Below are 56,198 nucleotides of genomic sequence, written 5' to 3'. Positions count from 1 at the left end.
TCGCGATCATCGCCCGGGCCCGGTCGACGACGGTGGCCTCGAGGTTGCCGCCCCCGATGCTGCCCCAGGCTCGCTCGGCGGCGACGACCATCTTCGCGCCGGCATCGCGCGGCGCGTGGCCCCGCACCGAGACGAGGGTGACGAGGACGCCGGGCAGTCGGTCGGTCCGCAGCTGCTCGACTGCTGCCAGCCAGTGCACGTCAGTCTCCCGCGCCGGTCTGCCGGGCGAGCTGCTCGGAACGTGGGTGCAACGGCCGGGCCGTGGCGTCGGGCTGCTCGGGCACGACACCCAGTCCTCCCTCGACCAGCGGCGCGGTCTGGGGCAGGCCCCCGTCGCCACGGGCCCGCCGCACCGCCCAGAAGACGGCCTCGGGCGTGGCCGGCGAGGCGAGCTCGACAGAGGTACCGGGCGGCCCGAAGGCGGCGGCGGCCTGCCGCAGTGCCTCACGCACCGAGATGGCGAGCATGAGCGGAGGCTCTCCGACGGCCTTCGACCCGTAGACGACCCCGTCCTCGTGCGCCCGTTCGAGCAGAGCGACGTTGAACACCTCCGGCATCTCCGAGAAGCTCGGCAGCTTGTAGGTGCTGGCCGACGCCGTGGCGAGCCTTCCCCGTGCGAGCGTGTGCGACTCGTCCCACCGCAGGTCCTCGAGCGTCAGCCACCCCGCCCCCTGCACGAACCCACCCTCGATCTGGCCGATGTCGACCAGCGGCGAGAGCGAGTCGCCCACGTCGTGCACGATGTCGACGCGGCGCAGCCGGTACGCACCGGTGAACCCGTCCACCTCGACCTCGGTGGCGGCCGCACCGTAGGAGAAGTACTTGAACGGCGACCCGTGCATCCGGGTGGAGTCCCAGTGCAGACCCTCGGTGCGGTAGAACCCGGCTGCCCAGAGCTGCACGCGCTGGTAGTAGGCCTGGCTCACCAGGTCGCGCCAGGCCACCACCTGCTCGCCGCCCGTCACCCCGACGGTTCCCCCGGCGAAGACGACCGCGTCGACCGGCACACCGAGTCGCTCGGAGGCGACGGGCCGCAGCCGGTCGAGGATCTGCTCACACGCGTCCTTGACCGCTGCGCCGTTGAGGTCGGCTCCCGAGCTCGCAGCAGTGGCAGACGTGTTCGGCACCTTGTCGGTGCGGGTCGGGGCAAGCCGCACCGACGACAGGGGCACCCCCAGCGTCGTCGCCGCGACCTGGAGCATCTTGGTGTGGAGGCCCTGGCCCATCTCGGTGCCGCCGTGGTTGACCAGCACCGAACCGTCCTTGTAGACGTGGACGAGGGCCCCGGCCTGGTTGAAGGCGGTGAAGTTGAACGAGATGCCGAACTTGACCGGGGTGAGGGCAAGGGCGCGCTTGGTGTGCTCGTGGGCCGCGTTGAACGACGCGATCTGCGCGGCGCGCGCTGCAACCCCGCCGTCCGTGAGCACCTGCTCCCAACAGGTGACCGCGCGCTCGGGGTGGCGCACCGTCTGGCCGTACGGGGTCTGCTGCCCGGCGCGGTAGAAGTTGACGCGGCGCAGCTCGGACGGGTCGATCCCGAGCCGGGGGGCGCACCGGCCGAGGACGTCCTCGACGACGAGCATGCCCTGCGGCCCGCCGAAGCCGCGGAACGCCGTCTGGGACGTCTTGTGCGTCTTGGCGATCCGACCGTTGACCCGGACGTCGGGGATCCAGTACGCGTTGTCGACGTGGCACAGGGCCCGGGCCAGCACCGGTTCGGAGAGGTCGAGGCTCCAGCCACCGTCGCACGTCAGCGTGGCGTCGAGCGCCAGCAGGTGCCCGGCCTCGTCGAAGCCTGCGCGCCACTGGGCGTGGAACCCGTGCCGCTTGCCGGTCATGGTGATGTCCTGGCTGCGCGTCAGCCGCAGGCGCACGGGTCGGCCGGTGAGCGTGGCTCCGAGGGCAGCCACGGCGGCATACCCGTGGGGCTGCATCTCCTTGCCGCCGAAGCCGCCCCCCATCCGCAGGCACTGCACCGTCACGGCGTGGCTCGCGACCCCCAGCACGTGCGCGACGATGTCCTGGGTCTCGGTCGGGTGCTGCGTGCTGCTCTGCACGAACACCTGCCCCGCCTCGTCGACGTGGGCGAGTGCGCACTGCGTCTCGAGGTAGAAGTGCTCCTGGCCGGCGAGGTCGAGCTCGCCGCTGAACACGTGCGCCGCCGCCGCCAGCCCGGCGTCGACGTCGCCACGCTCGAGCCTCGGCTGACCACCCTGGAAGCTCTCCGCCTCGATGGCCTCGCGCACCGTGACGATCGACGGCAGCGGCTCGTAGTCGACCTCGACAGCCAGTGCGCCGAGGCGCGCCGCCTCGAGGCTCTCGCCGAGCACCCAGCACACGGCGTGCCCGAAGAACATCACCTCCGAGGGGAACAGGGGCTCGTCGAGCTTCGCGCCGGCGTCGTTGACGCCCGGCACGTCGTCGGCGGTGAGCACGCGCACGACGCCCGGCACCTCGAGGGCCGGTGCCGTGTGCAGCCTGGTGACGAGGGCGTGGGCGTGCGGTGCCTGCACCGGGTGGGCGTGGAGGACGCCGTGGGTGCGCACCCAGAGATCGTCGGTGTACAGCGCCCTCCCGGTCACGTGCAGCGCTGCTGACTCGTGCGGGATCGACTGGCCCACAGGGCTGCTCGCCGGACGGCTGGACAGGGGGGTCATGCGCTCGCCTCCTGGCGTGGGGAGGTCTCGGCGTAGAGCCTGGGCAGCGAGGTGCCGAGGACCGCACGACGGTAGGCGGCGCTTGCCCGGTGGTCGTCCAGCGGCGTGCCCTCGCCCTGCAGCACGTCTGCTGCGGCGTGCACGGTCTCGACGGTCCACGGTCGCCCTTCGAGGGCCGCCTCGGTCTGCCGCGCCCGCACCGGGGTTGCCGCCACGCCCCCCAGCCCGATCCGTGCCCGGCGCACCACGTCGCCGTCGATGTCGAGGGCGAACGCCACTGCAACGCTGGAGATGTCGTCGTAGCGTCGCTTGGCGATCTTGTGGAAGGCGGTGACCGGTGTGAGTGGCACCGGGACGCGCACCGCGCGCACGAGCTCGTCCGGTCGCCTGACGCTCCGGCGGTAGCCGGCGAAGTAGTCGGCGACCGGGACCTCGCGGTCGCCGCGCGGTCCCGTGAGCACGACGTCGGCCTCGAGGGCGAGGAGGGCGGGCAGCAGGTCGCCGATGGGCGAGCCGGTGCCGAGGTTGCCTCCGATCGTCGCGCCGTTGCGGATCAGCCTCGAGGCGAACTGGGGAAAGAGCTTGTCGAGCAGGGGGATCCGTCCGGCCAGTCCGCGCTCGACCTCGGTCAGGCTCAGGGCCGCGCCGATCTCGATGACGTCGTTGCCGACCGACAGCGCGCGCAGCTCGGCCAGCCGGTCCAAGCCGATGACGAGGGCAGCCCGTGCCCCCCTGAGGTTCACCTCGACCCCCCAGTCGGTGGAGCCGGCCACGAGCACGGCCCCCGGGTGCTCGCCGAGCAGGGCAATCGCGTCGGCGAGGTCGACGGGGCGCACGTAGCGGCCGGAGTCGCCCTCGAGGAGCGTCGCGGCGGCCCGAGGAGGCGCTTCGGTGCGGCGCGCGGCGAGAGGGTCGTCGGCGGCCGGCTCAGCGAGCGCGAACGCGGCATCGCGGATCGGCCGGTAGCCCGTGCAGCGGCAGAGGTTGCCCGAGAGCGCCTCCAGCTCGAAGCCGTTGGCGCCGCAACCGTGCCCGGGCTCCCGGGCCTCGTCGGCCGCGTCGTCAACCGCGTCGTCGGCCACGTCGCGGGCCGACTCGTCCAAGGGCTGTCGACCGTCGCGGTAGTACTCCGCGGCCATGGAGCAGACGAAGCCGGGCGTGCAGAAGCCGCACTGCGAGCCGCCGCGCCGAGCGAGCTCGCGCTGAACCGGGTGCAGCCGCTCGGGGGTGCCCAACCCCTCCGCCGTGACGACCTCCTGCCCGTCGAGGGATGCGGCCGGCACGAGGCACGAGTTGAGGGCGGTCCACTCGGTGCCCGAGTCGGCGCCGGGGCGGGCCACCATGACGGCACAGGCGCCGCACTCCCCCTCGGCACAGCCCTCCTTGGCCCCGGTGAGGCCTCGGCTGCGCAACCAGTCGAGGGCGGTGGTGGCCGGGTCGGTGCCGTCGAGGCCGATGCCCACCCCGTTCACCGTCACCTCGGGTCGCAGCCCGGGCGTCATCCGTGCGTCCGTTGTTCCACCGGACCATGATGCACCGCGGCGTCGCAGACGTCGGCGACGCTCGTCCGTGCGGCACCGGCGGGAGCCCACCGGCGGCTTCGCGCCGGGCCGCGCGCTGCATGATGGAGACCATGGACCTCATCCCGGGCATCGACGTGCGCCGCGCCGGCGAGCGCTTCACGAGCCGGTTCGGCTGGCTCGACTCGAAGCACTCCTTCTCGTTCGGGCAGCACCACGACCCGGCCAACACCCACCACGGGGTGCTCCTTGTCAACAACGACGACATCGTCGACCCGGGCACCGGGTTCGACACGCATCCCCATCGCGACATGGAGATCGTCACGTGGGTGCTCGAGGGCTCGCTGGTGCACCAGGACAGCACCGGCCACAACGGGGTGATCTACCCCGGGCTGGCGCAGCGCATGAGCGCCGGCAGCGGCATCCTCCACTCGGAGAAGAACGACTCCTGGCGCCTGCGCGGCGACGTCCACGACGACCCGGTGCACTTCGTGCAGATGTGGGTGCTGCCCGACGAGGGCAACATCACGCCCGGCTACGAGCAGCTGGAGATCGAGCACGAGCTGCTCGCCGGCGGCCTCGTTCCCGTCGCCTCGGGAATGGCGAGGCACGACGGGGAGGCCGCCATCCGCATCCGCAACCGGTACGCCGCCCTGCACGCCGCGCGGCTCGCACCGGGGCAGGAGGTCTCGCTGCCCGACTCGCCGTTCCTGCACCTGTTCGTGGCCCGCGGTGCGGTGACGCTGGAGGGCGCGGGCCCCCTCGCGACCGGCGACGCCGTCCGGTTCACGGCGGTCGGCGGCAACCGGGTCACCGCCATCGAGCCCGCAGAGATCCTCGTCTGGGAGATGCACGCGACCATCGGCTCCTGACCGGCAGCGCCGTGGCGGCCTTGCCGAGCAGGAAGGCCGCCCCGTGTCGCGCCTTCGCTCACGCGGTGCCGTGACTCAGGTCGCCCCGAAGCCGCAGACCCCGGTCGAGCTCGCCGCCTGCGCCCATGGGTGCGTCGGCGACCTCGTCGCCCTGGAGGTCGAGGGTGTGGGCGCCGTACCTGACCTTCGTCGAGAGGTAGTGCGCGTTGGCGTCGGAGAGGTGCACACCGGTGCGCACCCGGCGCGCCACGGTGATCCCCAGCCCGCGCAGCTGGTCGGCCTTGTCGGGGTTGTTGCTCAGCAGGGCGACCCGGTTCACGCCGAGCGCACCGAGCATCTGGGCGGCCACCGTGTAGTCGCGCTCGTCGGCGCCGTAGCCGAGCGCGACGTTCGCCTCGTAGGTGTCGAGGCCGCTGTCCTGGAGGACGTACGCGTCGAGCTTGGCGTAGAGCCCGATCCCCCTGCCCTCCTGCCGCAGGTAGAGCAGGAAGCCACCAGTGGTGGCGAGCCGCTCGACCGACTCACGAAGCTGGGCGCCGCAGTCGCACCGACGGCTGCCGAAGACGTCGCCGGTGAGGCACTCGCTGTGCAGCCGGGTCAGGGTCGGGCCCGCGGAGGCCGAGCCGGGCTCGACGGGGGTGGCGCGGTCGCCGAGGCCCAGGGCCACGTGCTCGAGCCCGTCGACGAGTCCGTCGAAGGTGAAGACCCGAGCCGTCGTCGTGTAGCCGTCGCCGAACGTCATCGGCACGAGCACCTGGGTGCGGATCGAGGCGGCGGCAGGCTCACGCATCGCGTCCCCCGACCGCGGTGCCCTCGTCGTCGAACCGCGGCGACAACGCGTACCTGAGGAGCACGACGTCGCCGATCTGGCGCACCTCGGCCAGCGTCGCCCGTCGGTCGGCGTTCCACGGGAAGCGCCCGTCGCCGACGAAGCGGCAGGCCGACGAGTCGCCGACGAAGAACGGCGCCACGACGAGCTGCAGCTCGTCGGCCAGCCCGGCTGTGAGCAGCTGCGTGTGCAGGGTGCCGCCGCCCTCGACCATGAGCCGGCGCACGCCGCGCTCGCCGAGGTCGTCGCAGACGTGGCTCATCGTGACCGGGCGTCCGGCGTCGACGACGGCCGCGGCAGAGCCGAGGCGGTCACGGGCCTCACCGACGGTGTCGCTCGGGCAGTAGACGATCTTGTCCGCCCCGTCGGCTGCGAAGAAGCTCGCCGCCCGGTCGAGCTCGGCCCGCCGGGTCACCGTCACCTTGGTGGGCGACGGTGTCAGCCCCCGCGCGACCCGGGCGGCGCGCCGCTCGGCGGACCGCACGAGCAGCCGCGGGTTGTCCTTGCGGATCGTGCCCGCACCGATCAGGATCGCGTCGCTCGCCGCCCGCTCACCGTCGACCCGGTCGAAGTCGGCGTCGTTGGACAGCAGCAGTCGGGTCGTCGTCCCCGAGCCGAGGTAGCCGTCGAGCGACATGCCGCAGCTGAGGAGGGTGTAGGGCCGGTCAGCCACGGGCGGCTCCTTCGACGTCCACGTCCACGCCTGGTCCGGCGAGGACGACGGGTCCGATGCGGGCGGGGCGACGCCGATCGACCGTGCCGCTGCGGCGGGACACGACCAGCAGCACGGCGCCCGGCAGGCTCGCCACGAGCACCAGCACTCCGTACACCACTGCCGTACCCATTCCCGCAGCCGATCCGAGGCCTGCAGCACCGAAGAGCCCCGCGGCCGCACCTTCCCGCGGACCCCATCCGGCGACGCTGAGCGGCAGCCCCATCGCGACGAGCACGAGCAGGGCGAGCGGCAACAGGCTCGGGACGGCGGCGGTGACACCGGCGCTGCGGGCCGCCACGACGAAGGTCGCCACGTGACCGGTGACGACGAGCACCGAGGCCGCGACGACCCCGGGCCAGGTGCGGCGTCCGAGCACCCCGGCGCGCAGGTCAGTCGCGACGACCCGGACTCCTCTCCGGACGAGACGCCACGGCCCTCGGCCGCGGCCGATGCCCCAGAGCACGCCGCAGCCACCCAGCGCCAGGACCAGGACCAGGACCACGAGCACGAGCACGAGCGCGAGCCGACCGGCGCCCGTCCCGCTGCCTGCGGTGTCCCCGGTCTCCGGCTCGAACGGCCACGGCAGCAGCAGGAGCGCGCCGAGGGCGAGCACCGCCAGCACGAGCTGACCGGCTGCTCGCTCCCAGACGACCGCGCGAAGGCCCCGGCCGAGGTCGCCGCCGGCGCGGCCGTGCCGCACGGCCCGTCGCACGTCACCGACGACGCCACCGGGCAACGTCACGTTGAGGAACTGCGACCGGTAGGACTCCGCAACGGCCGAGCGCAGCGTCAGGTCCGCGCCGAGGCCCCGGGCCACGAGTGCCCACCGCCACGCACCGCACACCGTCGTGAGCGCCGCGAGGGCCGCGGCCCCCGCGAGAGCCGAGGCGTCGATGCCCCGGAGCGCGTCGACGACGCCGCCCGCGCCGAAGCGCCAGAAGGCGGCGCCGAGGACCACCGCACCCCCGGCCGGCTGCAGCCAGCGCCGGCTCGTCCGCATGGTCCACCGGCCTCTCCGTGACGCCCCCGGTCGGGGGTCTCCCTCCGGACGACGTCGGCGGGAGACGGCCGGTTCAGTCACGGCTCACCCGCTCCAGCACTCGCGCGACGTCGGCGACCGTCCTCGACCACGGGCTCAGCGTGGCACGCCGCGCGGCCGCGCGAGAGCGCAATCGCGATCGGAGGTCGGCGTCCGCCAGCCACTGGCGCAGTGCGGCGGCGAGCGGTTCGGGCCCGTCGGCCGCGACGAGCAGGCCCGGCACGTCGGCACCGTTGGCGACCAGGGCCTCCGGTATGCCGCCCACGCGGGTTGCGACGACGGGCAGCCCCCGCGCCAGCGCCTCCGTCACGACCATCCCGTAGGTCTCGGCACGGGAGGGGACCACGACGAGGTCGGCGGCGGCATACGCCCGCTGGAGAGCGTGCCTCCCGAGCGGTCCGACGAGGCTGACGCGCTGCGAGACGTCGGCAGAGGCGAGCCGCCCTCGCACGTCGGCGACGCAGTCTGGGTCGACGTCGAGGGCACCGGCCAGCACGCAGTGCCAGGGCAGGTCGGCGACGCGGCCGAGCGCGTCGGCGAGGTCGGTCTGTCCCTTGAGGGGCGACACGGCACCGACGCAGAGCAGCGAGCTGCCGTGCGGTGTGCCCGGCGCGAGCGGCGCGGCGTCGACGCCGGGGTGGGCCACGTGGACCCTGTCGTCCGCGAGCGCGTACGTGTCGGTGAGGCGGCGACGCGTCCAGTCGCTCGTCGCCAGCACCGCTGCCGCCGACCGGAGGACGCGCCCCTCCTCGGGCGCGGCTGCGGGGTCAGCGACCTCGAGCGGCAGGTGGACGAGGACGACGAGCCGCTGGCGCGGAGCCTCCTCGACGAAGACGTCGGCGGAGCACGACGCGACGAGACCGTCGACGAGCAGCACTGCGTCCGTGGGGATCTCGGACACCACAGCCGCAAGGCCCGCGAGCGCCGTCGAGTCCGGTCGGGGCCAGTCACCCGCGACGGGGTGCTCGTGCACCGTCCACCCCGCGACCCGTAGACCGTCGAGCACGCGTCGGTCGTACGTGTTGCCGCCGCTCGGTCGGGCGGGGTCGTCGATGCCGTCGGGGACGACGGCGTGGACGGTCGTCACACGTCGCGCTCGTAGGTGGCCCACGCGACGTGCGACTCGTGCAGGGTGACCGCGAGACCGGTCACCTGTTCGGACGCCGCGCCGAGGTGCCCCGAACGCACCCGCTCGCGGACGCGGTCGGCGACGGCTCGCGCGAGCACCTCGGTCGACGTGTTGACGCCCGTGAAGGCCGGGTCGTCGTCGAGGTTGCGGTAGGTGAGCTCACCGACGACCTCGTGGACGTGCTGTGTCGCCAGACCGATGTCGACGAGGATGTCGTCGTCGTCGAGCTGCGGGCCGCGGAAGGTCACGTCGACGACGAACGTCGCGCCGTGCAGCGCCTGCGCGGGCCCGAAGACCTCGCCCCGGAAGCTGTGCGCGACCATCATGTGGTCCCGGACGGTGACACTGAACAACGGGCTCCCCCGATCGGTGGTGGGTGGGTCGTGCTGGGTGGTCAGTGGGCGCTGGGATACGTGATCGTGTGGCAGATGGCGGGCAGGCTGCCGTCGACGAGGCGTGGCAGCACGTCGGGCAGCTCACCGAAGGACGACTCCCCCGTGAGCAGCACGTCGAAGGACGGGTCGCGCAGCAGGTCGAGCGCCAGCGCGAGCCGCTGCGCGTACGAGTAGCGCGAGCGCCTCGCTGCCGCAACGGAACCCACTTGGCTCGCGCGGACGCCGAGCCGCGACGAGTGGAACGCGCCGCCGAGCGCCAGCTCCACGGTGCGGTCGCCGTACCAGCTCAGCTCGAGCACGGTCGCCTCCGGCGCGAGCAGGTCGAGCGAGAGCTGCAGGCCCGCGCTCGTGGCGCTCGTGTGGACGACGAGGTCGTGACCGCGCTCGCTGCGGTCGAGGTCGTCGGGGCGCGCGAACCCCACTCCGAGCCCGGCGGCGACCCCGGACCGCGACGGGTCGACGTCGACGAGCGTGACCCGGGCCCCCGGGATGCGGGCCAGCAGCCGGGCGACGCAGCACCCGACCATCCCGGCGCCCACGACGGCGACGCGGTCACCGACGAGCGGTGCCGCGTCCCAGAGTGCGTTCACGGCCGTCTCGACGGTGCCCGCGAGCACGGCCCGCCGGGGCGGCACGTCGTCGGGCACGGCGACCACCGCCTCCGCGGGCACGACGTACGCCGTCTGGTGCGGGTGCAGGCAGAAGACGGTGCGCCCGCGCAGCGCCGGCGGTCCCTGCTCGACGACGCCGACGTTGAGGTAGCCGTACTTCACGGGTCCCGGGAAGTCGCCCTCCTGGTGCGGGGCGCGCATCACGTCGCGCTGGTCGGCCGGGACCGCACCGCGGAAGACGATCGTCTCGGTGCCGCGGCTCACCCCGGAGTGCAACGAGCGCACCAGCACGTCGCCGGAGCCCACTGCGGGCAGGGTGACGGGCCGGAGCTCGCCCCTGCCGGGCTCGGCGACCCAAAAGGCCTGCGCGACGCTGGACACGGCCCCAGACTAGAGCGGACTCTGAACTCCGGAGGCGGCCACGTCGTCCTTGGTTCAAACCCCGTTCGATGAGGTGGAGGCGCGTGCGTCAGCTGATCCCCCCCGGCCCGGTCATCGGGTTCGTCGGCGTGCTGGGCCTGCTCACCGGGCTGCACGACGTCGGCGGGCTGGGCCAGCGCGGGTGGATGGCGGGCCTCGCCAGCGGCGTGGCCCTCCTGGCGGCGCTCTCCTGCGGGCTCGTCCGCGTCGGGCGGCGCGCGCTGCTGCCCGCCGACCGTGTCACCCTCACCCGGGCCGTGCTCGTCTGCGGCGTCACCGCTCTCGTGGCCGCCTCGTCCGGCGGGGCCGGCACACCCGGCGGGCTCGGCGTCCTGGTCGCCGTCTCCTCGGTCGCCCTGGCGCTCGACGCCGTCGACGGCTGGGTGGCCCGGCGCACGGGCACGACGAACCCCATGGGCGCCCGCTTCGACATGGAGACCGACGCCTTCCTCATCCTCGTCCTCAGCGTGCAGGTCGCACGCGACCTCGGCTGGTGGGTGCTCGGCATCGGCGCCGCACGCTATGTGCTGCTCGCCGTCGGCGTGGCCGGCCGGTGGGCACCCTGGCTACGCGGGCAGGTGCCCGCCCGTCGCTGGCGCAAGGTCGTGGCGGCCTACCAGGGGATCGCGCTGACCGTGGCGTCGGCGCAGGTCCTCGACGAGCGGCTCGTGACCCTGAGCGTCGCGGCCGGGCTGGCGCTGCTGGTCGTCTCGTTCGGCACGGAGGTGGCGGCCCTGCGGCGCCTGCCCGCGCCCGACGCCGCGACGTCCCTCCCCCACCCGGTCCCGCTCGACGTCACCGTGGCCGAAGCGGTCCAGTGAGCGCCACCGTCCGGCCCACGTCCGTGCGCCGGGCCCTCGGGCACGTCGCGACGGTGATCGCCCTCGTGGTGCTGTGGGTAGCGCTCGTCGCACCCGTCCCCGCCATCGGCTGGGCGGCCACGCCCCTGGCGGCGCTCCGCGTCCCGATCGAGGGAGTCGTGCTGCTCGCGGCCCTGCTCGTGCTCCCCGGTCGCGTACGCCGGTGGCTGGCCGTCGTCGTCGGCGTCCTGCTCGGGGCGATGCTGGCCCTCCGCGTGCTCGACGGGGTCTTCGTCGCCACGCTCTACCGTCCGTTCAACGCGCTGACCGACTGGCGCTACGCCGGGTCGGCCCGCGACCTCGTCGGTGACTCCATGGGGCCGACGGTCGCCCTGCTCGTCGTCGCCGGGGCCGCCCTGGTGCTCCTCGGCCTGCTCGTGCTCGTGCCGTGGGCGGTGCTCCGCGTCGGCCGGCTCGTCCGGCGACACCGCCCCGTGGCGTGGCGGGTCGTCGCCGCAGGGGCGGTCGTGTGGGCGGTCTGCGCACCGCTCGGCGTGAGCGTCGGTCGCGACCTGCCCGTCGCGGCGGCGACCACCGCGACCCTGACCGCCCACGAGGTGACGACCGTGCGCGAGGCGGCCGCCGACCGAGCCGCCTTCGCGACGCAGATCCCGGTCGACGCCTTCGCCGGGACCCGTCCGGACCAGCTCCTCACCGCGTTGCGCGGCAAGGACGTCGTCGTCGTGTTCGTCGAGAGCTACGGGCGTGTGGCCGTCGAGCAGAGCCCCGACGTCGCCCGAGCCCTGTCCGCCGGGACGAGCAGCCTGCGCGCCGACGGCTGGAGCACTCGCAGCGCCTGGCTGACGTCGCCGACCTTCGGCGGCATCAGCTGGCTCGCCCACTCCACGCTCCAGTCCGGCCTCTGGGTGAGCAGCCAGCAGCGCTACGACCAGCTGCTCGACACGCGGCGCCTCACGCTCACCCGGGCCTTCTCGCAGGCCGGCTGGCGCACCGTCGACGTCGTCCCGGCCAACTTTCGCGACTGGCCGGAGGGTCCGGCGTTCTACGGCTACGACCGCGTCTACGACCGCCGCACGCTCGGCTACGCCGGTCCCGGCTACGGCTACGCGCCCATGCCCGACCAGTTCACCCTCGCGGCCTTCGACCGGCTCGAGCTGGCCAAGACCGACCGGGCCCGGGTCATGGCCGAGGTGGACCTCGTCACCAGCCACGTGCCGTGGGCTCCCCTGCCGCGCCTCGTCGACTGGTCGGAGGTCGGGGACGGCTCGGTCTTCCTCGCCGACGCCGGCAAGGCACCCACCCGCGACGTCGTGTGGCGCAGCACCGACCGCATCCGGACGGCATACGGCCAGACCGTCGCGTACTCCCTCGACAGCGTCGTGTCGTTCCTGCGGGGGACGCAGGACGAGAACCTCGTCGTGCTCGTCCTCGGCGACCACCAGCCCGTCAGCGTCGTGTCCGGCGAGAACGCCAGCCACGATGTGCCCGTCACCCTCGTCACCCGCGACCCGGCCGTGCTCCAGCGCATCCACGGCTGGGGCTGGCAGGAGGGCCTGCGGCCCGGCACGGACGCACCCGTGTGGCCGATGGACCGCTTCCGCGACCGGTTCCTCACGGCATACGGCCCCGGCGGCGACGGCTGAGCGCACCCCGCGTGAACCGGCGCACCCCGGGTGTCGTCTCCGGGTGGAGAGTCCGACACCACGGCGCCACCCCGACGCCGCGCGGCGAGCCGGACGGATGGAGTGACCTGATGAGACTCCGCATCCTGGGTGCCGTGGCGCTGCTCGTCTCCGCCGCGGTGCACGGCTACCTGTGGTTCGACGGCGTGCGCAACCAGTCCGTCGGGCCGATGTTCCTCGTCAACGTGGTCGCGGGCGTCGTCATCGCGATCATGCTGCTGCGCTGGGAGCACTGGGTCCCGGCCTTCCTCACGCTCGGCTTCGGCGCGGCGACGCTCGGTGCGTTCGTCATCTCCTCGACGGTGGGCCTGCTCGGCATCCACACCGAGTGGAAGGGCTTCGCCGTCTTCGCCGCGGCCGCCTCCGAGATCGTCTGCATCGTCGTCGGCGCCACGCTGCTGCTGCGGGCCCGGTCGTTCTCGACAGACCTGGCGCCGCGCACGCACGCGACGACGCACGGGCACCACGCGTCCTGAGGCGGGCGCCCCGGTCAGTGCACTCAGAGGGCGGGCAGGAGCAGCCGGACGCTCGTGCCTCGCCCGAGCTCGGAGTCGACGTGGATGCGGCCCCCGTGCCGCGACACCACGCGCTGGGCGATGCTGAGCCCCAGCCCGGTGCCCGGCACCCTGAGGCTGGCCGGGTTGGTGCCGCGGAAGAACTCGGTGAACAGACCCGCCTGGTCCTCCGGCGAGATGCCGAGACCGTCGTCGGCGCACTCCAGCACCACCCGGTCACGGCGGCTCGCGACCGACACCGCCACCGAGCCACCCGCCGGCGTGAACTTCACGGCGTTGCTGACGAGGTTCTGCACCACCCGTTCGAGGTCGCCGGCGCTGCCGCGCACGAGCGGCAGCGCGGGCTCCAGGTCGAACGTGAGGGTCACGTCCTGGTGGTCGGCGCGCGGCCGGAACATGTCGACGACGTCACGTGACACGACACCCAGGTCCACGTCGGCCTCGGGGAGGGCCCGGTCCGGGTCGCTCACCCGCGAGAGCGTCAGGAGGTCGTCGACGAGGTGCTGCAGGCGCTCGGTGTTGCGCTCGATGACGCCCAGCGACCAGTCCGGGTTGCCGTCCGGCTCCTGCCGCAGCAGCTCCACGTGCCCGACGATCGAGGCGAGCGGGTTCTTCAGCTCGTGCGACACGGTGGAGAAGAGCTGGGTCTTGCTGCGGTCGGACTCGCGCAGCTCGGCAGCGACCCGGCGCTCGGCGGCATACAGGCGGGCGTTGCGGATGGCGCGCCCGAGGTCACGGCCGATCTCGAGCGCGGCGGCCGCCTCGGCCTCGGTCCACTCCGGGTCGGCGGGTCCGCGCGTGCATGCGATGTAGCCGAAGCACGACGACCCCGAGCCGATGGGTGCGACGAGGATGGAGCGGGCCCCGGCGTCGCGCAGGAACTGCTGCACCTCGGCGAGCTCGCCGGCCCGCCACGCCAGGTCGGCGTCGCCGGCACCGTCCTGCTCGACGACGGCGACCCTGCCCGTACGCCAGCGGCGGGTCGCGATGTCACGAGCGATCGCGACGAGGGAGACGGGGGTGTGCACCGGGCCGCCACTGCGGGCCGCCACGCTCTCGCGCTCGTCGTCGTCCTCACCCGCGAAGGCGCGCATCCAGAGCCCCGACGTCGCCAGGCCGGCGGCGATCGGCTCGGCCGCGACGTCGAGCACCTTGGCCGGGTCGAGGTCCTCCTGGGCGATGCGGGCGACGGTCTGGACCGCCTCGACGAGCCTGACCCGCTCGGCGAGCGCGTTGCGCTGTCGAGCGGACGAGATCGCGATCCCCGTCTGGTGCGCGAAGAGCTCCAGGACGGCGCGCTGGGTGAGGTCGGGGCGGCGGCCACTCAGCGGAAGGTCGACCGACAGGATGCCGAGGAGGTTGCCGACGGCGTCGGAGAACGGCGCGATGAGGGTGTCCTCGGGGTTCCACGCGTCGGGGTCGTCGACCGGTGCGGTCCAGTCGGAGGCGACCCAGCCGTCCCCGGAGCCGGCGGGCAGCTGGCCGGCCGGCACGAAGCGCAGGCTGCCCCAGCGCTCGGCCGCCGCGAACTCGGCCTCGAGGTTGATGCGGGGGGTGCGGCGGCCCATCAGCTCGCTGCGGGCGTCGTCGTCACCGGCGACGGCGACGACCTCGACGTCTCCCGTCGGGATGACGAGGCTGATCGCGGCGACCTTGAAGCCGACGACGTCGGCCGCGCCGTCGACGACCATCTCGAAGAGGCTCGTCAGGTCGTCCTGTGCACTGGCCCGGTTCATCAGGTCGGTGAGCCGTCCGAGCGCCAGCACCTCCCACGTCACGCCGTCGCGCACCCCTGTCCCCTGGCCTTCCGTCCGTGTGTCGCTCGTCCGCGAGCGCGGGATCGCCCCCTACGCGTCGCCCTGGTGGTCACGATATGTCCGACCCGCCCGCAAAAGGGTGGGTCCGCCGGAATTCGCCTCTGGAACAGACCTGGGCAGCGACACCGTGAACGTGGAGCCCCGCTCCGGCTCGGACTCGACCGAGACGGTGCCGCCGTGACCCTCGGCGATGGCGCGCACGATCGACAGTCCGAGCCCCGAGCCCTGGATCGCCCTCTCGTTGGCGGCGCTCGACCGGAAGAACCTCGCGAAGACGCGCTCGTGGTCGGCGGCCGGGATGCCCATGCCGGTGTCGGTGACGACCAGACGCACCATGGTCGGCTCGTGCTCGTCGGGCCCGAGGTCGAGGCCCACCCGGCCGCCGTCGGGGGTGAACTTCACGGCGTTGGAGAGCAGGTTCGTCACCATCCGCTCGAGCGCCACCGGGTCTCCCTCGATCCACAGCGGGCTCTCGGCGACCTCGACACGGCGCTCGAGGTCGCGCTGGGCCGTCACGGTGTCCACCGACGTCCACGCGCTGCGGACGACGTCGGACAGGTCGCAGCGGCGCAGGTCGAGGTGCAGGCGTCCGGCCTCGATGCGGGAGTTGAGCAGCAGGTCCTCGATGAGCGAGAGCAGCCGGCGCCCGTTGCGGTCGACGCGCGAGACGAGCTCGAGCTGCCGGTCGGTCAGCGGTCCGGCGGCTCCGTCCTCGAGCATCTCGGCGTAGCCGAGCACGCTCGCCAGGGGCGTGCGCAGCTCGTGGCTGACGGTCGAGACGAAGTCCGACTTGGTGCGGTCGAGCGCGGTGAGCTCCTCGACGGCCTGGCGCTCGCGGTCGAGCGCGACCTGCAGCGCGATCTCGGCCTGACGGCGCCGCGTCACGTCCTCGGCCACGGCGAGGTAGCCGGTGAGGTGGCCGCCCTCATCGCGGATGCCGCTCATGGTGAGCGACACCGTGCGCCGCGTGCCGTCCTTGCGCACGCACGTCCAGTCGCGCGCCTCCGCAGGAGCGCCCTGCTTCACGAGGTGGACGAGCACGTCGAAGCCGGGCTCGACCCCCAGCTCGGCGGCGCGCCGGGCGATCTCGTCGGGGTCGTGCAGCAACGGCCAGTCCGGGCGGCCCACGACGTCGGACGCGCGCCACCCGAGGACGTTCTCGGCCCCGCGGTTGAAGAGCGTGACGATGCCCTCGAGGTCCATGCCGATGATCGCGGTCGCCGTCGCCGCCTCGAGCAACGCCTCGACGAAGGTGCGCGCGGCGCGCTCGTCGGTGACGTCGACGCCGGTCTTGACGAGGTGGGTGCGCCGGCCGGCGTCGTCGGTCAGGTACGCGTTCGTCCACACCAGACGGCGTACGCCCAGGCCCTCCACGTCCCAGTCGTGCTCCTCGGTGAGCGGGCAGTCTCCGCTCGCGATGCCCGCCATCGTGGCCGCCACGCGATCCCGGTCGTCGACGGGGAAGACGTCGGCAGCACGGCGTCCGACGATCGCCTCCTCCGAGTCGCCGATGAGCCGGGCCGCAGTGGCGTTGAGCCGCACGACCGTGCCGGTGGCGTCGACGACGATGATGGCGCTGGCGGCCGTGTCGAGCACGACACCGCTGAGCTCGACCTCGTCACGCAGCTCGGCGAGGGCGTTACGGCGCTGCGTTGTCGCGACGGCCAGCGACAGCGCCGTGACGGCGGCGGTGGCGAGGAAGGCCTGGGTGAGCGCCCCGACCGTCTCGGGACGGATGCCGTGGGTGAGGGCCGCCGAGGCGAAGGGCCCCCCGCCGAGGCTCGTCATGACGACGGCGGTCACGCCGACGACGAGCAGCTGCACCGCGACGGTGCGCTGGCCCAGGCGCAGCGCGCCCCACACGAGCACGGGGATCGGCAGGAAGGCGAGCGGCAGCAGCTGACCCGAGTGGAAGACCCATGCGGTCAGGCCCACCACCGCCGCCCACTGGACGGCGTCCTCCAGGCCGAGCGGCTGGGGGCGGCGGACCCTCGCGGCGAGGCCGATCGGGGCGAGCACCAGGACGGCTGCGGCGTGCGAGGCGGTCACGGCCGACATCGTCGCGAGGAACGGGCCGCCCAGACCGATGCGCACCGTCAGTCCGGCCAGCAGCCCGAAGACGAGCGCCCCCGCGAGGGTGGCCGCGAGCAGCCGCCAGAGGTCCTCCATCGACGCGAGGGTGGGACGGCGGGCGCCGCGGGTGAGCAGGCCGTGCACGACGGCCGCCTCGGCTGCGTTCGCGACCCCGAAGCAGAGGGCGACCACGGGAGGCCGGCCGCCGTAGTAGTTCGCGGCCCCGCTCGAGAGCAGCACCCCGACGAGGAAGACGTAGGCGCGTGGGTCGCGTCCGGTCGCGAGCAGGAACGACACCGCGAGCCCCGCCGCCGGCCACCAGACCGCGACGGTCGAGCCGGGTGGGGCGAAGCGCACCGCCGTGACGCCGAGCACGAAGACGCCGACGAGCGATAGCAGGGCCCAGACCCACCAGTTCCAGCGCGCGGCGAGGCCGCCCATCACCCGACGCCCCCTGTCGGCGCCGACCGCGACCTGCAGCCTGCCGCTGCCCTCTGCGCGGACGTCATTGACCCATGATGTCGCAGAGACCCGGCGAATCCGACAAAACGGACGTTCGACGCTCCGTGTCGCCGCGGTGCGGCCTTACCAGCCGGACTGCATCACCGGGCGTCGCGGGGCAGGGGTGCGGGTGAGCTGGAGGAAGCCGTGCGGCAGGTCCTGCCGCACGATCCCCCGCCGGAGCAGGCCGGTGGTGGCTGCGAGCGCGACGTCCTTGCCCACGAACGTCGGCTCGGTGCACACGAACTCCTGCCCCTTCCAGCGCACGGTGCACCCGCCGGCGTGCCGCACGTTGCGCGCCCAGTCCGTGCCGCGCCCCCAGGGCAGCGCGATGAGGAAGGTCGTGTCCGTGGGCACCACCGCGAGCGGGGTCTCGTAGGGGCGACCGCTCTTGCGGCCGGTGTGCCGGAGCACCGCCCACAACGGGAGGAACCGGTGCCCCGCGAGGTGCACGGCCACCTTGTTGAACTGCTTCGCGGCTGCAGGAGGTCCCGCCATCGCTCCAGCATGCGCTCGAGTGCGGGACCGGCGGAAGGGGAATCGGCCGGATGCCGTCAGGTCAGCCCAGGTGCCCACGCACCGAGGCGTGCCCCCTGAGCAGGTTGCGCGCGATGGTGCGCCGCTGGATCTCGTCGGTGCCCTCGTAGATGCGCAGCAGCCGCAGCTCGCGGTACCACCGCTCGACGGGCAGCTCGCGGGTGTAGCCCATGCCGCCGTGCATCTGGAGCACGCGGTCGACGATCTCGTTGGCCTTGACGCCGCCGAAGAGCTTGGCCATGGACTGCGACTGCCGCGAGTCGAGGCCCTTGTCGACCTGCCAGGCCGCGGTGAGCACGAGCCAGCGCAGCGCCTCGATCTCGACGGCGGAGTCGGCGACCATCCACTGGATGGCCTGCCGGCTGGCGATCGGCTCGCCGAACGTGACGCGGTTGCGCGCGTGCTCCATGCCCATCTCGACGAGGCGTTCGCACGCCCCGAGTGCCCGCGCGGGCAGCATGTAGCGGCCCTTGCCGATCCAGCGCATGGCCAGCTCGAAGCCCTTGCCCTCCTCGCCGAGGATCGCCGAGTGCGGCACGCGCACGTCCTGGAAGGAGAGGGCGGCCGGGCCCCACTCGCCCATGGTGTCGATCGGCCGGCTCTCCCAGCCGCGGTCGCGGTCGACGAGGAAGCAGGTCACCCCACCGTCGGCGCCCTTCTTCTTGTCGGTGACGGCGAAGACCATGACGAAGTCGGCCTCGTGCCCGCCGGTGATGAAGGTCTTCTCCCCGTTGATGACCCACTCGTCACCCTCGCGCCGCGCGCTCGTGCGGATGGCACGCGCGTCGGACCCGGCGCCCGGCTCGGTGATCGCGAAGCACGACTTCCGCGTGCCCTCGATGGTCGGCACGAGGTAGCGCTCCTGCTGCTCCTCGGTGGCGCTGAAGAGGATGTTGTCGGCCTCGCCGCCGAACCTGAACTGGACGAACGAGCGGCCGAGCTCGATCTCGATGAGGGCCGCGACGACGGCCCCCAGTCCCATGCCGCCATGGCTCTCGGGGGTCTGGATGCCGAAGAAGCCCGACGCCTTCGCCTTGTCCTGCAACGCCTTCAGCTCGTCGGGGGTGATGCCCCGTTCGTGCCGCCGCTCGCGCTCGAGCACCTGCGGCTCGAGCGGCATGATCTCCTTGCGCACGAAGGTGCGCACCCAGTCGCGGATCTCGCGCTCCTCGGCGCTGAGGTCGAAGTCCATCAGGCGTGCCTCCTCAGCTCGGCCTTGGCCAGGGCGTTCTTGTGCACCTCGTCGGGGCCGTCGGCGAAGCGCAGGGTGCGGATGCCGGCGAACGCGGCGGCCAGCTCGGTGTCCTGGCTCAGCCCCGCCGCGCCGTGCGTCTGGATCGCCTTGTCGAGGATCCACTCGACGGTCTTGGGCGTGGCGATCTTGATGGCCTGGATCTCGGTGTGGGCGCCCTTGTTGCCGACGGTGTCCATGAGCCACGCGGTCTTGAGCACGAGCAGGCGCAGCTGCTCGATGCGCACGCGCGACTCGGCGATCCAGTCGCGCACCACACCCTGCTCGGCGATCGGCCTTCCGAAGGCCACCCGCTCGGAGGCTCGACGGCACATCGCCTCGATGGCGACCTCGGCGAGGCCGATCGAGCGCATGCAGTGGTGGATGCGGCCGGGGCCGAGACGTGCCTGTGCGATGGCGAAGCCGTCGCCCTCCCCGGCGACGAGGTTGCTCGCCGGCACGCGGACGTCGGTGAAGCGCAGCTCGGCGTGGCCACCGTGGTCGTGGTCGTCGTAGCCGAAGACCTCCATGCCACGCACGACCTCGAGCCCCGGGGTGTCGCGCGGGACGAGGATCATCGACTGCTGCCGGTGCCGGTCGGCATGGGGGTCGGTCTTGCCCATGACGATGAAGATGCGGCAGTCGGGGTTCATCGCCCCGGTGATCCACCACTTGCGGCCGTTGATGACGTAGTCGTCACCGTCACGCCTGATCGACAGCTCGATGTTCGTGGCGTCGCTGCTCGCGACGTCCGGCTCGGTCATGGCGAACGCCGAGCGGATCTCCCCGCGCAGCAAGGGGTCCAGCCACTCGGCCTGCTGCGCCTCGGTGCCGAACTGGGCCAGCACCTCCATGTTGCCGGTGTCGGGGGCGGCGCAGTTGAGCACCGCGGGAGCGAGCCGGATGCAGCGCCCGGTGATCTCGGCCAGCGGCGCGTACTGGAGGTTGGTGAGGCCGGCCCCTCTCTCTCCGGGGAGGAAGACGTTCCAGAGGCCGAGGTCGCGCGCCTCGGAGCGCAGCGTCTGCAGGACCGGGACGGTGCTCCATGCCCAGCGGTCGTCCAGGGCAGCGACCTGCTCGTCGAAGACCGGGAGGGACGGCACGATGCGCTCGTCCATGAAGGCGAGCAGACCCTGTCGGAGCTCCTCGGTCTTGGCGTCGAATCCGAATTCCATGGCGTCTCAGTTCTCCTCGGCCTCGACAGCCCTGAGGCCGGCCGCGACGAGAGGGCCGGTGGCCTCCCCGATGCGCGCGAAGCCCGAGCCGACGGTCTGCCCCTGGGTGTAGCGGTAGTGGATGCCCTCGAGGATCACCGCGAGCTTGAAGTAGGCGAGCCCGAGGTGGAACGACAGGTGCGTCAGGTCGCGCCCGCTCGCGGCGGCATACCTGCGGCGCAGCTCGGGGGCGGTGATGAAACCCGGCGTCCGCGAGACGTCGGAGACGGCGACGCTGTCCATCATGAGCGGCAGCGTCTGGTACGCCTCGAGCAGCGCGACGTCGGTGAGCGGGTCGCCGATGGTGGCCATCTCCCAGTCGAGCACGGCCGACACCTCGTCGGCGTCGGTGACGAGGAGGTTGTCGAGACGGAAGTCACCGTGGACGATGGCCGGGTCGCCTTGGACCGGAACCGACTCCGCCAGCCGACCGTGCAGCTCGTCGATGCCGGGCAGCTCGCGGCTGCGCGACGCATCGAGCTGCTGCTTCCACCGCCGCACCTGCCGCTCGAGGAACCCCTCGGGCCGCCCGAAGTCGCCCAGCCCCACCGAGGCGGGGTCTACGGCGTGCAGCGCGACGAGCGTGTCGACCATGCGCTCGCTGATCGCGCGCACCCGCTCGTGACCGAGAGGGCCCAGCTGGGCGGCGAAGCGGTAGGGCGTCCCGGCGACGCGCTCCATGACGTAGAACGGGGCCCCGATGACGTCGGCGTCGGCGCACACGGCATACGTCGCCGGGACGGGCACGTCGGTGTCGCGCAGGGCGCTGATGACCCGGTGCTCGCGGCCCATGTCGTGAGCGGTCGCCAGCACGTGACCGAGCGGCGGGCGCCGCACGATGACGCTGCGGCTCCCGTCGCCGACCTCGTACGTGAGGTTGGACTTGCCCCCCGCCACGACGCGTCCGGTCAACGGGGCGCCGAGCAGTCCTGGCGCGGCAGAACCGAGCCACTCGGCGAGGCGCTCGAGGGGCAGGCCAGGCGGATCGGTGTCCGGTGTCGCCGGGCGGCGGTGCAGGTCCGGGTCGGTCACATCAGTCCTTCGGGCCGCCGGCGACGTAGACGACCTGACCCGAGACGAAGCCGGCTCCCTCGCTGACGAGGAAGGAGGCCGTGGCGGCGATGTCCTCGGGCTGGCCGACCCGGCCGACGGGGATCTCCTTGGCCGCACCCTCGAGGAACTGCTCGAAGGTGATGCCCATGCGCTCGGCCGTCTGGCGCGTCATGTCGGTGGCGATGAAACCCGGTGCGATGGCGTTCGCGGTCACGCCGAACTTGCCGAGCTCGATGGCGAGCGTCTTCGTGAAGCCCTGCAGACCCGCCTTCGCGGCGGAGTAGTTGGCCTGGCCGCGGTTGCCCAGAGCCGACGTCGAGCTGAGGTTGACGATGCGACCCCACTTGGCGTCGATCATGTGCTTCTGGGCGGCACGGGTCATGAGGAACGAGCCACGCAGGTGGACGTTCATGACGGAGTCCCAGTCGCCGGTCGTCATCTTGAACAGCATGTTGTCGCGGATGATGCCGGCGTTGTTGACGAGCACCGTCGGCGCGCCGAGCTCGGCGGCGACGCGGTCGACGGCAGCCTGCACACCCTCCTCGTCGGAGACGTCGACGCCGACGGCGAGGCCCTTCCCGCCGGCCGCCTCGATCTCGGAAACCACTGCAGCACAGGCGGACTCGTCGAGGTCGAGCACGGCGACGGCGAAGCCGTCCTCCGCGAGGCGCTTGGCGACGGCCGCGCCGATGCCGCGCGCGGCACCCGTCACGATGGCGGTGCGCTGGGTGGTGGGCTGGTCGGTCATGCGTTCTCCTGCTGGTGGTCGTGGGAGGGGGTGGTGGGGACCGTGGGGTCCGGGGCGGACGGTTCGAGCTTCTGCTGGAGCCGGTTCATGCCGGCGAGCCACGCGTCTGGGTGGGTGGCTCGTTGCGCGTGGTACTCGCTGACCTCGGGGTGGGGCAGGACGAGGAAGCCGTCGCCCGAGAGCGCCTGCCAGGCCGCGTCGGCCACGTCGTCGGCGCTCACGACGTCATCCCGGGTGAGCAGGTCACGCAGGGGGCCGGAACCGTCGAGCATGCGGGTCTGCACGCCCTGCGGGCAGATGGCCTGGACGACGATGCCGCGGTGGCGGTACGTCGCGCTGAGCCACTCGGCGAAGGCGACGGCCGCGTGCTTGCTCACCGAGTAGGGTGCGTCGCCGAGCATCGTCAGCAGCCCCGCGGCAGAGGCGGTCACGACGAGCCGGCCACCGCCGGCCTCGAGCCAGCGCGGCACGAGCAGGCGCGCGGCACGCACGTGGGCCAGGACGTTGGTCTCGAGCGCACGTGCCCACTCGGCATCCGAGGCGTCGAGGCCCTTGAGCGTGCCGACGCCGGCGTTCGCGAAGAACACGTCGACGCGCCCGAGCCGGTCGTATGCCGTCTCGACGAGGTGGCGCACTCCCGCCTCGGTGGACGTGTCGCCGGCGACGGCGTGGGCGCCCGTCTCTGCCGCGACCGCGGCGAGCTCGTCGGCGTCGAGGTCGGCCACCACGACCTGCCACCCCTCGTGCGCGAGGCGGGTGGCGATGGCTCGTCCGATGCCCCGGGCTGCTCCGGTGACGACGGCGGTGTCGGGCATGCTGCTCCTCGCGAGTGGACTAAGCGCTTGCTTACCTTGACGACAACAGCCCCTCCCCGTCAAGTGGCCCACCCCACTCCCCCACCGGTCGAGAGGCCGAGACCAACCGCGTCAGGAGGTGACGCACTGGAGGAACGCGACCGAGCGGTCCAGTGCCTCGCGTCCCGCCGGCGTGTCGAGGTCGAGCTGGTACTCGTGGCCGAGTCGTGGCTGGTGGTCGTCGGCGAAGAGCAGCGTCTCGTGCTCGACGCCGTGCGACTCCAGCGACTCCACCAGGCCCAGCGTGTGCGGCAGGAGAGGGTCGCCGTTGCCGGCCGAGACGAAAGCCGGCGGGAAGGCGGGGGTCAGGTTCTGCGGGATCGAGCCCTGCGTCGTGATCCGCTCGTCGTGACGCTGCGACCCGAGGTACGACCAGATCGCCGTGTCGACGAGCCAGCCGCCCAGCCGCGTCGACCCGCGGGCCAGCGTGAAGTCGTAGGCGCCGCAGAAGAGCACGACACCGCGCACCCCGTCCGGCAAGAAGTCGAGGGCGATCCCCACGCCACGCGCGTACGCCTCGTCGGTGGCGATGAGCGCGACCTGTGCCGCGATCTGGGCTCCTGCGGAGTCCCCCGCGAGCACGATCCGCGTGGTGTCGATGCCGAGCCGGTCGGCATGGTCGACGAGGTGGGCGAGAGCGGCCGCCACCTGCCGCACGGGCGTGGGGTAACGGGAACCGGGAGCGATCGAGTAGTCGACACCGACCGTCGCGAAGCCCCGGCCCGCGAGCACGCGCAGGTAGTTCGCGACGTCGCCCTTGGAGCCGGAGACGAAGGCCCCGCCGTGCACCCAGACGACCGTCGCCAGCGGCTCGTCGCGTTCGGGACGGAACACGTCGAGGCGCCCGTCGGGCGACGAGATGTCGTACGCCTCGTCGACGTCCTCCACGAGCCCACCGGGCACGTGTCGCTCGAGTGCCGAGCTGGCACGGGCCGCCCCGCGGTCGAAGATCGCACGGATGGCGAGCGCCGACGGCCAGGGCGTCACCCGCGTCGCGACGGCGAGCAGGCCTGCGGCAGCCGCCGCGCCCCGCGCGCCGGTCCGGGCCAGGGCGCGCGCCCGGAGCCCGGTGCCGCGCATGGGTCGAATCTAGACCCGCGTCTGCGCGGGTGGCCTCTCGACGGTCGGGAGGCCACGAACTTTGGCCTGTCGACGCTTGAAGGGGGTTGGGATGTGGGTGGGAACGGGCAGGATCTGGGCATGGAGCTCTCCGACGTCGTCGCCACGTCCCAGGCCGTGGCTGCGACGTCGTCGCGCACCGCCAAGGTCGAGGCCCTCGCCGCGTGCCTCGCCCGCGCCGCCGCCGACGGACCGGCCACCGTCGAGGTCGTCACCGCGCACCTGTCCGGCGTTCTCCCGCAGCGGCGCATCGGCGTCAGCTGGCGCGGCCTCCAGGGCCTGCCCGAACCGGCAGCGACCAGCGCTCTCACGGTCGAGGAGGTCGACGCCGCCGCCACGGCGATCGCCGCCATCGGGGGCTCGGGTTCTGCCGCGGCCCGCACCGCCGCCGTCCGTGAGCTCTTCGCCCGCGCGACCGCCGACGAGCAGCTGTGGCTGCGCGGCCTCATCACCGGCGAGACCCGCCAGGGCGCGGGAGACGGCGTCATGCTCCAGGCCGTCGCCAAGGCGGCGGACGTGCCCGACGCGGCGGTGCGGCGGGCCGTCATGCTCGCGGGCTTCGCGGGGCCCGTGGCGAGCGCTGCCCTCACCGGCGGCGTCGAGGCGCTGGAGGCTCTCACCCTCGAGCTCGGCCGCCCCCTGCGTCCGATGCTCGCCGGCTCCGCTCCCGACGTCGCCGCGGCGCTCGCCACCTTGGGCGGCGAGGTGGTCGTCGAGACCAAGCTGGACGGCATACGGCTGCAGGCGCACGTCGACAACCGCACGAGCCCGGGCTCCGTGCGCCTCTTCACGCGCACGCTCGAGGAGGTGACCGACCGCATGCCGGAGATCATCGAGGCCCTGGCGGCCCTCGACGTCGAGACGCTCGTGCTCGACGGCGAGGTCATCGCGCTCGGCGAGGGTGGCCGCCCGCAGCCGTTCCAGGTCACCGGCGCGCGCACCGCGAGCACCGCCGACGTGCAGCGCCTCCGCGAGGAGGTGCCGCTCACGCCCTTCTTCTTCGACCTGCTGCACCTCGACGGCGACGACCTGCTCGACGAGCCCGCGGCCACACGGTGGAGCCGGCTCGCCCGCACCGTCCCGCCCGCCTGGCTCGTGCCCCGCGAGCTCACCGACGACCCCGAACGCGCACAGGAGTTCTTCGTCGACCTCGTCGCGGCCGGTCACGAGGGCGTCGTCGTCAAGGACCCCACCCTGCCGTATGCCGCCGGCCGGCGCGGTCCGGGATGGGTCAAGGTCAAGCCGCGCCACACACTCGACCTCGTCGTGCTCGGCGTCGAGTGGGGCAGCGGCCGGCGTCGAGGCTGGCTCTCCAACATCCACCTCGGGGCGCGCGACGCCGACACCGGCGAGCTCGTCATGCTCGGCAAGACCTTCAAGGGCATGACCGACGAGATGCTCGCCTGGCAGACCGAGCGCTTCAGCGAGCTCGCCGTCGACCCGGGCGACGTCGAGGCGGGCCGCTCGGGGCAGCAGTGGGGCGTCGTGCCGCTGCGTCCCGAGCAGGTCGTCGAGATCGCCTTCGACGGCGTGCAGCGCTCCAGCCGCTACCCCGGCGGCATGGCGCTGCGCTTCGCACGGGTGCTGCGCTACCGCGACGACAAGCCGGTCTCGGAGATCGACACCGTCCAGACCGTGAGGTCGCTCGCCGGCTGGTGACGTCCGGCCACCAGCCGCGCGTCCCACGAGGACGCGCCGCTATCTGTTGCCGACCTCACGCTCCGTAGGTAAGTTCCGCATCGTCGGCAGTATGCGTGAATTGTTCACATTCCAACGGAGGACCCATGTCCCTGTCAGACCTGTCCCGTCGTTCGGTGCTCACGGGCGGACTCGCCACGACTGCCCTCGGTGTCGGAGCCGGACGAGCCGCCGCGGCCGGGACCGCTGCCGGCCCCGTCGGCACCGCCGCCGGCCCCGTCGGCACCGCCGGCGTCTCAGGCGAGGAGGGCTGGATCACCTCGACCCTGAGCCGGATGACGTTGGAGGAGAAGGTCGGTCAGCTCTTCATCCAGAACGTCTACGGCAAGGACGCCACGACCCCCGACAGCCGCAACGTCCCGCTCTACGGGGTCGCGAGCCCGGCCGAGGTCGTGCGCAAGTACCACCTCGGCGGCGTCATCTACTTCGCGTGGACCGACAGCGTGCAGAACCCCGACCAGATCGTGGGCCTGTCGAACGGCCTCCAGAAGGCGGCGCTCGAGCAGGGCGGCAAGGCGCCGGTGCCGCTGCAGATCGCCGTCGACCAGGAGCAGGGGGTCGTCACCCGCATCGGTCCGCCCGCCACCCAGTTCCCCGGGTCGATGGCCCTCGGCGCCGGCGACAGTGCGCCCGACGCCCGCACCGCCGCCGCGATCACCGGACGCGAGCTGCTCGCGATGGGCGTCAACACCGACTTCGCGCCCGTCTGCGACGTCAACGTCAACGCCCTCAACCCGGTCATCGGCACGCGCTCGTTCAGCTCGCACCCCGACCTCGCGGCTGAGCTCGTCGCGGCCCAGGTCGCCGGCTACCAGCGCGACGCCGGAGTCTCGTCGTCGGCGAAGCACTTCCCCGGCCACGGCGACACCGCCACCGACAGCCACGTCGCCTTCCCGGTCATCACCCACACGCGCGCGCAGTGGGAGGCCGTCGACGCGCCGCCGTTCCGGGCGGCGATCCGCGAGGGCATCGACATGATCATGACGGCCCACTTGGCCTTCCCGGCCCTCGACGACTCCGGCGACCCCGCGACGCTGAGCCATCCGATCCTGACGGGCCTGCTGCGCGAGGAGCTGGGCTACGACGGCGTCGTCGTCACCGACTCGCTCGCCATGCAGGGGGTGCGCGACCGCTACGGCGACGCCGAGGTGCCGGTGCGGGCCCTGCTCGCCGGGGTCGACCAGCTGCTCATGAGCCCATCGATGGACGAGGCGTATGCCGCCGTGCTGGCAGCCGTGCGCAGCCACCGCATCCGCCCCGACGAGCTCGACGCGAAGGTGCGCCGCGTGCTGCGCCTCAAGTACCGCCGCGGCGTCGTGGCCCAGCCGTACGCCGACCCGTCGCGCGTCGCGTCCGTCGTCGGCATCCCGGCGCACCTGTCCGCCGCCGACGAGATCACCGACCGCACGACGACCCTCGTCAAGAACGACGCGTCCGCGCTGCCGATCGTCGCGAGCGGCAAGAGAGTCCTCGTCACCGGCTACGGCGTCTCGACGACCGCCACCCTGGCAAGCGCCCTGACGCGCAGGGGCGCCGGGGTGCAGACCCTCGAGACGGGCACTTCACCGACCGACGCCAAGGTGGCCGCCGCCGTCGCAGCGGCCGTCGACAAGGACGTCGTCGTCGTGACGACCATGAAGGCCTGGGACACCACGGTCACCGACCCGCGCCGCGGGCAGCAGAAGCTCGTCGAGCAGCTGCTCGGCACGGGCACGACCGTCGTCGTCGTCGCCGTCCGCGACCCGTACGACATCGCCTACTTCACCGCGGCCCCGACCTATGTCGCGACCTACTCCTACAGCCCGGTCGCCATCGAGGCGGCGGCGCGGGTCATCACGGGCGAGGTGGCCCCCACCGCCTCGCTGCCCGTCGACATCCCCGTCGCAGGCGACCCCAAGACCGTGCTCTACCCCTTCGGCCACGGGCTCACCTACTGACCGTCACCCAAGACTCACGATCGGAGAACCCAGATGAACCTCAACCGCAGGCAGCTCCTCACTGCCGGAGCCCTCGGTGCCGTGGCCGTCCCCACGGCCGCAGCGGGTTCCATTGCCGCCCAGACCAGCCCGGCGGCATACGCGAGCAGCTACCCCAGCAACCCGGTCACCACGGGCGCCCAGAGCGCGGCGGCCACGAGGTGGTCGGCCCTCGCCGGGCAGCGGGTCGGCGTCATCACCAACCCGACCGGCATCCTCACCAACCTGCGCACCGTCGTCGACGAGATGCACGAGTCGGGCGCCGTCGACATCGTCGGCGTCTTCGGCCCCGAGCACGGCTTCCGCGGCACGGCGCAGGCGGGTGACTCCGAGGGCAACCACACCGACCCGCGCACCGGGCTCATGGTCTACGACGCGTACGGCGCGAACGCGGCGAAGATGACGGCGCTCTTCCGCACCGCCGGCGTCGAGACCGTCGTCTTCGACATCCAGGACGTCGGCTCCCGCTTCTACACCTACATCTGGACCATGTACACGGCGATGCGCGCGGCGGTGGCCGTCGGGGCGCGGTTCGTCGTGCTCGACCGCCCGAACCCCATCGGCGGCAAGGCGATGGGCCCGATGATGACGACGCCGTGGACCTCGGGCGTCGGTGCGAAGGAGATCGTCCAGGCGCACGGCATGACCGTCGGCGAGCTGGCCCGCTACTTCGACGCCGAGTTCCTGCCCGCCGATGCGGGAGGCCGCCTGACGGACCTCACGGTCATCGAGGTCAAGGGGTGGCGCCGTGACGTCCCGTATGCCGTCACCGGACTGCCGTGGGTCATGCCGAGTCCCAACATGCCGACTCCAAACACCGCGCTCGTCTACCCGGGAACGGGCATGTTCGAGGGCACCAACCTCTCCGAAGGCCGCGGCACCACCCGCCCGTTCGAGCTCATCGGCGCCCCGTACGTCGACTACAAGTGGGCCGAACGCCTTGCGGCGCTTGACCTCCCGGGTGTCGGCTTCCGCGAGGCCTACTTCACCCCGACGTTCGGCAAGCACGTCGGCGTGGTCTGTGGCGGCGTGCAGCTGCACGTCACCGACCCGACGGCGTTCGACCCGATCCGCTCGAGCGTCGAGATGCTCGTCGAGGCGAAGGCCCTCTACCGCGACTTCGCCTGGCGCTACGACTCCTACGACCCGGCGCGGCCCTACTGGATCGACAAGCTGACCGGCTCGCAGCGGCTGCGCACGCAGATCTCCGCCGGGGCTCCTGCCGCAGAGGTCGTCGGCGCCTGGCGCGACGAGCTGGCCGCCTTCGACGCGAAGCGCCGGCCGTACCTGCTCTACAACGGCCCGGCGAACTGACCGGCCGTCCGGACTGCTGCACGATCAAGGAGTGACATGCGCCTGCGCACCCTCGTCGCCACACCCGTCGCCGTCCTCGGCAGCCTCGCCCTGGCGGGCAGCCTCGTGACGGCGGGGCCTGCCGGCTCCGCCGCGGCCGACGACTTCAGCAAGCCCGACCGCGGCTTCGCCCCGCCCAACACCGTGCTCTCCGACGCGAGCCCCGCCTCGCTCGCGCTCGACCCCGACCCGATCGCCGAGTCGGTGGCACAGGTCCACGCCCACGAGCAGGCGCCGGCCGGTGGGCACCCGCTCTTCGCGGGGGCGGTGGGGATCATGGGCCACGAGGGGCGCATCGTCGAGCGCGACGCGAGCGGCTGGGCGCTGCGCTACGCCGACGCGACGACCGAGCTGCCCCGCGACCAGTGGGAGCCGATGCGCACCGACACGGTCTTCGACCTCGCCTCCGTCTCGAAGCTCTTCACGTCGATCGCCGTCGTCCAGCTCATCGAGGAGGGCCGCGTCTCCCTCGAGAGCCCGGTGGCGGCATACCTGCCGGAGTTCGCGGCCAACGGCAAGGCCGGCGTCACCGTGCGGCAGCTGCTCACCCACACCTCCGGCTTCACGTCATGGCTTCCGCTCTGGAGCAAGTGGCCCGACAAGGCCACCCGCATCAAGGCCGTCATGGACCAGCCGCTCACCAGCCCGCCCGGCTCGACCTACCTCTACAGCGACCTCAACCTCATCACGCTCGGCGTCATGGTCGAGCGGCTGCGGGGCGCGCCGCTCGACACGGTGGTCCACGACCGCATCACGGCGCCCCTCGGCATGACCGACACCGGCTACAACCCCACCGACAAGGCACGCACCGCCGCGACGGAGTACCAGGCGGCGCCCCCTCGCGGCATGGTGCGCGGCGAGGTGCACGACGAGAACGCGTGGTCGCTCGGGGGCGTCGCCGGGCACGCCGGCGTCTTCTCGACGGCCGACGACCTCGCCGTCCTCTCGCAGGCCCTGCTCAACGGTGGCACCTACGAGGGGCACCGGATCCTCAGCCGCAAGAGCGTCGAGCAGCTGGTCACGAACTTCAACGGCGACTTCCCCGGTGACAGCCACGGCCTCGGCTTCGAGCTCGACCAGCGCTGGTACATGGACGCCCTGAGCGGGCCGCGCACCGCGGGCCACACCGGCTACACCGGCACGTCGATCGTCATCGACTTCACGTCACGATCGTTCGCGATCCTGCTCACCAACCGGGTGCACCCGTCGCGCAGCTGGGGCTCGATCAACCTCGCGCGGCGCGAGTGGGCCCACGGCCTCGCGGCGTCGATGGGCATCCGGCCCCGGCACGGCGACACGGCGTGGTTCACCGGGTCCGAGAACACCGCGACGACGACCCTGACGACGCCCACGCTCTCGGTCGGCACGCGTGGCGCGAGGCTCGGCTTCGACCTCTTCCTCGACACGGAGGAGACCGACAGGCTGCACCTCGAGCGCTCGACCGACGGCGGAGCCACCTGGTCGGCGGTGCCGTTCGAGGTCGTCGACCGGGGCGAGACCGAGAGCGCCGACGGCGTCGTCTCGGGCTCGGGCACGCGTCGCTGGGTGCAGGTGCGCGCCGACCTGGCGGCCGGGGCGCAGCAGCTGCGCTGGCGGCACACCACCGACGGGGGCTATCTGGGGCGCGGTGTCGCGGTCGACGACATCCTCGTCAACGGACCCGGCGGCATCCTGCTCGACGGCGAGAGCACACCCGGCGCGTTCACGGCTGACGGGTGGCGGCTGCAGGGCCGCGACGCCGTAGCGTAGGCCCATGCCAAGGACCGACGACGGGACCACGTCCCCCGCAGGTGCGAGAAGCGCATCGCTGCTCATCCGCCTGCGGGGGATCAAGCCCTCGCTCTCGCCCGCCGAGGACCGCGTCGCCGACATCGTGCTCGCCGACGCGCGCCGCGCGGCCGGACTGACCATCAGCGAGCTGGCGGCGGCGGCGCGCACGTCCGAGACGACGGTGCTCCGGTTCTGCCGGCGGCTCGGCCTGCCCGGCTACCCGCGGCTGCGGCTGACTCTCGCCGAGGAGTCCGCCCAGCCGCGCGCGATGAGCACCCACGGCACCGACATCAGCGCCAAGGACTCCATCGACGACATCATCGCCAAGGTCGCGTTCACCGACGCGAGCGCCGTGGAGGAGACGGCGCAGCAGCTGGACCGGGCGGCGCTGGCGGCCGCGGCGGCCGCGATCGCCAAGGCGGGCCGCATCGACATCTACGGCATCGGTGCCAGCTCGATCGTCGGCACCGACCTCCAGCAGAAGCTGCACCGCATCGGGATCGTCGCCTTCGCCTGGAACGACCCCCACATCGCCCTGACGAGCGCGACGCTGCTCGGCGCCGGTGACGTGGCGGTCGGCATCTCGCACTCCGGCACGACGACCGAGACGATCGAGGCCCTGGCGGCCGCACGCTCCACCGGCGCCAAGACCCTGGCGATCACGAACTTCCCGCTCTCGCGACTCGCCTCGGGCGTCGACTTCCTGCTGACCACGGCGGCCCGCGAGACCAGCCTGCGGTCGGGCGCGACCGCGAGCCGCATCGCGGCCCTCACCGTGGTCGACTGCCTCTACATCGCCGTGGCCCAGCGCAACCTGCGCCGCGCCCGCAAGGCCGTCGCCGACACCCGCGAGGCCGTCGCCGGCCACCACGTCACCGACTAGGACCCCGGCGCACCCCCCTTCTCCAAGTCGAGTGCCCACTTCCCGACACATCGAGTGCTCACTTCCTCACGCCCGACGGCCACCCGCCAGGACGACGCCGTCGGGAAATGAGCACTCGACGGGGTGGGTGCGTCGGGAAGTGGGCACTCGACGGGGTGCAGGCGTCGGGAAATGAGCACTCGACGGGGCGGCGTGATGAGAATGTTACTCATTTACGGCATTGACGGCATACGCGTAGGAAACTAACCTCCAACGGGTGAGCAGCGAGGTGACCGTGGACGCCCCCACCGAGGAGCGCCACCCGGGGACGACGTCCATCGACACCCACACCTCGCTCGACATCCTCCGGGCCCTCAATGCCGAGGACGCGACGGTCGCCGCGGCCGTGGGCGAGGTGCTGCCCGAGCTCGCCCGGCTGGTCGACCGGGCCGTCGACTCGCTCCGCGCCGGAGGCGCGGTGCACTACTTCGGCGCGGGAACGTCCGGGCGCCTGGCCGTGCTCGACGCCGCCGAGCTGCTCCCGACCTTCAACGTCCCGACCGGGCTCTTCGTCGCCCACCACGCCGGCGGGCCCGAGGCGCTGCTGCGTGCCGTCGAGAACGTCGAGGACGACGCCGACCTCGGCCGCTCCGAGGCCGACGGCCTGCACGAGGGGGACATCGCCATCGGCCTCACGGCTTCCGGGCGTACGCCGTTCGTGGCGGGCGCGCTCGAACGCGCGCGCGAGCGCGGCGCCGTCACCGCCCTCGTCACGGCCAACCCGCACGCGGAGATCGCCCACCACGCCGACCACCTCCTCGCCGCCCGCACCGGCCCCGAGGCGCTGACCGGCTCGACCCGGCTCAAGGCCGGCACCGCCCAGAAGCTCGTGCTCAACTCGTTCTCGACCGCCGTGATGATCCGGCTCGGACGCACGTGGAGCAACCTCATGGTCGACGTCGTCGCCACCAACGCCAAGCTGCGCGGCCGCGTGCTGCGCATCCTCCAGGAGGCGACCGGCGCCGACCCGGGGCAGGCCCGAGCCGCCCTCGACGACGCCGACGGCGAGCTGAAGCCGGCGCTGCTGTCGATGCTCGCCGGTGTCGACGCCGCCACCGCCCGAAACGCCATCGCCGAGCACGACGGCTCGGTCGCGCGGGCACTCGCCGCCCTCGCCGGCCCCACCCACTGACCCCCGAGTCCCCGCACCGCCCTCCCCCACCTACGGTGTCCCCCGGGCACCACGCAGAACCCGACAGGAGCATGACAATGACGTTCGCCCCACGCCTCACCGGCTCGTCGCGGGCCCGCCGCACCGTCCTCGCGATCGTCGCACTCTCCGGAGCCCTCGTCGTGACGGCGTGCTCGCCGTCCTCGTCGGGTGGCTCCGGCTCGACGGGGGCCGGCGGTGACGGCAAGACCACCCTCACCGTGTGGTCCTGGCGCGTCGAGGACGAGGCGGCGTACAACAAGATCTTCGACGCGTACGAGAAGTCGCACCCGAACGTCGACGTCCAGTTCAAGGCGTTCAAGGCGACCGAGTACAACAAGATCCTCGCGACCGGTCTCGCCGGGGCGAACGGTCCCGACGTGCCGCAGGTGCGCTCGTACGGCCAGCTGCAGGGCACCGTCGCGAGCAAGTCGCTGCTGCCCCTCGACGGCAAGGTCGACCTGTCCGGCTGGGACGAGAACGTCGTCGCCAGCGCCAAGGGCAAGGAGGACGGCAAGACGTACTCCGTGCCGCTCGCCCGTCAGACCGTCCAGATGTTCTACAACCAGGGACTCTTCGACAAGTCCGGCCTCAAGGCCCCCACCACGTGGGACGAGTTCGTCGCCGCCAACGACAAGCTGATGGCCGCCGGCGTCACCCCGATCGCCGTCGGCGCCAAGGACGACTGGACCCTGCCGATCGTCCACGAGGTGCTGGCGGGCCCCCGCTTCGGCGGCAAGGCCTTCCAGGACGAGGTGCAGTCGGGCAGGAAGAGCTTCACCGACCCCGACTGGGTGGGCTCGGTCAAGGTCGTCGGCGACCTCGCGAAGTACATGCCGAAGAACGTCACCGGCGTCGCCCAGACCGACGCGCAGACGCTGTTCTCCGCCGAGAAGGCCGCCATGATCCCCGGCGGCAGCTTCGACCTCGCCGTCTTCCAGAAGGCCAACCCCGCGATGAAGATCGGCATCTTCCAGGTGCCGCCGGCCCCCGGCTCGCCGAGCGGTTCCGGGGCGACCACGGCAGGATGGGCTGATGGCAACTTCGCCGTCTCCGCCAAGTCGAAGCACCCGAAGGAGGCCACCGAGCTCGTCACGTGGATGACCTCCAAGGAGTTCGGCCAGATGGTCAGCGACGACATCAAGCAGCTCTCCGCGGTGCCGGGCGTCGACCCGACCGACCCGCTGCTCAAGCAGATGAGCGACAACTACGCGAAGTCCGGCTCGCCCTACCTGCTGCTCACCGACTTCCGCTACGGCGCCCCCTCCGGCACCGAGCTGCTCGGCAAGGGCATCCAGGAGATGCTGCTCGGCTCCAAGGACGCGGCCACGGTGAGCAAGGAGCTCGACACCGGCGTCAAGACCTGGTTCAAGCCGAGCGCGTGACGCTCGACCCGAAAGGCACGGCATGAGGCACGGCATGAGGCGGCGTACGGGCCTGCTCTTCGTCGCCCCGGCACTCGCGCTCTTCGCGGTGTTCGTGCTCTACCCGATGATGACGGCGTTCTCGTACGCCTTCTTCCACTGGCAGGGCACGACCCGCGGGGAGTTCGCCGGGGTCGCGAACTTCACGACCCTCTTCACACGTGCCCCGTTCACGACCGACCTGCCGCAGGCGCTGCTGCACAACGTGCTGTTCTTCGTCGGCACGATGCTCATCCAGAACACCATCGGGCTCACGATCGCCTACCTGCTCCACAGCCGGCCGCGCAGCCGGCGGGTGCTGCAGACCCTGTACGCGATGCCCTACCTGGTGAGCCCGATCGTCATCGGCTACCTCTGGACGCTGCTGCTCTCGCCGACGTTCGGTCCGGTCAACACGCTGCTGACGAAGATCGGCCTCGAGTCGTGGGCGCTGCCGTGGCTCGGCGACCCGAAGACGGCCCTCTGGGTCGTCATCCTCGTCAGCGTGTGGCAGTGGATCGGCTTCCCGGTGCTGCTCTACGGCGCAGCGCTCGGTGGCGTGCCCGAGGAGCTCACCGAGGCCGCCCGCGTCGACGGCGCGAGCAACCGACAGGCCTTCTTCCGCATCACGCTGCCGCTGCTGGTCCCGGCCATCGGCACCGTGTCGGTGCTGACGTTCATCTTCGCGATGGAGGCGTTCGCCCTGCCGTACGCGTTCGGCGGGTCGACCGGAAACCCTGCGGGCGCAACCGACTTCGTCTCGCTGCTCTTCTATCGCACGGCCTTCGACTCAGGTGCGACCGACGCCATCGGCAGCTCGTCGGCCCTCGCGACGCTGCTCTTCCTCATCATCTTCGGCGGGGCCTACGCGGCCACGGCCGTGCTGCGCCGTCACGAGCGGAGGATCACCGCATGACCACCGCCGTCGTCACGACAGAGGAGCCGCAGCAGCAGACCCGCACCTCCCCCACGCCGCGCAGCCGGCGCCGCCCGCCACGCGCGAACGCCCCCGTGGGCGGCGCGGGCGCCGGGGTGCTCCTGTGGGGGTATGCCGCCCTGGCGCTCGTGCCGCTGCTGGTCATGGTGAGCAACAGCGTCCGCACGAACGCCGACCTCATCACGGACCCGCTCGGCCTGCCGAGCCCGCCGACGACCGCGAGCTACGTCGAGGCGTGGACGACGGGCAGCTTCGCGACGTACTTCGGCAACTCCCTGGCCGTCACGGTCGGTGCGGTGGCCATCTCGACGGCGGTGGCGACGATGGCCGCCTACGCGCTGGCGCGCGGCCGGTCGCGCATCTTCCGCTGGCTCGAGTCGCTCTTCCTCTCGGGCCTGATGCTGCCGATCCACCTCGCGATCCTGCCGATCTTCTACCTCTTCGACGGCCTCGGCCTCGTCGACTCCCGACTCGGCCTCATGCTCATGTATGCCGCGTCGGGCATCCCGTTCTCGATCTTCGTGCTCACGACGTTCTTCCGGCAGCTGCCCGAGGAGCTCGAGGAGGCGGCGGCGCTCGACGGCGCGACGAGCTGGCAGACGTTCTGGCGCATCATGGTGCCGCTCGTGCGCCCCGCCCTCGCGACCGTCGCGGTCTTCCGCTTCGTGCCGATCTGGAACGACTTCCTCTTCCCGCTCGTGCTGCTGCGCCGCGAGGAGAAGTACACCCTGCCCGTCGGCCTCACGACCTTCTTCGGCGAGAACGCGACGAACTACTCGGCGGTCTTCGCCGGGCTCGTGATCACCACGGTGCCACTCATCGTGCTGTTCCTCGTCGCGACGAAGCAGATCGTCGCCGGGTTGACGGCCGGCATGGCGAAGTGATCGGCTCGCTCGCGTGAGCGAGCGCACGGTGGTCGCCGTCGACGTCGGCGGCTCCGGCCTTCGCCTGACCACGTATGCCGCCGAGCGGGGCCCCGTGCGCACCGCCGCCGGCGCCCGGGTCGGGGCGGGCGGGATCGACTTGCCGTCCCTCGTCGCCGATGCTCGCGCCCTGCTCGAGGCCGAAGGGAAGGCCACCGGCGCAAGGCAGCCCGAGACCCCCGAGGTCGTCGTGTGGTCGATGCGCGGGCTGCTCTTCCTCGCCGACCGTGTCGAGGTGCTGCGCACGGTCGCTGCCGGGCTGGGCGCGCGCCGCACCGTCGTGGTCAGCGACGCCGTCGCCAACCTCGTGGGCGCGACCGGCCGCATCGGCCCCGGGGCCGTCGTCGCCGCCGGTACCGGGGCGGTCGCCTTCGGCACCGACTTCACCGGCCAGTGGCGGCGGGTCGACGGCTGGGGCCACGTCCTCGGCGACGCGGGCTCGGCCGCCGTGCTCGGCATGGAGGGGCTGCGCGCCGCCCTCCGGGCCCACGACGGCCTGCCCGACGGGTCGACCGCCCTCCTCGATGCGGCGACGGCGCTGCTGGGTCAGCCAGAGACCTGGCCGCGTCAGGTCATGACGACACCCGACGCCCCGGAGCGTCTCGCAGCCGTGGCCCCGATCGTCACGGCCGCCGCCGTCGACGACCCCGTCGCCCGGGACCTCTGCGCCAGAACGGGATCCGCGCTCGCCCAAGCCCTGCTCCGCGCCGCCGAGGGCCTCGCCCAGCCGGTGCTGACGGCGACGGGTGGCCTGCTGTCGGCGACGTCGGTCGCGAGCGCCCTGGACGAGGCCCTCACCCGCGCGGGAGCCACCCGCTCCCCGGCGCTCGGCGGCGCGCTCGACGGCGCCCTGCTGCTCGCCCGGCACCTGCTCGAGACGGGCAGCGTCCCCGAGCACCCGGCATACCTGCTCGTCCGCTGAGCGGGCTCGGTCGGGTATGTCCCTGATCGGTCCCAGCAGCCCCGTCTACGCTCGGGACACCGCAACGAGCCGACTGGAGCCCGCATGTCCGAGCACGACGCCCACCGCCCCGGACTCGGGTCCATGCCGCACGAGACGGGCACCGCCTTCCGCGTGTGGGCACCGCACGCCGACGCCGTCGCGGTCACCGGCAGCTTCACCGACTGGTCCGGCGACGGGCACGCGATGGTCCCCGAGGAGAACGGGCACTGGTATGCCGACGTCGACGGCGTGCGCCCCGGCGACGAGTACCAGTTCGTCATCACCAACGGCGAGCAGCGCCTCATGCGCATCGATCCCCGCGCCCGGGTCGTCACGAACTCGTCGGGCAACGCCGTCGTCTACGACCGCGACGCCTTCGACTGGGGCGGCGACACGTTCGGCTGCCCGCCGCACGACGAGCTCGTCATCTACGAGACCCACATCGGCTCCTACGTCGCGAGCGAGGGCGACGCCGGCGACCTGACCGGGCTGTCGGGCAAGCTCGAGTACCTGCACCAGCTCGGCGTCAACGCGGTCGAGCTCATGCCCGTCGCGGAGTTCGCCGGCGACTACTCGTGGGGCTACAACCCGTCGAACCCGTTCGCCGTCGAGAGCGGCTACGGCGGCGCCGACGCGCTCAAGTCGTTCGTCAAGGAGGCCCACAGCCACGGGATCGCCGTCATCCTCGACGTGGTCGTCAACCACTACGGCCCGAGCGACCTCGCCCTGTGGCAGTTCGACGGCTGGAGCGAGGACGGCAAGGGCGGGATCTACTTCTACAACGACGAGCGCTCGGCCACGCCGTGGGGCGACACGCGGCCCGACTACGGCCGCGAGGAGGTCCGCGCCTTCCTCCACGACAACGCCCTCATGTGGCTCGAGGAGTTCCACCTCGACGGGCTGCGCTTCGACGCGACGCTCTACGTCCGCACGATCGACGGCGTCGGCACCGGTGACCTCCCGGAGGGCTGGGACGTCCTGCGATCCATCACGAGCACCATCCACGAGCGGCACCCCGACAAGATCCTCATCGCCGAGGACCTCCAGGGCGATCCGGCCATCACGTCCGTCGACGACGGCGGCGCCGGCTTCCACGCACAGTGGGATGCCGGCTTCGTGCACCCCGTGCGGCGCATGCTCACGGCCGTCGACGATGCCGACCGGTCGATGACCGAGCTCGTCGATGCGGTGCGCGGCACCGACGAGCCCTTCCGGCGGATCGTCTACACCGAGAGCCACGACGAGGTCGCCAACGGCAAGCTGCGCGTGCCCCACGAGATCGACGGCGACGACCCCAGCGGCTGGGCCGCCCAGAAACGGGCGACGCTCGGGCTGGCCATCGCACTGACGTCGCCCGGCATCCCGATGCTCTTCCAGGGCCAGGAGTTCCTCGAGGACGAGTGGTTCCGCGACGACGTGCCGCTCGACTGGGAACGCGCCGAGCAGTTCCGCGACATCGTCCGGCTCGGGCGCGACCTCATCCACCTGCGTCGCGACGTCGACGGCGTCTCACGCGGCCTGCGCGGCGACGGCTTCGAGGTGCTCCACCTCGACGACGAGGCCAAGACGGTCGCCTGGGAGCGCCGGTCGGGCGACGACGTTGCCGTCGTCGTGGTCAACGCGAGCGCCGAGCCCCGCGACATCACGACGGGTATGCCGTCCGCCGGGCCATGGGCGGTGCGCTTCAACTCCGACGCGGCCACCTACAGCGCACTCTTCGCAGGCCACGAGACACATGACGTCGATGCGGTGGACGAGCCTCTCGACGACCAACCGGCGCGCGGCACCGTCTCGGTGGGCGCGTACACCCTGGTCGTCCTGACCCCCGCCTGACCGACTGCCGGCCCCCGCAGACCCCACCCGGCGGGGAGGGCCCTTTGGGTGTACCGGCACGGGTCTGCCACCGGCCGCCGGCACCGCTGAGGAGCAACTTCAGCCGTCGGAGCCCGACTCACCCCGGTCGTCGGCGTCCTGGGGGTCCTGCTGCCCCGGCAGGTCCTCGGCGTCCGCCTTGTCCTCGGCCTCCGCCTTGTCCTCGGCGTCCGCCTTGTCCTCGGTGTCCGGCTTGTCGGCCGCCTCCTGGTGCTCGGGCTGACCCGCGACCCCGGCCTGGTCGTCCGCGTCCTGCGTGCCCGGCTGGTCCTGCTGGTCCTCGACCTCACCCGGCTCGTCGGGCCCGTCGGTGGTGGTGGGCGAGCCCGAAGACGCAGTCTCCGAGGGGGATGGCTCGCCTGCCTCGGCCGTCTCGGCCCCGGGTCCTCCGGGGCCGCTCGACGTGTCCGAGGCGCCCACCACCGACGGCGGTGAGGACGGCTGGCCCGGCGACGCCACTGCGACGCCGATGCCGGCGGCACCTGCCGCAACCGCTGCGCCCAGAACGAATGCAGCGCTACGATTCACTGGCTTGAGACTCACGGGGAGGGCCCCTTCCGATGGATGCCGGCCTGCCGCACCTACGGCAGTTGATTGCCCCGCACCGAGGCACCGTTACACCGGTAACGCGGGGGACTCCCACGGCGATTCACCCGTGATGGACGAAGCGCGGCTTCGCGATGTCGTTGGCCGGGCCCGGGCGGGCGACGCCGAGGCGATCGAGTTGCTGCTGAAGGAGTTTCGCCCGCGTATTCGCAGGTACTGCGTGACCCGGCTGGTTCGGGAGGAGGTGGCGGACGACGTGACGCAGGAGTCGTGCCTGGCGCTGGCGGCCGCCCTGCCCCGCTACGAGGACAGGGGCGTTCCCTTCAGCAGCTTCGTCTTCGGCATCGCGGCCAACAAGGTGGCGATGGCCCGACGCACGCTGGCGAGGTCGCACGAGGTCCTGAGGGTCGTGCCGGACGCGGAGTCGGACGATCCGACGCCGGAGGAGCGTGCCGTGAGCAGTGACGGACTGCGTCGGCTGCTCGAGCCGCTGTCGACCCTGCCTGAGCGGCAACGCGAGATCTTGCTGCTGCGCGTCGTCGACCAGCTGTCTGCCGACGAGGTCGCGGCGCTCCTCGGCATGACCTCGGGTGCCGTTCGAGTGGCCCAGCACCGGGCCCTGCGCGCCCTGCGTCGCACCATGGGGGTGACCGGCGCATGACACCCCGCCGCCGCACCTCGCGAGCCATCCGCTCCGACGACGCGCTCGTCGAGTCGCTGGCCCGCCGTGAGGAACCACCGGTCGGCGGCACCGACCGCGCCGCACGCCTCCTGGCCGACATCGCCGTGGCCGCCGACGCGGCCACCCCCGGGCTGGCGCCGTCCGCCGATCTCGCTCGATCGACCTCCGGCGTACGCGCGTCCTCCGGCGCCGACCCGCAGCGGGGCGAGCGCTCGTCGCTCGGCTGGGCCGTGGCGGCTGCGGCGGCCGCCGTCCTCGCCGTCGGGCTCGGCACGATCGCCCCGCGGTCCACCCCGGGTCCCGTCTCCCCCGTCAGCACGGTCGACGTCACGTCGCAGTCGCTCGTCCGCGCGCGCACCCTCATCGGTGAGGCGGAGGACATCCTGGCTCCCGCGGGCGCGCTCCTGACGCCGACCGCCCGCGACCGCGCCCGGGAGCTGCTCGTCCGGGCCAGGGCCGAGCTCGCGCGGGCCCGGAAGGGGCAGCAGGGTCTCTCCGAGGAGAGTGGCGCGGTCGAGGAGGCACTCGTGCGCGCCGAGACCGACCTCACCGAGTCGGAGCGCGGCCTCGAACCCGAGACCAGCGGCCCGGGGCCCACCCCCACGGTGGACGAGGAGCAGCACCCCGAGACCGACGAGGAGCCCTCTGCCGGTGACGGTTCCGAGGAGAGCACGGAGCACACATCGGGCAACGACGAGTCCTCGCGCGACGACTGAATGCCGTGCCGGCAGACGTTGGCGCACCGTTGGCGCCCGACCCCATCCGGGATCGTGGCGGCACCGAAGACCGGTCGACGGCTGCCACCGCACTGAGGGGTCCGGTGGCAGCCGGTCATGCAGGAAGGGCCCCCCCGACAGCCGTCGGGCGGGCCCTTCTGCAGCGGTACGAGCTCAGCGCAGCGGGTCGAACGGGCTCAGCTGCGCGGGGGCGGTGCCGGTGACGATCTGCTCGGCGAGCAGGCGACCGGTGACGGGGCCGAGGGTGATGCCCCACATGCCGTGGCCGCCGGCGACGAAGACCTTCGGGTTGCGCGAGGCGCCGATGAGCGGGAGGCCGTCGATGGTGCAGGGGCGCGAGCCGACCCACTCGTCCTGGCGGTGGTCGAGGTCGGCGCCCTTGAGCAGCGGGCGCGCCGACTCGACGATGGCCTTGATGCGTCGGCGGTCGAGGGCGGCCTCGGGCTGGCGGAACTCCATCATGCCGGCGACCCGGAGGCGGTCACCGACAGGCGTGCAGGCGACGCGGGCGGCCGGGAAGTAGACCGGGCCGTTCGGCAGGTCCTCGACCTCGACCGAGAAGGAGTAGCCACGGCCGGCCTGCACGACGCGCTTGACGCCGAACTCCCGTGCCAGCTTGCCGAGCCAGGCGCCCGTCGCGACGACGACGGCGTCGTAGTGCTCAGCCTGCCCGAAGTCGTTGGTGACGAGCACGCCGGTGGGGGTGTCGGTGATGCGCGAGACGGCGCTGCCGGTGACGATCTTGCCGCCACGGGCGGTGACGGAGTCCGCGAGCGCGGCGACGTAGGCGCCCGGGTTGATGAAGCGCTGGCCGTGCAGCACGATCGCGGCACCGATCTCGTCGGACAGGGCGGGCTCGATGGCGCGGGCGTCGTCACCGGAGAGGACGTCGAAGGTGATGTCGCCGCCGGAGGCGTGGATGTGCTCGATCTCCTCGAGCAGCGTCTGGCGCTCCTCGGCGTTGCGGTAGGCCGCCGTGAACGACTTGGCCTCGTAGGTGTCGGCGTCGACGCCACCTGCCTTGAGCAGGTCGAAGCTCTGCAGGGACAGGTCGTTGACCGGCACGAGGGCGCCCATGGCCTTCTTCCACGCCTTCATGGTGCTGTGGCGGGTGAAGCCGGTGACGAAGCGGAGGAAGTCGGGGCGGGCGCTCGGCGGCACGTAGACGGGCGAGCTCGGGCTGAGCACGGCGCGCAGGCCGTACTTGAGCACGGCCGGCTCGGGCAGCGGCGTGGCGATGCCCGGAGTCAGCCAGCCCGCGTTGCCCCACGACGCGCCGGCGGCGACGCCGTCACGGTCGATGACGGTCACCTCGACGCCACGCTCCTGGAGGAACCAGGCGGTCGCGAGACCGACCATGCCCGCTCCGACGACGGCAACGCGCTCGGGGACCGGGGTACCAGCGGTGTTCACGGCAGGCATGCGGATCGACTCCTGGGGGTGTGTGGGTGCCTTGCGACCATGGTGGCGTCCCCCAGGACCAGGCCCTTGGTGCTGCAGACACAGAGTTCATCGCGGTCCTTGTGCGCGCGACACAACTCGGTGGGCCACAATGAGGTATGCCGCCTGCCCAGCGACGCCCCCGCGCCGGCACCACGCGCACGTCGTCCACGACGCCCGTCGGCCTTCCCATCGCGCAGCTGGTGGGCGCGCTCGGCGGCGGTCTGCTGACCGTCGTCGTCGACGCCGGAGGGCCTGCCGTCGACGACGTGACGCTCGCCGAGCCGGCGTCGGGGGTCTTCGGCCAAGCGGGCGACCTCCTGCTCGGGGTCGGGGTCGAGCGCCCGGCCGAGGCGTCCGCACTGCTCGAGGGCGCCGCGTCGGCCGACACCGGCGCCGTGGTGCTCCGCCGGTCTGCCGCCCGCCACACACAGGTCCGCGCGGCCGCGCGGCGCCACGGCGTCAGCCTCGTGCAGCTGGCCGACCACGCCTCCTGGGCGCACGTCGTGTGGCTGCTTCGCGGCGTGCTCGACCGTGCCGCGAGCGGCCCGGCCGTCCGGGCCGAGGGGCCGGTGCTCGACGAGCTGTTCGCCCTGGCCGACGGGTGCGCGGCCCTCGTCGATGCCCCCATCACCATCGAGGACACCCAGTCGCGGGTCCTCGCCTACTCCTCCACCCAGGACGTGGCCGACCCCGCCCGCGTCTCGACGATCGTCGGTCGCCGCGTGCCCGACGAGGTCATCGCCAACCTGCGTGGTCGTGGCGTCTTCCGCCGGCTGGCGCGCTCCGACGAACCGTTCTTCGTGCCGGCCGGGCGCGGCCTACGGGCCCGCGTCGTCGTGCCGGTGCGCGCCGGCACCGAGTGGCTCGGCTCGATCTGGGCGGTCGTCGACGACGAGCCGGACGAGCAGGTCATGGGCTCACTGGCGCAGACCGCCTCGGTCGTGGCGCTCCACCTGCTCCGCATGCGGTCACAGGCCGATCTCGCCCGCCGCGTCTCCGCCGACCGGCTCCGCGCCCTGCTGAGCGGCGACACCCTCGAGGCGGAGAGCTGGCTCCCCGCCCCGCCGTGGCGCGTCGTGGTGCTGTCCGGGGCGCACCACGACGGCGACGTGGGCACGACGACGCGCCTGCACGCGACTGCCCGCGAGTCCCGAAGCGGCAGGGCACGTGACGCGGCCGCACCTCGCGACGCCGAGCGTGAGCTCGACGTGTGGGAGTCGGTGGCGCGGCGCCGGTCGTGGCGCCAGCCCCTGCTCGCGATCTTCGACGGGGTGGCGCTGGCACTCGTGCGGGACGAGCCCGGCGACACCTCCGCCGGCACGTGGGAGTGGCTGCTCGGCGTCGTCGAGGAGGTCGCCCGCGTCACGCCGGGCGCCACTGCGAGCGCGGGTGGTCGGGTCTCTCGGACCGTCGAGCTGGACCGCTCGCGCCGCGAGGCGACCGAGGTGCAGCGGCTGCGCGACATCGGGCGCGTCACCGGCCCGTCGACAACGGTCGAGGAGGCCTGGGCCGCGGTGACGAACGCCCGCGCCCTGGGCGGCATCTGGACCGAGGAGCTGCTCGGCCCCGTCGGCACGATCCGCGACCACGACGAGGCGCACCAGACGGCATACCTCGAGACCGTGGCTGCGTGGCTCGACCACCCCGGCGACCCGCGCGAGGCCGCGGCCCGGCTGCACGTGCACCCGAACACCCTGCGGTACCGCCTGCAGCGCCTGTCGGACGTGGTCGACCTCGACCTGCACGACCCGGAGACGCGGCTCGCGCTGCGGCTCCAGCTGCGTGCCCTCGGCCACTGACGCGGGCCCACGCGCAGGCCACGACATCGCTACCGTGGCGCCATGGGCGAGGCGACGGCGCGGCAGGACGAGCAGACGTGGCTCCCCCACTCGGAGTTCGAGCGCATCTACGGGCCGCTCCGGCCCCTGTCGCCGGCCGAGGCCAAGAACCTGCTGGCCGGCCTGGACGTGCCGTGGTGGGTGGCCGGCGGCTGGGCCATCGAGGCCTTCACCGGCGTCGCCCGTCCGCACGAGGACCTCGACCTGTCCGTCTTCCGGCGCGACCTGCCGGCCGTGCGCGCGCTCCTCGAGCCCCGGTTCCACCTCTGGGCGGCCGGCGGCGAGGGCCTGCTCCACCTCGCCCCGGGCCGCGCCATGCCCGACAGCTCCGGGCAGGTCTGGGTGCGCGAGCACGCGCTCGCGCCGTGGATCTGCGAGTTCCTGCTCAACCGCGACGTCGAGGGAAGGTGGCAGTCGAAGCGCGACCCGTCGTTCAGCGCACCGCTCGAGGCGGTGACCTGGGAGCGCGACGGCGTGCGCTACCTCAACCCCGAGCTCGTCCTCAGCCACAAGGTCGCGACCGGGCGACCCAAGGACGACGACGACCTGGCCGCAGCGCTGCCGCTGCTCTCCCCCGAGCAGACCGCCTACCTCGCGACCTTCGTCCGCACCCACGCCCCCGCGCATCCGTGGCGGAGCGTGCTCGACCGCGCCACCTGACCCGCCCCGGGCGGCGAGCAGGGCTCAGGCCTCGCCGAGGTGCACCGTCCCGTCGGCGTCCACGCGGAAGTTCGGGTTGTGCACGAAGTCCCACCGGAACCCGTCGGGGTCGGCCACGCAGGCGCTCGACCCACCCCACTCGCGTACGGCGGGGGCCGTGACGGACGTCGCCCCGGCAGCCAGGGCGGCGGCATACAGCTCCTGGACCTGCTCGGCCCGCTCGACGTTGTGACCGAGCGACATCGGCGGCGCCGCCGTGCCGTGGGCGACGTCGCCGTACTCGCTCGGCAGCTGCGACACGTCCCACAGCGCGAGCAGCAGCCCCGGCGCGGCCTGGACGAAGCAGATCTCACCCGGCAGGTGCAGCACCTGACGGAAGCCGAGGCCGTCGACGTAGAAGGCGCGTGATGCCTCGACGTCACGGACCCCGAGCGTGACGGCGGACAGGTCCGGACGAGTCGTCATGCCCGCCACGATATGAGGTCGAACGAGTCAGGGGAGGGACACCGTGGTGTCCCTCCCCTGCTTGTGGCGCTGGATGCCCCCAACCAGCGTCTGAGTCGGTGCCGGTCGGTGCCGGTCAGTGCCCGCCACCCAGAAGGTCGCGTACCTCCGACTCGCGGTACCTCCGGTGCCCACCAAGGGTCCGGATCGAAGTCAGCTTGCCTGCCTTGGCCCAGCGAGTGACCGTCTTGGGGTCCACTCTGAAGAGTGCCGCAACCTCGGCAGGTGTCAGCAGCTTCTCGGTCTCGTGTCGATCCTGAGTCGTCATTGTCATATCCCCACCACCCTGTCGCTAGGTGCAGCGACACGCATCGCCCCAAGCGGGGCTCGGTAAAGCAAGAGTAAAGTCTGGACTCGCCCAATGGCGGTTAATCACAGAAAAGAGTCAAATCGTCCCCGTTTCGCACCTGGCGGTGTAATGGGGGTTGCGAGCCCGGAGGGCACGGCCCACGGCGGCTCGCGACGCGACGCCGAGGAGGGGGTCCGGCGGGCGCAGGATTTGCCTCTCTCATGTAGCGTTAGCCCCACGAGAACACACACATTCCCGGGGCCGCTACGCGGACATCGAAGAACCACCCGGTTCTCCGAGGAGCGATGCCGTCCCGGCACGACGCACGAGGGGGTCACGCCATGGGGCGCGGCCGAGCCAAAGCCAAGCAGACCAAGGTCGCACGGCAGCTCAAGTACTACACACCTGACACGGACTTGAGCGCGCTGGAGCGCGAGCTGCACGGGCCGTCGCAACGCGACACGTCCAACCAGCCGCGATCCGTCGACGACGACGAGTACGACGAATACGGGAAGTGGGCCTCGGGCGAGCGCTGAGCTCACCCTCCTCTTCCGTCTGCACCTCGTGCGTCGGGTGTTCGCACCCGGCGCGCGGTCGGTGCTGCCCTCACACGGCCGAGCCCGCCCACCGATGCGGTGGGCGGGCTCGGTCATGCCATCCGGCCGATCCTGTGACCAACCGCCGAACGGGGTGACGGCGCGAGCGACGTTGTCGCGCAGCGCTGCCCGGTCGAGGTGGTGGGCTCGAGGCTGTAAGGGATGGGAAGGCGATGGCCCGCTGCGGCCGGCAGGCCTCGCCCGCGACGTCAGGCCGTCGGGTGCTGCCCGACCACCTGCACGGCGCCGCCGTCGACGCCCTTCGCTCCGCGCACGACCTCCGCGTCCGGGGCGACGAGCCCGTCGGCCTGCGCACGCTCCTCGGTCGCCACCTCGCCGAGACGCCACGCCCGTATGCCGCGCGCCTCGCTCAGCTCGATCGCACGGTCGGCGTGCGCCTCGGGCAGCACCGCGACGAAGCCGATGCCCTGGTTGAGGGTGCGCTCGATGTCGGCCTGCGGCACGCGACCGAGGCCCTGGACGGTGCGGAAGACGGCCGGCGGGGTCCACGTGGTGCGGTCGACCCGCGCGAACGTGCCGTGGGGCAGCACTCGGGCGAGGTTGGCCGCGAGCCCGCCGCCGGTGACGTGGCTCAGGGCGTGCACGTCGACGCCGGCGTCGCCGATGATCTCGAGCAGCGGCTTGGTGTAGATGCGGGTCGGCTCGAGCAGCTCCTCGCCGAGGGTGCGGCCGAAGTCGTCGACGTGGCGGTCGAGGGCCCAGCCGGCGCTCTCGACGACCCGGCGCACCAGGCTGTAGCCGTTGCTGTGCAGGCCGCTGCTCGCGAGGGCCACCACGACGTCACCGTCGGCGACGCGCTGCGGACCCAGCACGGCGGCATACTCGACGACGCCCGTGGCGGCGCCGGCGACGTCGTACTCGTCGGGCTCGAGCAGGCCGGGGTGCTCGGCGGTCTCGCCACCGACGAGGGCGACGCCGGCCTCCTCGCAGGCGCGGGCGATGCCGCCGACGATGGCGGCGATGCGCTCGGGCACGACCCTGCCGGTCGCGATGTAGTCGGTCATGAAGAGCGGCTCGGCCCCGCAGACGACGATGTCGTCGACGACCATGCCGACGAGGTCGAAGCCGATCGTGTCGTGCACGTCGAGGGCCTGGGCGATGGCGACCTTGGTGCCGACGCCGTCGGTGCTCGTGGCGAGGATCGGGCGGGTCATCCGCGCGATGGCGCTCGCGTCGAACATCCCGGCGAAGCCGCCCAGTCCTCCGACCACCTCGGGCCGGGTCGCGCGCCGCACCGACGCCTTCATCAGCTCGACCGCCTTGTCACCCGCCTCGACGTCGACTCCGGCCGAGGCATACGTGATGGGGGCGTCGCTCACGCACCCACCCTACCGGCCGCCGAGCCAGACCCCCCTGACGCCCGTCCCTCCCCCGGTTCGATGTATTCGCCGGTCGCCGGTGATCGCGGGATACATCGACCCGGGGGCGGTTTTCCACAGGCGGCGTCGACGCCGGTGCGGCGGAAGGGTCGGGCGGCCCATGATCGGGCCATGGACCAGGACCGTCTCGCTCGTGCACGCGCCCTCGCAGCGGATCAAGGCGGTGTCGTGTCCCGGAGCCAGCTCGCGGCTGCGGGCATCACCGAGATCCACGTGCGGCGCGCCATCGAGTCCGGCCGTTGGGCGCGGCACGGAGGTCAGACCATTGCAGTGCACACGGCGCCCCTCGACGTCGTCGCCAGCCGCTGGAGGGCGGTGTGGGAGGTGGGCGCATCCATCGCGGCGCTCGACGGGGTCAGCGCGTTGCAGGCGGCTGGGCTCACCGGCTTCGCCGACGGAAGGGTGCACGTCTCCGCGAAGCACAACCACAACACGACGCAGGTCTCAGGCGTCGTCGTGCACAAGATCATCCGCCGGGTGCCCGGCGAGGTGCTCGACTCCGGCCCACCCCGCGTCCGCCCCGCCGTGGCCGCGATCAGGGCTGCGCACTGGGCCGCCTCCGACAGACAGGCGGCGCTCGTGCTGCTCATGACGGCACAACAGAGGCTGACGAGTCCCGGGCTGCTGGCTGCTGCGCAGCGCTCAGTACGCGGTCGGACGCGTCGCGCCTTCGTCCGTGCGGTCGTGCGCGACATCGCTTGCGGTGTCGAGTCGCTGGGTGAGCTCGACTTCGCGGCTCGGTGCAGAGAGCGCGGCCTTCCAGAACCGAGTCGGCAGGTCGTGCGCCACGGGGGTCGGGGCCGGATCTACCTCGACGTCCGCTGGGACTGCTGCGGGCTCGTCGTCGAGATCGACGGGGCGCAGCACCGCGAGGGCCTGAACGTGATGCTCGACAACCTGCGCCAGAACGACCTGGTTCTCACCGGAGACCGGGTGCTGAGGATCGACGTCATCGGCCTGCGGCTCGAGCCGGATCGCTTTCTCGACCAGGTCGCGGCGGGTCACCGTCACCTCGACGCCCGATTCGATGTACTACGCGGTCACGGGTGACCGCCGAATACATCGAACCGGAGGAAGCGTCTCGCGGGGGTCAGGGGTGCTGGAGGGCGCTCTCGCCGCCGACGCCGACCCCGAGGCTGACGCCCTCGACGTCGACCGAGCGGTCGTGCCCGGTGCGCACCGACAGCGGCAGCGTCTCGAGCACGTGCTTGCCGATGTGGCCGTCCTCGGGCAGCTCGATGGGGTACTTGCCGGTGAAGCAGGCGGTGCACAGCTCGGCCGGCGACTGGTTGGTCGCGCCGATCATGCCCTCCTCGGAGATGTAGCCGAGCGAGTCGGCACCGATCGAGGCGCGGATCTCCTCGACGCCGAGACCGGTCGCGATGAGCTCGGCACGCGTCGCGAAGTCGATGCCGTAGAAGCAGGGCCACTGCACGGGCGGCGAGCTGATGCGCACGTGCACCTCGAGCGCGCCGGCCTCTCGCAGCATGCGGATCTGCGCGCGCTGCGTGTTGCCGCGCACGATGGAGTCGTCGACGACGACGAGGCGCTTGCCGCGGATCGTGTGCTCGAGCGGGTTGAGCTTGAGCCGGATGCCCAGCTGGCGCAGCGTCTGCGACGGCTGGATGAAGGTGCGTCCGACGTACGCGTTCTTGACGAAGCCCTGGCCGAAGGGGATGCCCGACTCCTGCGAGTACCCCACGGCCGCAGGCACGCCCGACTCGGGCACCCCGATGACGAGGTCGGCGTCGACGGCGTGCTCGCGCGCCAGGACGCGGCCCATCTCGACGCGCGCCTCGTGCACGACGCGGCCGCGGATGACGGCGTCGGGCCGTGCGAGGTAGACGTACTCGAAGACGCAGCCCTTCGGTTGGGGCTCGGCGAACTTGTGCGAGCGCAGGCCGTCCTCGTCGATGACGATGAGCTCGCCGGGCTCGACCTCACGGATCACGGCGGCGCCGATCGTCTGCAGCGCGGCGGTCTCGGAGGCGACGACCCAGCCGCGCTCGAGGCGGCCGAGCGCGAGGGGACGCACGCCCCACGGGTCGCGGGCGGCATACAGGGTCGTCTCGTCCATGAAGACGAACGAGAAGGCGCCGCGCAGCTTGGGCAGCAGCTCGAGCGCGGCCTGCTCGGGCGTCTTGTCCTCGTCGGCGGACAGGAGCGTCGTGACGAGGGCCGTGTCGGAGGTGTTGCCGCGCGCGAGCTCGCCGGTGACGCGGGCGCCGCCGAAGTGCTCGTCGACGAGGGCCTTGAGCTCGACCGTGTTGATGAGGTTGCCGTTGTGGGCCAGGGCCAGCGTGCTGTGGCCGGTGCCGCCGAGCGTCGGCTGGGCGTTCTCCCACGTGGAGCCACCGGTCGTCGAGTAGCGCGTGTGTCCGATGGCGATGTGGCCGCGCAGCGAGCTGAGCGCCGTCTCGTCGAAGACCTGCGACACGAGGCCCATGTCCTTGTAGACGAGGATCTTCTCGCCGTCGCCGGTGGCGATGCCCGCGGACTCCTGGCCGCGGTGCTGCAGCGCATAGAGCCCGAAGTACGTCAGCTTCGCGACGTCCTCTCCGGGAGCCCAGACGCCGAAGACCCCGCAGGCGTCCTGCGGGCCCTTCTCGCCGGGGATGAGGTCATGACCAAGTCGACCGTCGCCACGTGCCACTGCCCCAGTGTCCCACACGGGCGGGGTCAGCCCGGCCGCGGTCCGTCGCCGGGGCGGGCGCGCAGCGGCAGCGCGGCGAGCACCTCGTAGCGCGGCCGCCGCCCGCGCCCCTCCCCCAGGTGCGACTCGACGAGGGCGAGCTCGGTGGCCCGCCACGCCGGCCCCTCCCAGGCCTCGAGCGACCGGATCCACCGGGTCGCCTCGGTCGGGCGGTGGAAGCGCCCCAGCGTGAGGTGCGGGTGGAAGCGGGTGCCGTCGGGTGTCGCACCTGCCGAGGACGCCGCATTGCGTATGCCGTGTGCGACCGCACCGAGGTCACCGCGCACCTGCTCGACACCCGCCCAGAGCACGCGGGCGGCATACGGGTTCGGGAAGGCGCCGGCGCCGGCGAGCTGCAGCACCAGGGGGTCGCGCCGACCGGCCGAGCGGGCCAGTGCGTCGGTGAGGTCGTCGAGGCGCGCCTCGGGCACTGCTCCCAGGAAGGCGAGCGTGACGTGCCACTGGTGGCGGTCGGTCCAGCGGACCTCGGGGCCGGCCTCGCGTCGCGGTGCGACGTGCTCCTCGAGGTCGTCGAGGACCTCGTCGGGTGGCACGACGGCGACGAAGAGCCTCATGGCTGCGTCGCGACCCCCGAGGCGATCAGCGCGTCGACGTCGTCGATCCCCCACGCGCACAGTGCCGCTCGCGTGTCGGCACCGGGCGCGGACGGCGGCGTCGCCAGTGTCGCGGGGGTGCGGGAGAAGCGCGGTGCCGGTGCCGGCTGCACGACGCCGTGGTGCTCGACGTAGGTGCCGCGTGCCGCCAGGTGCGGGTGCGCGGGCGCCTCGGCGTAGGAGAGCACGGGCTCGACACAGGCGTCGGTGCCCTCGAAGACGGTCACCCACTGCGCCCGGGTGCGGGTGCGGAACGTGTCTGAGAGCAGGGTTCTCAGCGCCGGCCACCGGCGTGGGTCGAGCCGGTCGGGCGCGGCCTCGGTGAGCCCGAGCAGGCGCAGGAACTCGGCGTAGAAGGCCGGCTCGAGCGGGCCGACCGCCATCCAGCCGCCGTCGCTCGTCTCGTAGACGTCGTAGAACGGGGCGCCGGAGTCGAGCAGGTTGGTGCCGCGCCGATCGGACCACAGCCCGGCCGAGACGAGGCTCACGACGAGCGCCGAGAGGTGCGCGGTGCCGTCGACGATGGCGGCGTCGACGACCTGGCCGCGACCGCTGGTGCGCGCCTCGAGGAGGGCTGCGAGAACCCCGACGACGAGGTAGAGGGCACCCCCGCCGAAGTCGCCGACGAGGTTGACCGGCACCTGCGGCGGGCCACCGGCGCGGCCGATGGCGTGCAGGGCGCCGGTGATGGCGACGTAGCCGATGTCGTGACCGGCGGCGTGCGCGAGCGGGCCGTCCTGCCCCCAGCCGGTCATCCGACCGTAGACGAGGGCGGGGTTGCGGGCCAGGCAGTCGTCGGGGCCGAGGCCGAGGCGCTCTGCGACGCCGGGCCGGTAGCCCTCGACGAGCACGTCGGCCTTCTCGACGAGGGCGAGAGCGGTCGCGAGTCCGTCGGGGTGCTTGAGGTCGAGCAGCACCGACGGGCGTCCGCGCCGCAGCACGTCGGCCTCCGGGGCCAGCGGGACGGGCAGCGACGCCTCGCCCGGGCGGTCGACGCGGATGACGTCGGCCCCGAGGTCGGCGAGCAGCATGGCCGCGAAGGGCGAGGGCCCGATGCCGGCCAGCTCGACGACCCGGACCCCGGCGAGCGGTCCGGCACGCAGTCCGACGTTGGGTCCGGCGTCGGGTCCGGCGCTCGGGCCGCGGTCACCCGCCGGGTCGGTCACGACCGGTCGCGACCCGACCGGTCGAGCAGGATGCCGAGCACGCCGGCCAGGCCGGTGCCCAGCAGGGCGCCCAGGGCGCCGATGTAGAGGGCGCCGGTGGTCTCGGAGTAGCCCTGCACCCGGTCGCCCATCAGCGAGAGGGCTGCACCGAGGACGAAACCGAGGACCGCGCCGGTGATGAGGAAGCGCTTGAAGTTCGGGATGCGGGGGCGCTCGGGTCGGGAGTCGTGCGGCGTCTGGCTCACGCGCCCACCCTAAGCGAGGCGATGGGCAGCAGCCCCTCGAGGTGCGCCCGCTGTCCGCTCGCCCGGACGAGCGCGCCACCCACGGCTTCGTCCCAGGACAGGTCGCCGACGGCCAGGCGCAGCCACGTGGCGGCGTCGGTCTCGATGACGTTGGGCGGCGTGCCGCGCGTGTGCACCGGGCCCTCGATGCACTGCACGGCACCGTGTGGCGGGACGCGCACCTCGACGGTGCGTCCGGGCGCGATGGTGGCGAGCTCCTCGAGCGTGTAGCGCACGGCGGTCGCCGTCGTGCGCCGGTCGGCCGCCCAACCGGCGGCGCGGCAGGCCTCGAGCGCGGCGTGACCGTCGGCGATCGGGGTGCGTCGGCGGGGCGGCATACGGCAAGGCTAGCGACGGCCGGTGTCGGCGCCGGCAGGTGGCCGCTACCTCAGCGCAGCCGTGGCAGCACGTCGGCGACCACCTCGTCGAGGACGTCACGCGTGCCACGGTACGGGTCGCTCGGACGCGGCCAGTGGGTGATGACGTCGGTGAAGCCCAGCCCGGCCGCGCGGCCCACGGCGTCCTCGAAGCAGTCAGCGCTCGAGAGCGTGAACGTCGGGGCCGAGTCGAGGTTGAGGTAGCGGTCGAGGTCGGACGGCTCGCGGCCGGCGTCCGCGAGTGCCTCGTCGACGCGCCCGCAGAGCGAGCCGACGAGCGCCCACCACTCCTCGTCGGTGTCGACGTTGCCGCCGTAGGTCATCCAGCCGTCGCCGCGCTCGACGGCGAGTCCGATCGCCTTGGGGCCGTTGGCCGCCACGACGAGCGGCACCCGGTTGCCGGTGTCGCCGCCGCGCACCGGTCCGGGCAGGGTGCGCACGTCGCGGGCGCCGTAGAAGCGACCCTCGGCGTCGACGTGGTCCTCGCGGAGCAGCCGGTCGAGCAGCGACGTGAACTCGTGGAACCGTGCCGTGCGGTCGCGCAGCGGCAGGTCCTCGCCCATGATGCGCGAGTCGACGTCGCCACCGGCCCCGACGCCGAGCAGGAAGCGCCCGCGGGAGATGTCGTCGAGCGCCAGCACCTCGCGCATGAACTGGACCGGGTGGTGGTTGTTCGGGGACGACACGAAGGTGCCGAGGCCGATGCGGTCGGTCACGGCCGCGGCGGCCGCCAGGGTGGGCACGGCGCCGAACCAGGGCGAGTCGGGCAGTCCGCCCCACGTCACGTGGTCGAAGGTCCACGCGTGGTCGAAGCCCATCTGGTCGGCCTCGCGCCACATCGGCTCGGCGACGGACCAGGAGTGCTCGGGCAGGATCGTGAGACCGAAACGCATGCCCCCGACGGTAGTAGTTTCGGGAGCAGCAGCCCTCGCGAAGGAGTCCTCATGTCCAACCTCGTCGTCCACTTCGAGATCCACGCCTCGGACCCCGAGCGCCTCGTCGACTTCTACTCCTCGCTCCTCGGCTGGTCGTTCCAGCAGTTCGGCGACATGCCGTACTGGTCGATCACCACGGGCGAGGAGGCGATGAACCAGGGCGGCGCCGGTCACGGCATCAACGGCGGGCTCACCCAGCGGCAGGGCCCGAAGCCGGAGGTCGGGGGACCGGTCAACGGCGCCAACATCGTCGTCGCGGTCGACGACGTCGACGGGCTCTTCGCCAAGGGGCTCGAGCTCGGCGGGTCGGAGGCGCTGGCGCCCTCGGACATGCAGGGCGTCGGACGCCTCGCCTACCTGCACGACCCCGACGGCAACGTCTTCGGCCTCATCTCCCCCGTCCTGTCCGACGGCACCACTGCCATGGGCTCCTGAACCGATGACACGACAGGCCGACCGCGTCTGGGACGCCGCGGCGGTGCTCGCCGCCTCGAACGAGTGGAGCTGGGTGCCCGACGGCGCACCGCACGTCCGCACCGACGAGTACCTGGTCGTCGCCTACCCCGACTACTTCCTGACGCCGACGTCGGCTCGCGTCTTCGGTTCCGACCGCGACCCCGCCGAGCTCGTCGACGAGATCTGCGACGCAGCACGGGGGTGGGGCCGCGACCGCCTCTGGTGGCGCGTGTCCGACTTCACACGGCCGTCCGGTCTCGAACCGGAGCTGGTGTCGCGCGGGGCAGGCGTCCTCGACCGGATGGACGTGCTCGCACTCCCCCTCGACGGCGACCTGCCCGACCTCGCGGTCCCGGCCGACGTCGAGGTGCGCCGCGTCACCGACGAGCAGACGGTGCGCGACGCCGTCACCGTGGGCAACGACGCGTTCGGCGGCGCCGAACCGACCGACGACCAGATCGCGACATCGCTCCTCGAGGTGCAGCAGGGCCTGGGTGACGACTCGTCCGGGCGCTGGGTCGCCTACGTGGACGGCCGACCTGCGGGCTCGGGGGGCTACACGCTCGCCGACGACGTATGCCGTCTCTGGGGCGGTGGCACGCACAGCTCGCTCCGTGGCCGCGGGGCCTACCGCGCCGTCCTCGACGCGCGGTTGCGCACGGCGCGTGCGGCCGGGGCGACGCTCGGCCTGACCCACGGCGTCGTCGACACGTCGTCACCGATCCTGCGCCGCATCGGGTTCAACCGCTACGGCGAGGAGCGCACGCTGGTGCTCGACCTGCCGCCGTCGTGACCCCGGAACCCCCTGTGACAGAGCGGGTCTCGCTCGAGTGGGACGAGCGCGGCGGAGTCACCGTGCACATGGACGGGTCGCCGCAGTCGCACGTCCAGCTCGACGACCCGACCCTGCTCGTCTTCGAGTACGTGCAGCACCTGGCCCTCGCGATCGACGCCTTGCCGCCCGGACCTCTCGGCGTCACCCATGTCGGCGGTGCCGGCCTCACCCTGCCGCGGTGGGTCGAGGCCAGGCGGCCCGGGTCGCCGCAGATCGTGCTCGAGCCCGATGCCGAGCTGACGGATCTCGTCCGCACGGCGATCCCGCTCCCCCGGCGCCACCGCATCCGGGTGCGCCCCGTCGACGGGCTCACCGGGATTCGTGCGCTGAAGCCGGAGTCCGCCGACGTCGTCGTGACCGACGCCTACGCGGGCGGCCGGGTGCCCGCGGATCTCGCCGGGACGGCATACGCCCACGAGGTGGCGCGGGTGCTTCGGTCGGGCGGCGTGGCGCTCTGGAACCTCGCCGACGAGCCCGGGTTGCGCTGGGTCGCCCGCTTCGTGGCCACCGTGGCGACCGTGCTGCCGCACGTGGCGCTCGTCGCCACGCACGAGGTGCTCAAGGGCCGCCGGTTCGGCAACTCGGTGCTCGTCGCGAGCGCATCGCCCTTGCCCGTCGAGACACTGCGCCGCGAGGTCGCCCGTGCGAACCTGCCCACGGGGCTGCGTGAGGGGGTGGCTCTGACCCGACTCGTCGCCGGGGCGCGCCCGTTCGGGGAGGCCGGGGAGCCGAGCCCCGCCCCACCCGAGGCGGGCCGCTGGCGGGTGCGCTAGAGACGTGGTCGTCAGCCGCGCGCGAGCTCGGCGAGTGTTGCTCGGAGCTCGGCGGCGAGGACGGCGCGCACC

The 56,198-nt window shown here is 72.7% G+C and carries 54 protein-coding genes (2 of these 54 only partly in view); 24 read left to right on the top strand and 30 right to left on the bottom strand.

Features of this window, described 5'->3' with window-relative positions; all coding sequences use genetic code 11:
- The 3 genes in view from xdhC to ACYVNR_RS04020 are tightly spaced (at most 1 nt apart) and all read right to left on the bottom strand, a layout consistent with a single transcriptional unit that may run on beyond the window.
- Positions 1-199, bottom strand: the 5' portion of a protein-coding gene (xdhC, locus tag ACYVNR_RS04030; RefSeq protein WP_461046727.1) for a xanthine dehydrogenase accessory protein XdhC. It extends 623 nt beyond the left edge of the window; 199 of the gene's 822 nt are visible here — the first part of the coding sequence; it begins with the start codon at positions 197-199; the stop codon falls past the left edge of the window.
- Position 200: 1 nt separating this feature from the next.
- Positions 201-2,657: a xanthine dehydrogenase molybdopterin binding subunit gene (gene xdhB / locus ACYVNR_RS04025; protein WP_461046726.1), complete on the bottom strand. Its 2,457-nt coding sequence runs from the start codon at positions 2,655-2,657 to the stop codon at positions 201-203.
- Positions 2,654-4,159 (bottom strand): xanthine dehydrogenase small subunit, encoded by a 1,506-nt coding sequence (locus tag ACYVNR_RS04020; RefSeq protein ID WP_461046724.1) that lies wholly within the window; start codon positions 4,157-4,159, stop codon positions 2,654-2,656. Before ACYVNR_RS04020 ends, xdhB begins: the two co-directional genes overlap by 4 nt.
- A 131-nt stretch (positions 4,160-4,290) precedes the next feature.
- Between ACYVNR_RS04020 and ACYVNR_RS04015 the strand changes: the two genes are divergently transcribed.
- Positions 4,291-5,049 carry a pirin family protein gene (locus tag ACYVNR_RS04015; protein WP_461046722.1) on the top strand — a complete coding sequence of 253 codons (759 nt, stop codon included), beginning with the start codon at positions 4,291-4,293 and terminating at the stop codon, positions 5,047-5,049.
- 58 nt (positions 5,050-5,107) lie between these two features.
- On the opposite strand, the gene ACYVNR_RS04010 is transcribed toward ACYVNR_RS04015, so the two are convergent.
- The 6 genes from ACYVNR_RS04010 to ACYVNR_RS03985 form a co-directional block, all read right to left on the bottom strand.
- Complete coding sequence (locus ACYVNR_RS04010; RefSeq protein ID WP_461046721.1) at positions 5,108-5,839, bottom strand: GTP cyclohydrolase II; 732 nt, start codon at positions 5,837-5,839, stop codon at positions 5,108-5,110.
- Positions 5,832-6,551, bottom strand: coding sequence for a RibD family protein (locus ACYVNR_RS04005; protein WP_461046719.1), 720 nt, complete (start codon positions 6,549-6,551; stop codon positions 5,832-5,834). The genes ACYVNR_RS04010 and ACYVNR_RS04005 overlap by 8 nt, the downstream gene beginning before the upstream one ends.
- A complete protein-coding gene (locus ACYVNR_RS04000; RefSeq protein ID WP_461046717.1) occupies positions 6,544-7,593 on the bottom strand; it encodes a lysylphosphatidylglycerol synthase transmembrane domain-containing protein in 1,050 nt (349 codons plus the stop codon). The genes ACYVNR_RS04005 and ACYVNR_RS04000 overlap by 8 nt, the downstream gene beginning before the upstream one ends.
- A gap of 73 nt (positions 7,594-7,666) precedes the next feature.
- Complete coding sequence (locus ACYVNR_RS03995) at positions 7,667-8,719, bottom strand: glycosyltransferase family 4 protein (protein WP_461046715.1); 1,053 nt, start codon at positions 8,717-8,719, stop codon at positions 7,667-7,669.
- Entirely contained in the window at positions 8,716-9,114 is a 399-nt protein-coding gene (locus ACYVNR_RS03990) for a 6-pyruvoyl trahydropterin synthase family protein (protein ID WP_461046714.1), read from the bottom strand. Before ACYVNR_RS03990 ends, ACYVNR_RS03995 begins: the two co-directional genes overlap by 4 nt.
- A gap of 41 nt (positions 9,115-9,155) precedes the next feature.
- Positions 9,156-10,148 (bottom strand): zinc-dependent alcohol dehydrogenase, encoded by a 993-nt coding sequence (locus tag ACYVNR_RS03985; protein ID WP_461046712.1) that lies wholly within the window; start codon positions 10,146-10,148, stop codon positions 9,156-9,158.
- Between the two features lie 83 nt (positions 10,149-10,231).
- Between ACYVNR_RS03985 and ACYVNR_RS03980 the strand changes: the two genes are divergently transcribed.
- From ACYVNR_RS03980 to ACYVNR_RS03970, 3 genes are all read left to right on the top strand, one after another.
- The gene (locus ACYVNR_RS03980) at positions 10,232-11,008 is read left to right on the top strand and encodes a CDP-alcohol phosphatidyltransferase family protein (RefSeq protein ID WP_461046710.1); all 777 of its coding nucleotides are present in this window, start codon (positions 10,232-10,234) and stop codon (positions 11,006-11,008) included.
- A complete protein-coding gene (locus tag ACYVNR_RS03975) occupies positions 11,005-12,651 on the top strand; it encodes an alkaline phosphatase family protein (protein WP_461046708.1) in 1,647 nt (548 codons plus the stop codon). The genes ACYVNR_RS03980 and ACYVNR_RS03975 overlap by 4 nt, the downstream gene beginning before the upstream one ends.
- 110 nt (positions 12,652-12,761) lie before the next feature.
- On the top strand, positions 12,762-13,166 hold the full coding sequence (locus ACYVNR_RS03970; protein WP_045191022.1) for a hypothetical protein: 405 nt from the start codon (positions 12,762-12,764) through the stop codon (positions 13,164-13,166).
- 23 nt (positions 13,167-13,189) lie between these two features.
- Here the strand turns inward: ACYVNR_RS03970 and ACYVNR_RS03965 are convergent, their stop codons facing one another.
- From ACYVNR_RS03965 to ACYVNR_RS03925, 9 genes are all read right to left on the bottom strand, one after another.
- Positions 13,190-14,995 (bottom strand): sensor histidine kinase, encoded by a 1,806-nt coding sequence (locus tag ACYVNR_RS03965; protein WP_461046706.1) that lies wholly within the window; start codon positions 14,993-14,995, stop codon positions 13,190-13,192.
- Between the two features lie 57 nt (positions 14,996-15,052).
- Positions 15,053-17,536, bottom strand: coding sequence for a sensor histidine kinase (locus ACYVNR_RS03960; RefSeq protein ID WP_461046704.1), 2,484 nt, complete (start codon positions 17,534-17,536; stop codon positions 15,053-15,055).
- 144 nt (positions 17,537-17,680) lie between these two features.
- Positions 17,681-18,094: a nitroreductase family deazaflavin-dependent oxidoreductase gene (locus tag ACYVNR_RS03955; protein WP_461046702.1), complete on the bottom strand. Its 414-nt coding sequence runs from the start codon at positions 18,092-18,094 to the stop codon at positions 17,681-17,683.
- A gap of 61 nt (positions 18,095-18,155) precedes the next feature.
- Positions 18,156-19,325, bottom strand: a complete 1,170-nt coding sequence (locus tag ACYVNR_RS03950; RefSeq protein ID WP_461046700.1) for an acyl-CoA dehydrogenase family protein — start codon at positions 19,323-19,325, stop codon at positions 18,156-18,158.
- Positions 19,325-20,539, bottom strand: a complete 1,215-nt coding sequence (locus tag ACYVNR_RS03945) for an acyl-CoA dehydrogenase family protein (RefSeq protein ID WP_461046698.1) — start codon at positions 20,537-20,539, stop codon at positions 19,325-19,327. Before ACYVNR_RS03945 ends, ACYVNR_RS03950 begins: the two co-directional genes overlap by 1 nt.
- A 6-nt stretch (positions 20,540-20,545) precedes the next feature.
- Positions 20,546-21,610 (bottom strand): phosphotransferase family protein, encoded by a 1,065-nt coding sequence (locus ACYVNR_RS03940; protein ID WP_461046696.1) that lies wholly within the window; start codon positions 21,608-21,610, stop codon positions 20,546-20,548.
- A 1-nt stretch (position 21,611) separates the two neighbouring features.
- A complete protein-coding gene (gene fabG / locus ACYVNR_RS03935) occupies positions 21,612-22,379 on the bottom strand; it encodes a 3-oxoacyl-ACP reductase FabG (RefSeq protein ID WP_045191027.1) in 768 nt (255 codons plus the stop codon).
- Entirely contained in the window at positions 22,376-23,194 is an 819-nt protein-coding gene (locus ACYVNR_RS03930; protein ID WP_461046694.1) for an SDR family oxidoreductase, read from the bottom strand. The genes fabG and ACYVNR_RS03930 overlap by 4 nt, the downstream gene beginning before the upstream one ends.
- 111 nt (positions 23,195-23,305) lie before the next feature.
- A complete protein-coding gene (locus tag ACYVNR_RS03925) occupies positions 23,306-24,313 on the bottom strand; it encodes an alpha/beta hydrolase (RefSeq protein ID WP_461046692.1) in 1,008 nt (335 codons plus the stop codon).
- 120 nt (positions 24,314-24,433) lie between these two features.
- Between ACYVNR_RS03925 and ACYVNR_RS03920 the strand changes: the two genes are divergently transcribed.
- The 11 genes from ACYVNR_RS03920 to ACYVNR_RS03870 all read left to right on the top strand — a co-directional run bounded on the left by ACYVNR_RS03920 (position 24,434) and on the right by ACYVNR_RS03870 (position 39,260).
- Entirely contained in the window at positions 24,434-26,011 is a 1,578-nt protein-coding gene (locus ACYVNR_RS03920; protein WP_461046690.1) for an ATP-dependent DNA ligase, read from the top strand.
- A gap of 125 nt (positions 26,012-26,136) precedes the next feature.
- A complete protein-coding gene (locus tag ACYVNR_RS03915; RefSeq protein ID WP_461046688.1) occupies positions 26,137-27,987 on the top strand; it encodes a glycoside hydrolase family 3 protein in 1,851 nt (616 codons plus the stop codon).
- 33 nt (positions 27,988-28,020) lie between these two features.
- Positions 28,021-29,340 (top strand): exo-beta-N-acetylmuramidase NamZ family protein, encoded by a 1,320-nt coding sequence (locus ACYVNR_RS03910; protein WP_461046686.1) that lies wholly within the window; start codon positions 28,021-28,023, stop codon positions 29,338-29,340.
- A 36-nt stretch (positions 29,341-29,376) separates the two neighbouring features.
- On the top strand, positions 29,377-31,128 hold the full coding sequence (locus tag ACYVNR_RS03905; protein ID WP_461046684.1) for a serine hydrolase domain-containing protein: 1,752 nt from the start codon (positions 29,377-29,379) through the stop codon (positions 31,126-31,128).
- 4 nt (positions 31,129-31,132) lie between these two features.
- On the top strand, positions 31,133-32,032 hold the full coding sequence (locus tag ACYVNR_RS03900; protein ID WP_461046682.1) for a MurR/RpiR family transcriptional regulator: 900 nt from the start codon (positions 31,133-31,135) through the stop codon (positions 32,030-32,032).
- A gap of 256 nt (positions 32,033-32,288) precedes the next feature.
- Positions 32,289-33,203 (top strand): N-acetylmuramic acid 6-phosphate etherase, encoded by a 915-nt coding sequence (locus tag ACYVNR_RS03895; protein ID WP_461046680.1) that lies wholly within the window; start codon positions 32,289-32,291, stop codon positions 33,201-33,203.
- A gap of 77 nt (positions 33,204-33,280) precedes the next feature.
- Positions 33,281-34,606 carry an extracellular solute-binding protein gene (locus ACYVNR_RS03890; protein ID WP_461046678.1) on the top strand — a complete coding sequence of 442 codons (1,326 nt, stop codon included), beginning with the start codon at positions 33,281-33,283 and terminating at the stop codon, positions 34,604-34,606.
- Between the two features lie 34 nt (positions 34,607-34,640).
- Positions 34,641-35,540: a carbohydrate ABC transporter permease gene (locus ACYVNR_RS03885; protein ID WP_461046676.1), complete on the top strand. Its 900-nt coding sequence runs from the start codon at positions 34,641-34,643 to the stop codon at positions 35,538-35,540.
- The gene (locus ACYVNR_RS03880; RefSeq protein ID WP_461046675.1) at positions 35,537-36,445 is read left to right on the top strand and encodes a carbohydrate ABC transporter permease; all 909 of its coding nucleotides are present in this window, start codon (positions 35,537-35,539) and stop codon (positions 36,443-36,445) included. The genes ACYVNR_RS03885 and ACYVNR_RS03880 overlap by 4 nt, the downstream gene beginning before the upstream one ends.
- A gap of 13 nt (positions 36,446-36,458) precedes the next feature.
- Positions 36,459-37,406 (top strand): N-acetylglucosamine kinase, encoded by a 948-nt coding sequence (locus tag ACYVNR_RS03875; RefSeq protein WP_461046673.1) that lies wholly within the window; start codon positions 36,459-36,461, stop codon positions 37,404-37,406.
- 84 nt (positions 37,407-37,490) lie between these two features.
- Positions 37,491-39,260, top strand: coding sequence for an alpha-amylase family glycosyl hydrolase (locus ACYVNR_RS03870; protein WP_458802929.1), 1,770 nt, complete (start codon positions 37,491-37,493; stop codon positions 39,258-39,260).
- Positions 39,261-39,359: 99 nt separating this feature from the next.
- On the opposite strand, the gene ACYVNR_RS03865 is transcribed toward ACYVNR_RS03870, so the two are convergent.
- Positions 39,360-39,827 carry a hypothetical protein gene (locus tag ACYVNR_RS03865; protein WP_461046671.1) on the bottom strand — a complete coding sequence of 156 codons (468 nt, stop codon included), beginning with the start codon at positions 39,825-39,827 and terminating at the stop codon, positions 39,360-39,362.
- A gap of 130 nt (positions 39,828-39,957) precedes the next feature.
- Here ACYVNR_RS03865 and ACYVNR_RS03860 point away from each other — a divergent pair, with 130 nt between their 5' ends.
- Positions 39,958-40,506: a sigma-70 family RNA polymerase sigma factor gene (locus ACYVNR_RS03860; RefSeq protein ID WP_458802977.1), complete on the top strand. Its 549-nt coding sequence runs from the start codon at positions 39,958-39,960 to the stop codon at positions 40,504-40,506.
- Positions 40,503-41,243, top strand: coding sequence for a hypothetical protein (locus ACYVNR_RS03855; RefSeq protein ID WP_461046669.1), 741 nt, complete (start codon positions 40,503-40,505; stop codon positions 41,241-41,243). Before ACYVNR_RS03860 ends, ACYVNR_RS03855 begins: the two co-directional genes overlap by 4 nt.
- A gap of 174 nt (positions 41,244-41,417) precedes the next feature.
- Here ACYVNR_RS03855 and ACYVNR_RS03850 read toward each other — a convergent pair whose 3' ends face one another.
- Positions 41,418-42,686, bottom strand: coding sequence for an NAD(P)/FAD-dependent oxidoreductase (locus ACYVNR_RS03850; RefSeq protein WP_045191045.1), 1,269 nt, complete (start codon positions 42,684-42,686; stop codon positions 41,418-41,420).
- Between the two features lie 137 nt (positions 42,687-42,823).
- Between ACYVNR_RS03850 and ACYVNR_RS03845 the strand changes: the two genes are divergently transcribed.
- Together ACYVNR_RS03845 and ACYVNR_RS03840 are read left to right on the top strand one after the other, a co-directional pair.
- On the top strand, positions 42,824-44,506 hold the full coding sequence (locus ACYVNR_RS03845; protein ID WP_461046666.1) for a PucR family transcriptional regulator: 1,683 nt from the start codon (positions 42,824-42,826) through the stop codon (positions 44,504-44,506).
- A 42-nt stretch (positions 44,507-44,548) separates the two neighbouring features.
- Positions 44,549-45,205 (top strand): nucleotidyltransferase domain-containing protein, encoded by a 657-nt coding sequence (locus ACYVNR_RS03840; protein WP_461046664.1) that lies wholly within the window; start codon positions 44,549-44,551, stop codon positions 45,203-45,205.
- A 24-nt stretch (positions 45,206-45,229) separates the two neighbouring features.
- On the opposite strand, the gene ACYVNR_RS03835 is transcribed toward ACYVNR_RS03840, so the two are convergent.
- On the bottom strand, positions 45,230-45,670 hold the full coding sequence (locus ACYVNR_RS03835; RefSeq protein WP_045191047.1) for a VOC family protein: 441 nt from the start codon (positions 45,668-45,670) through the stop codon (positions 45,230-45,232).
- Positions 45,671-45,785: 115 nt separating this feature from the next.
- Positions 45,786-45,977: a BldC family transcriptional regulator gene (locus tag ACYVNR_RS03830; protein ID WP_045191048.1), complete on the bottom strand. Its 192-nt coding sequence runs from the start codon at positions 45,975-45,977 to the stop codon at positions 45,786-45,788.
- 362 nt (positions 45,978-46,339) lie between these two features.
- On the opposite strand from ACYVNR_RS03830, the gene ACYVNR_RS03825 reads away from it, so the two are divergent.
- Positions 46,340-46,534: a DUF3073 domain-containing protein gene (locus ACYVNR_RS03825; protein ID WP_045191049.1), complete on the top strand. Its 195-nt coding sequence runs from the start codon at positions 46,340-46,342 to the stop codon at positions 46,532-46,534.
- Positions 46,535-46,803: 269 nt separating this feature from the next.
- Here ACYVNR_RS03825 and purM read toward each other — a convergent pair whose 3' ends face one another.
- A complete protein-coding gene (purM, locus tag ACYVNR_RS03820; RefSeq protein ID WP_461046661.1) occupies positions 46,804-47,934 on the bottom strand; it encodes a phosphoribosylformylglycinamidine cyclo-ligase in 1,131 nt (376 codons plus the stop codon).
- Positions 47,935-48,105: 171 nt separating this feature from the next.
- Between purM and ACYVNR_RS03815 the strand changes: the two genes are divergently transcribed.
- Complete coding sequence (locus ACYVNR_RS03815) at positions 48,106-49,044, top strand: type IV toxin-antitoxin system AbiEi family antitoxin domain-containing protein (RefSeq protein ID WP_461046659.1); 939 nt, start codon at positions 48,106-48,108, stop codon at positions 49,042-49,044.
- A 40-nt stretch (positions 49,045-49,084) separates the two neighbouring features.
- On the opposite strand, the gene purF is transcribed toward ACYVNR_RS03815, so the two are convergent.
- From purF to ACYVNR_RS03785, 6 genes are read right to left on the bottom strand one after another with little or no spacing between them, the layout of a single operon-like run.
- Positions 49,085-50,647, bottom strand: a complete 1,563-nt coding sequence (gene purF, locus ACYVNR_RS03810; RefSeq protein ID WP_045191053.1) for an amidophosphoribosyltransferase — start codon at positions 50,645-50,647, stop codon at positions 49,085-49,087.
- A gap of 26 nt (positions 50,648-50,673) precedes the next feature.
- Complete coding sequence (gene thpR, locus ACYVNR_RS03805; protein WP_461046657.1) at positions 50,674-51,261, bottom strand: RNA 2',3'-cyclic phosphodiesterase; 588 nt, start codon at positions 51,259-51,261, stop codon at positions 50,674-50,676.
- Complete coding sequence (locus ACYVNR_RS03800) at positions 51,258-52,466, bottom strand: CaiB/BaiF CoA transferase family protein (RefSeq protein ID WP_461046655.1); 1,209 nt, start codon at positions 52,464-52,466, stop codon at positions 51,258-51,260. The genes thpR and ACYVNR_RS03800 overlap by 4 nt, the downstream gene beginning before the upstream one ends.
- Positions 52,463-52,711, bottom strand: a complete 249-nt coding sequence (locus ACYVNR_RS03795; RefSeq protein WP_045191055.1) for a hypothetical protein — start codon at positions 52,709-52,711, stop codon at positions 52,463-52,465. The genes ACYVNR_RS03800 and ACYVNR_RS03795 overlap by 4 nt, the downstream gene beginning before the upstream one ends.
- A complete protein-coding gene (locus tag ACYVNR_RS03790; protein ID WP_045191056.1) occupies positions 52,708-53,088 on the bottom strand; it encodes a sterol carrier family protein in 381 nt (126 codons plus the stop codon). The genes ACYVNR_RS03795 and ACYVNR_RS03790 overlap by 4 nt, the downstream gene beginning before the upstream one ends.
- A gap of 50 nt (positions 53,089-53,138) precedes the next feature.
- Positions 53,139-54,020, bottom strand: a complete 882-nt coding sequence (locus ACYVNR_RS03785) for an LLM class flavin-dependent oxidoreductase (RefSeq protein WP_461046652.1) — start codon at positions 54,018-54,020, stop codon at positions 53,139-53,141.
- Between the two features lie 51 nt (positions 54,021-54,071).
- Here ACYVNR_RS03785 and ACYVNR_RS03780 point away from each other — a divergent pair, with 51 nt between their 5' ends.
- The 3 genes from ACYVNR_RS03780 to ACYVNR_RS03770 are packed head-to-tail and all read left to right on the top strand — an operon-like array spanning position 54,072 to position 56,126.
- Positions 54,072-54,497 carry a VOC family protein gene (locus ACYVNR_RS03780; protein WP_045191058.1) on the top strand — a complete coding sequence of 142 codons (426 nt, stop codon included), beginning with the start codon at positions 54,072-54,074 and terminating at the stop codon, positions 54,495-54,497.
- Between the two features lie 4 nt (positions 54,498-54,501).
- Complete coding sequence (locus ACYVNR_RS03775) at positions 54,502-55,311, top strand: GNAT family N-acetyltransferase (protein ID WP_045191060.1); 810 nt, start codon at positions 54,502-54,504, stop codon at positions 55,309-55,311.
- Between the two features lie 14 nt (positions 55,312-55,325).
- Positions 55,326-56,126, top strand: coding sequence for a spermidine synthase (locus ACYVNR_RS03770; protein WP_461046650.1), 801 nt, complete (start codon positions 55,326-55,328; stop codon positions 56,124-56,126).
- Between the two features lie 11 nt (positions 56,127-56,137).
- Here the strand turns inward: ACYVNR_RS03770 and ACYVNR_RS03765 are convergent, their stop codons facing one another.
- Positions 56,138-56,198: the final stretch of a hypothetical protein gene (locus ACYVNR_RS03765; RefSeq protein ID WP_461046648.1), read on the bottom strand. It continues 68 nt past the right edge of the window; only the last 61 of its 129 coding nucleotides appear in the window; its start codon lies beyond the right edge, outside the window; the stop codon is at positions 56,138-56,140.

The organism is Terrabacter koreensis (assembly GCF_054783315.1).
Note: the sequence above shows the minus strand (reverse complement) of the source record. Positions and strands in the feature narration are given on the sequence as shown.

Coding starts and splice junctions, on each gene's coding strand:
- ACYVNR_RS03960 (WP_461046704.1), bottom strand. CDS start 17,536: ATGGGCGGCCTCGCCGCGCGCTGGAACTGGTGGGTCTGGGCCCTGCTA.
- ACYVNR_RS03945 (WP_461046698.1), bottom strand. CDS start 20,539: ATGGAATTCGGATTCGACGCCAAGACCGAGGAGCTCCGACAGGGTCTG.
- fabG (WP_045191027.1), bottom strand. CDS start 22,379: ATGACCGACCAGCCCACCACCCAGCGCACCGCCATCGTGACGGGTGCC.
- ACYVNR_RS03910 (WP_461046686.1), top strand. CDS start 28,021: ATGAACCTCAACCGCAGGCAGCTCCTCACTGCCGGAGCCCTCGGTGCC.
- ACYVNR_RS03855 (WP_461046669.1), top strand. CDS start 40,503: ATGACACCCCGCCGCCGCACCTCGCGAGCCATCCGCTCCGACGACGCG.
- ACYVNR_RS03785 (WP_461046652.1), bottom strand. CDS start 54,020: ATGCGTTTCGGTCTCACGATCCTGCCCGAGCACTCCTGGTCCGTCGCC.
- ACYVNR_RS03870 (WP_458802929.1), top strand. CDS start 37,491: ATGTCCGAGCACGACGCCCACCGCCCCGGACTCGGGTCCATGCCGCAC.
- ACYVNR_RS03890 (WP_461046678.1), top strand. CDS start 33,281: ATGACGTTCGCCCCACGCCTCACCGGCTCGTCGCGGGCCCGCCGCACC.
- ACYVNR_RS03790 (WP_045191056.1), bottom strand. CDS start 53,088: ATGCCGCCCCGCCGACGCACCCCGATCGCCGACGGTCACGCCGCGCTC.
- ACYVNR_RS03885 (WP_461046676.1), top strand. CDS start 34,641: ATGAGGCGGCGTACGGGCCTGCTCTTCGTCGCCCCGGCACTCGCGCTC.
- ACYVNR_RS03955 (WP_461046702.1), bottom strand. CDS start 18,094: ATGGCGGGACCTCCTGCAGCCGCGAAGCAGTTCAACAAGGTGGCCGTG.
- thpR (WP_461046657.1), bottom strand. CDS start 51,261: ATGAGGCTCTTCGTCGCCGTCGTGCCACCCGACGAGGTCCTCGACGAC.
- ACYVNR_RS03905 (WP_461046684.1), top strand. CDS start 29,377: ATGCGCCTGCGCACCCTCGTCGCCACACCCGTCGCCGTCCTCGGCAGC.
- ACYVNR_RS03970 (WP_045191022.1), top strand. CDS start 12,762: ATGAGACTCCGCATCCTGGGTGCCGTGGCGCTGCTCGTCTCCGCCGCG.
- ACYVNR_RS03780 (WP_045191058.1), top strand. CDS start 54,072: ATGTCCAACCTCGTCGTCCACTTCGAGATCCACGCCTCGGACCCCGAG.
- ACYVNR_RS03880 (WP_461046675.1), top strand. CDS start 35,537: ATGACCACCGCCGTCGTCACGACAGAGGAGCCGCAGCAGCAGACCCGC.
- ACYVNR_RS03850 (WP_045191045.1), bottom strand. CDS start 42,686: ATGCCTGCCGTGAACACCGCTGGTACCCCGGTCCCCGAGCGCGTTGCC.
- ACYVNR_RS04020 (WP_461046724.1), bottom strand. CDS start 4,159: ATGACGCCCGGGCTGCGACCCGAGGTGACGGTGAACGGGGTGGGCATC.
- ACYVNR_RS03915 (WP_461046688.1), top strand. CDS start 26,137: ATGTCCCTGTCAGACCTGTCCCGTCGTTCGGTGCTCACGGGCGGACTC.
- ACYVNR_RS03830 (WP_045191048.1), bottom strand. CDS start 45,977: ATGACGACTCAGGATCGACACGAGACCGAGAAGCTGCTGACACCTGCC.
- ACYVNR_RS04010 (WP_461046721.1), bottom strand. CDS start 5,839: ATGCGTGAGCCTGCCGCCGCCTCGATCCGCACCCAGGTGCTCGTGCCG.
- ACYVNR_RS04015 (WP_461046722.1), top strand. CDS start 4,291: ATGGACCTCATCCCGGGCATCGACGTGCGCCGCGCCGGCGAGCGCTTC.
- ACYVNR_RS03900 (WP_461046682.1), top strand. CDS start 31,133: ATGCCAAGGACCGACGACGGGACCACGTCCCCCGCAGGTGCGAGAAGC.
- ACYVNR_RS03825 (WP_045191049.1), top strand. CDS start 46,340: ATGGGGCGCGGCCGAGCCAAAGCCAAGCAGACCAAGGTCGCACGGCAG.
- xdhB (WP_461046726.1), bottom strand. CDS start 2,657: ATGACCCCCCTGTCCAGCCGTCCGGCGAGCAGCCCTGTGGGCCAGTCG.
- ACYVNR_RS03840 (WP_461046664.1), top strand. CDS start 44,549: ATGGGCGAGGCGACGGCGCGGCAGGACGAGCAGACGTGGCTCCCCCAC.
- ACYVNR_RS04000 (WP_461046717.1), bottom strand. CDS start 7,593: ATGCGGACGAGCCGGCGCTGGCTGCAGCCGGCCGGGGGTGCGGTGGTC.
- ACYVNR_RS03950 (WP_461046700.1), bottom strand. CDS start 19,325: ATGGACTTCGACCTCAGCGCCGAGGAGCGCGAGATCCGCGACTGGGTG.
- ACYVNR_RS03845 (WP_461046666.1), top strand. CDS start 42,824: ATGCCGCCTGCCCAGCGACGCCCCCGCGCCGGCACCACGCGCACGTCG.
- ACYVNR_RS03815 (WP_461046659.1), top strand. CDS start 48,106: ATGGACCAGGACCGTCTCGCTCGTGCACGCGCCCTCGCAGCGGATCAA.
- ACYVNR_RS03835 (WP_045191047.1), bottom strand. CDS start 45,670: ATGACGACTCGTCCGGACCTGTCCGCCGTCACGCTCGGGGTCCGTGAC.
- ACYVNR_RS03860 (WP_458802977.1), top strand. CDS start 39,958: ATGGACGAAGCGCGGCTTCGCGATGTCGTTGGCCGGGCCCGGGCGGGC.
- ACYVNR_RS03925 (WP_461046692.1), bottom strand. CDS start 24,313: ATGCGCGGCACCGGGCTCCGGGCGCGCGCCCTGGCCCGGACCGGCGCG.
- ACYVNR_RS03920 (WP_461046690.1), top strand. CDS start 24,434: ATGGAGCTCTCCGACGTCGTCGCCACGTCCCAGGCCGTGGCTGCGACG.
- ACYVNR_RS03775 (WP_045191060.1), top strand. CDS start 54,502: ATGACACGACAGGCCGACCGCGTCTGGGACGCCGCGGCGGTGCTCGCC.
- ACYVNR_RS03930 (WP_461046694.1), bottom strand. CDS start 23,194: ATGCCCGACACCGCCGTCGTCACCGGAGCAGCCCGGGGCATCGGACGA.